Here is a 57671-nt window from a genome sequence, read left to right on the forward strand (position 1 = left end):
CGGCCTTGAGCGCGAGGACCGGAACCCGGTCGTCGCCGTACTTCTGGCGGACCCCGGCCATGTCCAGCGCGTCGGTGACCACCACCCCGCCGAAGCCGAGGCGTTCGCGCAGGATGCCGGTCACGATCGGCCGCGAGAGGGTCGCCGGGTCCCCCGAGGGATCGAGCGCGGGGAAGACGATGTGCGCCGTCATGACGGCGTCCACGCCCGCCGCGACGGCCGCCCGGAACGGCGGCTCGTCCAACTCCTCCCACTGCGCGCGGCTGTGCCGCATCACCGGGAGACCCACATGGCTGTCGGTCGCGGTGTCGCCGTGCCCGGGGAAGTGCTTGGCGGTGGCGGCCACCCCCGCCCCTTGGTAGCCGCGCACCTGGGCGGCGACCAGGGCCGCCGCGGCCTGCGGGTCGGCGCCGAAGGACCGTACGCCGATCACCGGGTTCGCCGGGTTCACGTTCACGTCCGCGACGGGCGCGTAGTCCTGTCGGATGCCCATCGCGGCCAGTTCCGCCCCGGCGATCCGCGCGGCCCGGCGGGCCTCGGCGGTCGAGCCCGTCGCACGGTGGCCGGCGCCCAGCGCCATCGCCCCCGGCAGCAGGGTCGCGGGCTTGCCGACGCGGGCGACGGCGCCGTGCTCCTGGTCCGTGGACAGCAGCAGCGGGACGCCCGCGCCCGAGCCGCCGGCCGCTTGCTGGAGCCCCTGCGACAGGGCGGCGATCTGCTGCGGGTTGAGGGTGTTGTGGGCCCACCCGAAGTAGATGACCCCGCCCAGGTGGTAGCGGGCGACGAGTTCGGCGGCGGTGCGCACCCCGAACTGGGCCTGGTTGATCCGTGCGTCCGCCGGGGCGGGTGCGGTCGCCGAATGCCCGTAGGCCCGTGACACGAACAGTTGCCCGACCTTCTCGGCGAGGCTCATCCCGTCGATCAGCCGGCGCAGCTCCGCCCGGTCGGGGTGACGCCCCGGCCGGCCCCCGGGCCCGGAGCCCGGTGGACGCGGGTCGTCGGGGGCGTTGTCCGGGGCACCGTCCGGAGCGCGACGGACGCCCGAGGCGGAGGAGGCCGCTCCGGTGGCCGTGACGGCGGCCAAGGCGGCCGCGGTGAGCAGGGTCCGGCGGGAGGCGTGGTTCGGCACGCGCCGGACCCTACTGCCGGGCCGCGTCCCCGGGGCCGCGGACACTCGGGCGGTCCCCCGGAAGTGGCCCCTCGGGAGCAGTGGTCCGGCCGTCTGCCCGGCCGGTCCAATGCGCCTGGAGGGCGCCGACCGCCGCGGTGATCGCGGGACGGCGGGCCGCTCCCGTGCGCCAGAGCGCGTACAGCCGACGCACCGGCCCCGGTTCCAGCGGTACCGCCACCGCCCCCTCGGGCAGCGCGCCCGTCCCCAGCCGCGGTACGACCGCCACCCCGAGCCCCGCCGCCACCAGGGCGACGATGGTGTGGTTCTCCTCGGCCACGTGCGCGATGTCGGGCTCGAAGCCGGCCGTGCGCAGGGTCCGCACCAGCCAGTCGTGACAGACCCGCCCGGGCGGCTGGCACACCCACCGTTCGCCGCCCAGGTCCGCCCGGCGGATCACGGCGCGCCCGGTGAACGGATGCCCGGCCGGTACGACGAGGTCGCAGTGGTCGTCGCCGATCACCGCCTGCTCGATGCCCTCGGGGGCCGGGAGCGGGGCGATGTCCCAGTCGTGCGCCACCGCCAGATCGGTGACCCCGCGCGCCACGAGCTCCACCGACAGGTGCGGGTCCACCTCCGTCAGGCGGACGTCCAGCGCGGGGTGCCGGGCCGCCAGATCGGCCAGCACGCCCGGCAGCAGCCCGCGCGCCGCCGAGGCGAACGCGGCCACCGTCAGCAGCCCGCTCGGCTGACCGCGCCGCTCCTCCAACGTCGTCTCGGCCCGCTCCACGATCGCCAGCAACTCCCGTGCGGTGGCGGCGAGATGGCGCGCCTCCTCGGTGAGGGCGACCCCACGACCGCGCCGCTCCAGCAGCGTGGTGCGGGTCTCCCGCTCCAGTTTGGCGATCTGCTGCGAGACGGCCGAGGGGGTGTAGCCGAGGGCGGCCGCCGCGCCCGCGACCGAACCGTGGACGGATACGGCGTGCAGGGCGCGCAGCCGGGACAGGTCGAGCATGCCGCGATGGTAGCGCCGCCCGAGCAGGACGCGTAAGCGTTGCTTCATCCATCCCGGAAGAGATCCGCGCTGGTGCTACATGGTCCGGCCGTCGATGCTCGGAGCATGCGTCCCGTACACACCGCACTCGCCGTACTCGTCACCGCCGTCTGGGGGTTCAACTTCGTCGTCATCGAGATCGGCCTCGGCCACTTCCCGCCGCTGCTGCTGTCCGCCCTGAGGTTCCTCGTCGCCGCGCTGCCCGCCGTGTTCTTCGTCGGCCGGCCCAAGGTGCCCTGGAAGTGGATCGTCGGCGTCGGGGTGGCCCTCGGCATCGCCAAGTTCGGACTGCTGTTCACCGGCATGGCCGCCGGGATGCCGGCCGGTCTGTCCTCCCTCGTCCTGCAGATCCAGGCCGTCTTCACCGCCGTCCTCGCCGCCCTCGTGCTGCGCGAGCGGCCCGGGCCGCTGCGGCTGCTCGGCATGGGGGTGGCGCTCGCGGGGATCGTCGTCGCCGCCGTGGACGAGGGCACTTCGGGCCCGGTCGTCGGGTTCGCGCTCGTGGTGGCGGCTGCCGCCTGCTGGGGCGTGTCCAACGTGCTGACCCGCAAGGCCGCCCCGCCCGACGCGCTCAACTTCACGGTGTGGGTGTGCACCGTCCCGGTGCTGCCGCTGTTCGGTCTGTCCCTGCTGTGGGAAGGCCCCGAGCGGGACCTGGCCGCGCTGCGCGCCCTGGACTGGTCCGGGGTCGCCGTCATCGGGTACGTCGCCTGGGTGTCGACGGTGTTCGGCTTCGGCGCGTGGGGCTACCTGCTGCGCCGCTACCCGGCCTCCGCCGTGGCCCCGTTCTCGCTGCTGGTCCCCGTGTTCGGCATGTCCTCGGCCGCGCTGGTGCTCGGGGAGGGCGTCTCGGGCGCGCGCTGGCCGGCCGCGGCCCTGCTCGTCGGCGGGGTGGGGCTGACGTCGTTGGCCCCCGCGCGCGCGAAGACCCGTACGACGGGGCTCAGCCCGACGGCTCCTCCCGAGGCCGCGCCCCGCGCATGTCAGGTAATGGAAAAGTAAAGACCTGGGGCCGGGTGCAACCACCGGCGCCGGTGGCGGGTCGTATGGAACGTCGGCGCTTCCGGGAGGGGATCTGGGGGGATCGGGAAGTCCGACGCGGGAGGGGTAACCGTGAGGGGGTCCGGCCGGAAGGCCGGGCCCCTTTTCGGTCCGTCCACGGGCTCGCGGTCCACGGGCTCGCGGTTCACGGGCTCCGGTTTGTCCACAGGCGCGGCGCCCTGTCGGCGGCGGCCGGTAGTTTCTAGGCATGACGAGCAACGGGGCAGTGCAACTCGCGGTGGTCGAGGGGGTGCTGGAACGCATCACCTACGCCAACGAGGAGAGCGGCTACACGGTCGCCCGGGTCGACACCGGCCGGGGCGCCGGAGACCTGCTGACCGTCGTCGGCTCCCTGCTCGGCGCGCAGCCCGGCGAGTCGCTGCGCATGGAGGGCCGCTGGGGGTCCCACCCCCAGTACGGCAAGCAGTTCAGTGTCGAGAACTACTCCACCATCCTGCCCGCCACCATCCAGGGCATCCGGCGCTACCTGGGCTCCGGCCTGATCAAGGGCATCGGCCCGAAGATCGCCGAGCGCATCGTCGACCACTTCGGCACCGACACCCTCGATGTGATCGAGGGCGAACCGAAGCGGCTGATCGAGGTGCCCGGCCTCGGGCCCAAGCGGACCAAGCTGATCGGCGCCGCCTGGGAGGAGCAGAAGGCCATCAAGGAGGTCATGGTCTTCCTCCAGGGCGTCGGCGTCTCCACCTCCATCGCCGTCCGCATCTACAAGAAGTACGGCGACGCCTCCATCTCCGTGGTCCGCAACCAGCCCTACCGGCTCGCCGCCGACGTCTGGGGCATCGGCTTCCTCACCGCCGACCGCATCGCGCAGGCCGTCGGCATCCCGCACGACAGCCCCGAACGGGTCAAGGCCGGGCTCCAGTACGCCCTGTCCCAGTCCACCGACCAGGGCCACTGCTTCCTCCCGGAGGAACGGCTGATCGCCGACGGGGTCAAGCTCCTCCAAGTGGACACCGGGCTGGTCATCGAATGTCTGGCCGAGCTGGCCGCGGACCCGGAGGGAGTCGTCCGGGAGTCCGTGCCCGACCCGCAGGGCGGCCCGCCGCTCACCGCCGTGTACCTGGTCCCCTTCCACCGGGCCGAGCTGTCGCTGGTCGGCCAGGTCCGGCGGCTGTTGCACGCGGAGGAGGACCGGATGCCCGGCTTCCAGGACGTGGACTGGGACAAGGCGCTGGCCTGGCTGGCCACCCGTACGGGGGCCACGCTCGCCCCGGAGCAGCGGGAGGCGGTCCGATTGGCCCTCACCCGCCGGGTCGCCGTCCTCACGGGCGGTCCCGGCTGCGGCAAGTCCTTCACCGTGCGCTCGATCGTGGAACTGGCCCGGGCGAAGAAGGCCAAGGTGGTGTTGGCCGCGCCCACCGGCCGGGCGGCGAAGCGGCTCTCGGAGCTGACCGGGGCCGACGCCTCCACCGTGCACCGGCTGCTCGAACTCAAACCGGGCGGGGACGCGGCCTACGACCGGGACCGGCCCTTGGAGGCCGATCTCGTCGTGGTGGACGAAGCCTCGATGTTGGATCTGCTGCTGGCGAACAAACTGGTGAAGGCGGTGGCCCCCGGCGCACACCTGCTGCTCGTCGGGGACGTGGACCAGTTGCCGTCCGTGGGCGCGGGCGAGGTGCTCCGGGACCTGCTCGCCGAGGGCGGACCGGTGCCCGCCGTCCGGCTGACGAGGATCTTCCGCCAGGCCCAGCAGTCGGGTGTGGTCACCAACGCCCACCGGATCAACACGGGTCTGCCGCCCATCACCGACGGCTTGCCGGACTTCTTCCTCTTCCCGGAGGAGGACACCGAGGAGGCCGGCCGGCTCACCGTGGACGTGGCCGCACGGCGGATTCCGGCCAGATTCGGCCTTGACCCGCGTCGTGACATCCAGGTGCTGGCGCCGATGCACCGGGGCCCCGCCGGGGCCGGCAACCTCAACGGCCTGCTCCAGCAGGCGGTCACCCCCGCCCGCCCCGGCCTGCCCGAGAAGCGGTTCGGCGGCCGGGTCTTCCGGGTGGGCGACAAGGTGACCCAGATCCGGAACAACTACGAGAAGGGCGCCAACGGTGTCTTCAACGGCACAGTCGGCGTGGTCACCGGCCTTGACCTGGACGAACAGCGCCTGACGGTGCGGACGGAGGAGGACGAGGAGGTCGCCTACGAGTTCTCCGAGCTCGACGAGCTGGCGCACGCGTACGCCGTCACCATCCACCGCTCGCAGGGCAGCGAGTACCCGGCGGTCGTGATCCCCGTCACCACCGGCGCTTGGATGATGCTCCAGCGAAATCTGCTCTACACGGCGGTGACCAGGGCGAAGAAACTGGTCGTTCTGGTCGGGTCACGCAAGGCGCTCGGCCAGGCGGTGCGTACCGTTTCCGCAGGCAGGAGGTACACGGCGGTCGCCCCCCGACTGTCCGGCCGGATACCGGTGGGAAACATCACCTAAATGATCGATCATTTTGGGTTCCGCCTGGTGTGCACAGGGGGCAGGATGTTCAGATTGAAGGCACTCAGTGCCGTCAGAAGCACCAAAGGCCGACCCCGAGTGCACTCTCCTGCGCCAAATGGGGGAAGGTAGAGGCAGTCAGGGCACCTCGAAGAAGAGGCACTACGTCGGTGAGGGATGACGTGAGCGACAACTCTGTAGTACTCCGGTACGCGGACGGTGAATACACCTACCCGGTGGTCGAGAGCACCGTCGGTGACCAGGGCTTCGACATCTCGAAGCTGCGGGCCCAGACCGGGCTCGTCACCTTGGACAGTGGCTACGGCAACACCGCCGCCTACAAGTCCGCGATTACCTACCTCGACGGCGAGCAGGGGATCCTGCGCTACCGCGGCTACCCGATCGAGCAGCTGGCCGAGCGTTCGACCTTCATCGAGGTCGCCTACCTGCTGATCAACGGGGAGCTGCCGACCGTCGACCAGCTCGCGTCGTTCCGCAACGAGATCACCCAGCACACGCTGCTGCACGAGGACGTCAAGCGGTTCTACGACGGCTTCCCGCGCGACGCGCACCCGATGGCGATGCTGTCCTCCGTGGTCAGCGCGCTGTCGACGTTCTACCAGGACAGCCACAACCCGTTCGACGAGAAGCAGCGCCACCTCTCGACGATCCGGCTGCTGGCCAAGCTTCCGACGATCGCCGCGTACGCGTACAAGAAGTCCGTCGGCCACCCGGTGGTCTACCCGCGCAACGACCTCGGCTACGTCGAGAACTTCCTGCGCATGACCTTCTCGGTGCCGGCCCAGGAGTACGACCTGGACCCGGTCGTGGTCTCGGCGCTCGACAAGCTGCTGATCCTGCACGCGGACCACGAGCAGAACTGCTCGACCTCCACCGTGCGTCTGGTCGGCTCCTCGCAGGCGAACATGTTCGCCTCGATCTCCGCCGGCATCTCGGCGCTGTGGGGTCCCCTGCACGGCGGCGCCAACCAGTCGGTGCTGGAGATGCTGGAAGGCATCAAGAACGACGGCGGCGACGTCGACGCCTTCATCCGCAAGGTGAAGAACAAGGAAGACGGCGTCCGCCTCATGGGCTTCGGGCACCGCGTCTACAAGAGCTTCGACCCCCGGGCGAAGATCATCAAGGCGGCGGCGCACGATGTCCTGTCGGCCCTCGGCAAGAGCGACGAGCTGCTCGACATCGCGCTCAAGCTGGAAGAGCACGCGCTGGCCGACGAGTACTTCGTCGAGCGCAACCTCTACCCGAACGTGGACTTCTACACCGGTCTCATCTACCGGGCCATGGGCTTCCCGACCGAGATGTTCACCGTGCTCTTCGCGCTCGGCCGGCTCCCCGGCTGGATCGCCCAGTGGCACGAGATGATCAAGGAGCCCGGCTCCCGCATCGGTCGTCCGCGCCAGATCTACACCGGCGAGGTCCTGCGCGACTTCGTCCCGGTCGAGGCCCGCTGACCCGAGGCACCTCAGGCCCGGAAGGGCCCGCGCACACGAAAAGCGCCCCGCCGTCGATCCCCCCACGGGTCGACGGTCGGGGCGCTTTCCTTTCCCCGGAACGGATTCCCCCCACGGGACCCGAGCCGGGGTGTCGGCGAGGAGTGCGGCCGTGCAGCACTCCAACGGGGTTTTTGCCGGGACCCGTACGGGTCGGGAGGGCCGCTCAAAGCTCCCCGGGGCGCACGTGTCCCGGCCGGCTGATGCCCGGGACGTCCCCCAAGACCTCCCGCGAACGTCCCCCAAGACGTTCCTGGCATCACCCCATTAGACCCGGGCATCTGCCGGATGGTTACGTTCGAATCACTGTGATCTGCGTCTCCCGTGAAGAACTTGTGCGTGCGGTGCGAAGGGAATCCGCTAACGGAACGACCGCAACCGCAGGCTGTTGGTCACCACGAACACCGAAGAAAAGGCCATGGCCGCACCCGCGATCATCGGGTTGAGCAGCCCGGAGGCCGCCAACGGCAATGCGGCCAGGTTGTAGCCGAAGGCCCAGCAGAGGTTGCCCTTGATGGTGGCCAGGGTCCGCCGGGACAGCCGGATCGCGTCCGCCGCCACCCGAAGGTCGCCCCGAACGAGGGTCAGGTCGCCCGCCTCGATGGCCGCGTCCGTGCCGGTCCCCATGGCCAGGCCGAGATCGGCCTGGGCGAGGGCGGCCGCGTCGTTGACGCCGTCCCCGACCATGGCGACCGTACGGCCCTCGCCCTGCATGCGGCGTACGACCTCCACCTTGTCCCGGGGGAGCACCTCGGCGATCACCTCCTCGATCCCCACCTCGCGGGCCACCGCCTCGGCCACCGCCCGGTTGTCGCCGGTCAGCAACACCGGGGTCAGGCCGAGCGCCCGCAGCCGCGCCACCGCCTCCGCGCTCGTCTCCTTCACCGCGTCGGCCACGGTCAGCATCCCGCGCACCTCCCCGTCCCAGGCCACCAGCACCGCGGTGGCGCCTGCCGCCTCGGCGGTCGCCATCGCCCCGGCCAGAGCGGCCGGCAGGGCGGCGACGCCCCGCTCCGCGAGCAGCCGCTCGCGGCCCACCAGCACGGAGCGCCCGTCCACCACGCCCCGGACGCCGAGCCCGGCGAGGTTCTCGAAGCCCTCGGGGACCGGCAGGGCCCCCGCGCGCTCGGCGGCGCCCACCGCGATCGCCCGGGCGATGGGGTGCTCGGAAGCGTGCTCCAGGGAACCGGCCAGGCGCAGCAGCTCCGTCTCGTCCACGCCGGGGGCGGGGTGCACTCCCGTCAGGGTCATCCGGCCGGTGGTGACGGTGCCGGTCTTGTCCAGGACGACGGTGTCCACCCGGCGGGTCGACTCCAGCACCTCCGGCCCCTTGATCAGGATGCCGAGCTGGGCGCCCCGGCCGGTGCCGACCATCAGCGCGGTCGGCGTGGCCAGCCCGAGGGCGCACGGGCAGGCGATGATCAGGACGGCCACGGCGGCGGTGAACGCGGCCGTCGGGTCGTCGGTGATCAGCAGCCAGGTCACCCACGTCCCGAGGGAGAGCAGCAGGACGACGGGTACGAAGACGGCGGAGATCCGGTCGGCGAGGCGTTGCACCTCGGCCTTGCCGTTCTGCGCCTCCTCGACCAGCCGGGCGATCCGGGCCAGTCGGGTGTCCGCGCCGACCCGCGTCGCCTCGACGAGCAGCCGCCCGGACGTGTTGACGGTGGCGCCGGTGACGGGGTCGCCGACTCCCACGTCGACGGGGACGGATTCGCCGGTCAGCAAGGACACGTCCACGGCCGAGCCGCCCTCGACCACCGTGCCGTCGGTGGCGATCTTCTCGCCGGGCCGGACCACGAAGCGGTCGCCGACGGCGAGCGCGCCGACCGGGATCCGCACCTCACGGCCGCCGCGCAGCACGGCGACGTCCTTGGCCCCCAGCTCCAGCAGCGCCTTCAGGGCCGCGCCGGCCTTCCGCTTGGAGCGGGCCTCCAGATAGCGGCCCAGCAGGATGAAGGTGACGACGCCGGAAGCGACCTCCAGGTAGAGGGAGTCGCCCGTCCGGGACGCGGTGAGGTCGAAGCCGTGCCGCATCCCGGGCATTCCGGCATGGCCGAAGAACAGCGCCCACAGGGACCAGCCGAACGCCGCGAGCGTGCCGAGCGAGACCAGGGTGTCCATGGTGGCCGCGCCGTGCGTCGCGTTCGTCCAGGCGGCCCGGTGGAAGGGCAGGGCGCCCCACACGGCGACGGGCGCGGCCAGGGTCAGCGAGAGCCACTGCCAGTTGTCGAACTGGAGGGCCGGGACCATGGCCAGGACCACGACCGGCAGCGCCAGGGCGGCGCTGACGAGCAGGCGTTGACGGAGCGCGGCGAGCGCCCCGTCGGCCGGGACGGTGTCCGTCGCGGTGTCGGGGGCCGCGGTGTCGAGGCCCGCGGTGTGCGGGGCCAAGGGTGCCGGCGCGGGCGGCGGCGGGGGCTCCTCGGCGGTGTAGCCGGTCTTGACGACGGTGGCGATCAGGTCGGCCACCCGCACGTCACCGGTGTACGAGACCTTCGCCTTCTCGGTGGCGTAGTTCACCGCGGCGCTGACCCCGTCCATCCGGTTCAGCTTCTTCTCGATCCGGGCGGCGCAGGAGGCGCACGTCATCCCGCCGATGGTCAGTTCGACCTCGGCGGCGCCGGCCACCGCCGGTGGTCCTTCGTGCACGGTGCTGCCGCTCATCTCCGGCTCCAAGGGAAAGGCCGGGCCGTTCGGGACCAGTATGAGCGGTCCCGTACGACCCGGCGGGGTCCTTCCGCAGTTCTACCCGGCCTCAGGCCCGGCCGGCCAACTCGTACCCGGCCTCGTCCACGGCGGCGCGCACGGCCTCCTCGTCGAGCGGGGCGGCGGAGACCACGGTGACCTCGCCGGTCGCGGCGACGGCCTTGACCGAGCTCACACCCGGCAGCTCCGAGATCTCGGCGGTCACCGCGCCCTCGCAGTGGCCGCAGGTCATGCCGGTCACCCGGTACACGGTGGTGGTCTGGGTGTCCGTCTCGGCGCTCATGTCGTTCTCCTCTTCGAGGGCATGTCGGTCGCGGGCGGGGAGGTGCCTTCCACCTTCCTCCCCATCCGTCGCCAGTGTACCCCCAGGGGGTATTTAGGGAAGCGTGGCGCGGTGCGGTTCGGACCACACCGCTCACCCCTCGCGGCGTCCCCGGTTGCCGGGCCTGCGGGCCACCCAGGCGCGGATCGTATCGTCGTACCAATAGGGCTTGCCGTGCTCCACATGGTCGGGCGCGGGCAGCAGTCCGTGCTTGCGGTAGGAGCGCACGGTGTCCGGCTGGACCCGGATGTGGGCGGCGATCTCTTTGTACGACCACAGCTGTCGGTCGCTCATGCACGACACCTCCTTGTCCACGGCACGGGCCGGCCGGGAGGCCGTCGGGGGAGCCGGCGCGTGGACGGACGATCACTCGGGTTGTGCCCGGCGAACGACGCCCGGTGAGGGCAGGGGAGGGCCTGTCGAGGGCCTGTGACGAAAAACCCGCGTAACGCGGACATGCGTGACACTCCGGGGACCTCCGTGACGCCCGGGGCGCCCGGGGCGCCCGGGACGGCGGGGTCGGGTGGCCGGGCTCAGCGGTAGAGCGCGGGCCGTTCCACCAGCTCCACGGGGGTCCTGGCGCCGCTGCGCGCGGCGGCGAGTCCGGCCTCCGAGACGGCCGCCGCCGCGTATCCGTCCCACACGTCCGGCCCGTCGATCCGCCCCCGCGCGGCCGCCGCCACCCAGCGCCGCACCTGGCGGTCGTAGGCGTCCGCGAACCGGGTGAGGAAGTCCTGCGCGATCTCCCCGCCCCACCGGCCCCCCGACTGGACGACCATCGCGTGACCGTCCCCGATCCGGGCGCTGCCCGACTCGCCGACCGCCTCGCACTGGACCTGGTAGCCGAAACCGCAGTTGACGAAGATCTCCACGTCGACGATCGCCCCGCCCGAGGTCTCCAGCAGCACGAAACGCGGATCGCTCAGCCCCCGCGGGGCGGCCGCGGACGGGGTGGGCGACAGGACGGTCACCGCGGTGATCTCCTGCCCCAGCAGCCAGCGCGCCGCGTCCACCTCGTGGACCACGGAATCGCTGATCAGCATGTCGCTGGTGAAGAAGGAGGGCGAGGCGGCGTTGCGGTGTCGGCAGTGCAGGAACAACGGCCGGCCGATCCCGCCCGCGTCCAGCAGCTCTTTCAGCCGCTCGTACTCGGCGTCGTGGCGCCGCATGAAACCGACCTGGACCAGCCGGCGGCCCAGCCTCCGCTCGGCTTCCAGCACCCGCAGGGCGCCCGCCGGATCGGGGGTCAGCGGCTTCTCGCACAGCACCGGCAGCTCCCGCGCCAAGGCGTGCAGCAGCGCCTCCTCATGGGCGGCTCCGGGAGAGGCGATCAGTACGGCGTCCACCCCGGGCGCGGCGATCGCGGCGGCGGCGTCGGTGTGCGCGCTCACGCCGTCCAGGCCGGCGACCGCCTCCTTGACGCGGTCGCCGTCCGGGTCGGCCACGGCCACCACCCGCGCCCCGCCGACCGTCCGGCCGATCCGGCGGACGTGGTCGGCGCCCATCTTCCCGGTGCCGATGACGGCGATGCCGAGCGTGCTGATCATGTGGGGATTCCCCTCAGGTGTCGGGCTTGCGGCGTCGGGTGTCAGCGGGCGCCGCAGGAGCGCAGGTAGGAGCGGGTCCGGCGGGCGATCGGCAGCGGCCGGTCCGGCGGGCAGGGGTACATGTCCTGCTCGACGATCGCGAACAGGTCCACGTCGAGCGCCTGCGCGGCGGCCAGTACGGGTTCCAGCGCGGGTACCCCGGACGGTGGCTCGCACATCACCCCGCGCGCCACGGCCGGCCCGAACGGCACCTGCGCCGCCACGACTTCGGCCAGGACGCACGGATCCACCTGCTTGAGGTGCAGGTATCCGATCCGCTCGCCGAAGGTCTCGACGGCCCGGACGCTGTCCCCACCGCAGTACGCGTAGTGCCCGGTGTCCAGGCAGAGCGAGACCAGCTCCGGGTCCGTGGCGTCGAGGAACCGGGCGACGTTCTCCGGGGTGTCGATGTGGGTGTCCGCGTGCGGGTGCACCACGATCCGCAGCCCGTACCGGTCGCGCACCTCCCGGCCCAGGCGCTCGGTCTGCGTGGTCAGTTCGCGCCAACCGGACGCCGAGAGGGTCCGGGCTTCCAGCACCTCGCCGCTCTTGTCGTCGCGCCAGAACGACGGGATGACGACGAGGTGCTCCGCCCCCATGGCCCGGGTGAGCTCCGCGATCCGCGACACGTGCTCCCAGGTCTGCTCCCACACGCCCGGCCCGTGATGGAGTCCCGTGAAGACGGTGCCCGCGGACACCCGCAGGCCACGCTCGGCGGTCTCGTCGGTGAGGCGGGCCGGATCGGTGGGCAGGTAGCCGTACGGGCCGAGCTCGATCCACTCGTACCCGGCGTCCGCGACCTCGTCCAGGAAACGCTCCCACGGGGTCTGGAGGGGATCGTCCGGAAACCAGACGCCCCACGAGTCCGGAGCCGAACCGACGCGGATACGGGTCAGCGCGGGTGGGGAGGACGGGGGAGTGGAGGACGGCGAGGACGTCATGGCGGCCACCTTAGGGTGCGAGGCTCGAAAGGGGACGGGGAAGCAGTGGGAGAGGAAGTGGGACCAGTGGCACCGAACAGCGGGGACGGGGGCGGGTTCGACCCGGTGCGGACCATCGGGGGCGGGGACGCGTTCGACCTGATCACGATGGGGCGCATCGGGGTGGATCTCTACCCGCTGACCACCGGCGTACCGCTCGCCGAGGCGGAGACCTTCGGCAAGTTCCTGGGCGGCTCCCCGACCAATGTGGCGGTGGCGGCGGCCCGCCTCGGCCGCCGGGTGGCTGTGATCACCCGGACCGGGGCCGACCCCTTCGGCGCGTACCTGCGCGCGGAACTGCGGGGCTTCGGCGTCGACGACCGCTGGGTGCGCGAGGTGGCCGCCTACCCGACGCCCGTCACCTTCTGCGAGATCTTCCCGCCGGACGACTTCCCGCTCTACTTCTACCGCTTCCCGAAGGCACCGGACCTGGAGATCGCGCCCGACGAGATCGACGCCGACGCGGTGCGGGCCGCACGGGTGTTCTGGATGACGGGTACGGGCCTGAGCGCCGAGCCGAGCCGCAGCGCCACCCTGGCCGCGCTCGAAGCCCGCTCGAAGTCCGGGACCACCGTCTTCGACCTCGACTGGCGGCCCATGCTGTGGAGCGACGAGCCGGGGCCCTGGTACGAGCGGGCGCTCGACCTGGCCACGGTTGCGGTGGGCAACGCCGAGGAGTGCGCGATCGCCACGGGCGAGCGCGAACCGTACGCGGCGGCGCGGGCGCTGCTGGCGGCCGGGGTGGAACTGGCCGTCGTCAAACGCGGCCCGGCCGGCGTCCTCGCCGTCCACCGCGACGGGACCGCCGTGGAAGTGCCGCCGGTGCCGGTGGAGGTCGTCAACGGGCTCGGGGCGGGCGACGCCTTCGGCGGCGCGCTGTGCCACGGGCTGCTCGCCGGCTGGGACACGGAACAGGTGCTGCGCTTCGCCAACGCGGCGGGCGCCATCGTCGCCTCCCGGCTGGCCTGCTCGACCGCGATGCCCTACCCGAAGGAGGTCGAGGAGGTGCTGGAACAGTGACGGTGACCGCCTCCCACGCGATGGCCTCGACGGCCCTGCGGGTGCTGGAGCTCGCCCCCGGCGAGTCGTACGCGCACTCCTGCGGCGACCACGAGTGGATCGTCCTGCCCCTGTCCGGCGGGTGTGTGGTCGACTGCCGCGCACCGGACCCACAAGAGATCGAACTGGGCGGCCGGGACGACGTGTTCACCTCCGTGACCGACTTCGCCTACCTCCCGCGCGACGGCCGCGCCGACATCCGCTCCCGGGCCGGCGGCCGGTTCGCGCTCGTCGGGGCGCGGTGCGAGCGGGCGCTGCCCGCCCGGTACGGGCCCGCGGGGCGGGTGCCGGTCGAGCTGCGCGGCGCCGGGCAGTGCTCCCGCCAGGTCAACAACTTCGCCGCGGCCGACGCGTTCGCCTGCGACCGGCTCATCGCGGTCGAGGTCCTCACCCCCGGCGGCAACTGGTCCTCGTACCCGCCCCACAAGCACGACGAGTACCATCCCGGCGAGGAGTCCCGGCTGGAGGAGATCTACTACTTCGAGATCGCCCCGCACGACGGCACTCCCGGTCGCGGGTACCAGCGTGTCACCCCCTCCCCGGCGGGGAAGACCGACATCCTCACGGAGGTGCGGACCGGGGACGCCGTGCTCATCCCGGACGGCTGGCACGGCCCGTCCATCGCCACCCCCGGACACGACATGTACTACCTGAACGTGATGGCCGGACCGGAAGGCCCGCGGGAGTGGCTGATCCGCGACCACCCCGACCACGGCTGGATCCGGTCCACCTGGGCCGGCGCGGAGCTCGACCCCCGGCTGCCGTTCTACCGAGCGGAGGACCGCCGCCCATGACCACGATCCGGCTCACCGTGGCGCAGGCCCTCGTACGGTTCCTCGCCGCCCAGTACACCGAACGCGACGGGCGGCGCCGCCGGCTGATCGCCGCCACCTGGGGGATCTTCGGGCACGGCAACGTCGCCGGGATCGGGCAGGCCCTGCTGGAGAGCGGCCGGGCGCAGATGCCCTTCCTCCAGGGACGCAACGAGCAGGCCATGGTGCACGCGGCCGTCGGGTACGCCCGCCAGTCGGGGCGGCTGTCGGCGCACGCCGTGACGACCTCCATCGGGCCCGGCGCGACCAACCTCGTCACCGGGGCCGCCCTCGCGACCGTCAACCGGCTGCCGGTGCTGCTGCTGCCCGGGGACACCTTCGCCACCCGGCCCGCCGATCCGGTGCTCCAGCAACTGGAGGTGCCGCACGCCGGTGACGTCTCCGTCAACGACACCCTGCGGCCCGTGTCCCGCTACTTCGACCGCGTCACCCGCCCCGAGGCGCTGATCCCCGCCGCCCTCCAGGCGGTACGGGTGCTCACCGACCCCGTCCAGACCGGCGCCGTGACCCTCGCGCTGCCGCAGGACGTACAGGCCGAGGCCCACGAGTGGCCCGAGGAGTTCTTCGCCGAGCGGGTGTGGCGGGTGCGCCGGCCCCGGCCCGACCGGCACGAGCTGGCCGCCGCCGCCGAAGCGGTACGGGCCTGCGCGCGCCCCCTGCTCATCGCCGGCGGCGGCATCCGGCACAGCGCGGCCCAAGCCGCCCTCGCGGAGTTCGCCGAAGCCACCGGAATCCCGGTCGCGGTCACCCAGGCGGGCAAGGGCGCGCTCGCCTTCGACCACCCCGCCGAGGTGGGCGGCATCGGACACACCGGCACCGCCACCGCCGACGCCCTCGCCCGCGAAGCCGACCTGGTGATCGCCGCGGGCACCCGGCTGACCGACTTCACCACCGCCTCCGCGACCCTGTTCCAGAACCCGGCCGTCCGCTTCGTCGGGCTGAACCTCGACCCGTACGACGCCCACAAGTACGCCGCCCGGACGGTCGTCGGCGACGCGCGGGCGAGCCTGGAAGAACTCCGGGGCGCGGTCTCCGGGTACCGCGTGGACCCCCGGTACGAGGCGACGTACCAAGAGGGCAAGCGTGACTGGGAGCTGCTGGTCGAGCAGGCGTACGCGAGCGACGACGAGGACGCCGCCCCGACGCAGGCACAGGTGCTCGGTCTGCTCGACCACGTCGTCGACGCCTCCGACATCCTGATCAACGCGGCCGGCTCGCTCCCCGGGGACCTGCACCGGCTGTGGCGCGCCCGCTCCGCCGACCAGTACCACGTCGAGTACGGCTACTCCTGCATGGGCTACGAGATCCCCGCCGCGATCGGCACGGCGCTGGCCGCGCCCGGACGGCCCGTGTGGGCGCTCGTCGGCGACGGCACGTACCTGATGAACCCGACCGAGATCGTCACCGCCGTGCAGGAGGGCATCCCCGTCAAGGTCGTCATCCTCGACAACCACGGCTACGCCTCGATCGGCGGCCTGTCGGGGGCGGTGGGCGGCGAGGGCTTCGGCACGGCGTACCGCTTCCGGGCCGCCGACGGCACGTACACCGGCGCGCCGCTGCCGGTGGACCTCGCGGCCAACGCGGCCTCCCTGGGGATGTCCGTCATCCGCGCCGAGACCGTGCGTGACCTGCGGAAAGCCCTCGTGGAGGCACGGGCGTCGGACCGTCCCACATGTGTCTACACGCAGACCCGAACACCCGACACTGTGTCGGGCCCACCCCCGCCGCAGGCGTGGTGGGATGTTCCCGTGGCCGAGACCGCGACCCGTGCGGCGGCGGCCTCGGCCCGCGAAGAGTACGACCGGCAAGCCGCGCAGCGACGTCGCCATCTGTGAAGGAGCAAGGCACATGAAGACCGTCAACCACTGGATCGGTGGCAAGACCGTCGAGGGCGCGTCGGGCAACTACGGCCCGGTCACCGACCCGGCCACCGGCGAGGTCACCACGCAGGTCGCCCTGGCGTCCGCCGAGGAGGTCGACGCGGCCGTACAGGTCGCCGCCGAGGCGTTCCGGAGCTGGGGCCAGTCCTCGCTGGCCGCCCGTACGAAGGTGCTGTTCGCCTACCGCGCGCTGCTGGACGCCAACCGCGACGCGATCGCCGAGCTGATCGTCGCCGAGCACGGCAAGGTGCACTCGGACGCGCTCGGCGAGGTCGCGCGCGGCCTGGAGATCGTCGAGCTGGCCTGTGGGATCACCACGCAGCTCAAGGGCGAGCTGTCGACGTCGGTCTCCAACCGCGTCGACGTCTCCTCCATCCGCCAGCCGCTGGGCGTGGTCGCGGGCATCACCCCGTTCAACTTCCCGGCGATGGTGCCGATGTGGATGTTCCCGCTGGCCGTGGCCTGCGGCAACACCTTCATCCTCAAGCCGAGCGAGAAGGACCCGTCGGCCGCGAACAAGCTGGCCGAGCTGGCGACGGAGGCCGGCCTCCCGGCGGGCGTCCTGAACGTCGTCCACGGTGACAAGGTCGCCGTCGACGCGCTGCTCGCCCACCCCGGCGTCGCGGCCGTCTCCTTCGTCGGCTCCACGCCCATCGCCCGCCACATCCACACCACCGCCTCCGCCAACGGCAAGCGGGTGCAGGCGCTGGGCGGCGCCAAGAACCACATGCTGGTGCTGCCGGACGCCGACCTGGACGCCGCCGCCGACGCCGCCGTCTCGGCCGCGTACGGTTCGGCGGGCGAGCGCTGCATGGCGATCTCGGCGGTCGTGGCCGTCGGCTCGATCGCCGACGAGCTGGTGGACAAGATCCGCGAGCGGGCCGAGAAGATCAAGATCGGTCCCGGCAACGACCCGACCTCCGAGATGGGCCCGCTGATCACCGCCGCCCACCGCGACAAGGTCGCCTCCTACGTCAAGGGCGCCGCCGACCAGGGCGCGGACGTGGTCCTGGACGGCACCGGATACACCGTCGAGGGCAACGAGAACGGCCACTGGATCGGCCTGTCGCTGCTGGACAACGTCAAGACCGACTCCGACGCCTACCGCGACGAGATCTTCGGGCCGGTGCTGTGCGTGCTGCGCGCCGAGACCTACGAGGAGGGCGTGGCACTCATCAACGCCTCGCCGTTCGGCAACGGCACCGCGATCTTCACCCGCGACGGCGGCGCCGCCCGCCGCTTCCAGCTGGAGATCGAGGCGGGCATGGTCGGCGTGAACGTGCCGATCCCGGTGCCGGTGGGCTACCACTCCTTCGGTGGCTGGAAGGACTCCCTCTTCGGCGACCACCACATCTACGGCAACGACGGCATCCACTTCTACACCCGGGGCAAGGTCGTCACCACCCGCTGGCATGACCCCTCCGAGGCCCCGGTCGGCGTCGACCTCGGCTTCCCGCGCAACCACTGAGGTACCGAGGTACCGGGCACCCCGGCCGCCGGTCCGCTCGCCCCCCGCAACCCTCACGCGGGGGGCGAGCCCCGTTCCGCCCCGCGCCGCTAGTGGGCTTCGGCCAGGTCGGCGGCCGGCTCGGACGGTTCGGGCTCGGCCCGGTGCCGGCGTCGGCGCAGGACCCGCAGGGCGAGGGTGGTGCCCGCGAGGAGGAGGACGGCGCCGACCGCGGGCCACGGGACGGCGAGGAAGTCCGTACCGGCCTGAGCGCGCAGGTCCGGGTAGGCGGTGGCGTCGGCCTTGACGTGGACGTGCACCCGGTCCGACTGCGGAGCGTCCGGCCAGGGTTCGGTCAGCTCGATCCGCTGCCCCGGGAGCAGCACCAGCTTCAGATCGCGGACCGGCCGGTCCAGTACCGTACGCCCGAACAGGCCCTCGGCGGACACCGTCACCCGCGGCTCGACCACCACGTTGCCCCGGTTGACCAGGCTGTACGAGAGCGTCGCGGAGGCGCTCTCGACCCAGGGCAGCAGTGGCGCGTGCCGTTCGACACGGACGTCCTCCACGGACAGCCCCGGCGTCGCCGGCCCCGGCACCCGCACGTACAGGCGGGCGCCCACCGAACGCCGCACCCCGACCTGCACCCTGCCGTCCTGTCGCACCCCCTCCACCGCGGTGTTCAACGCCACGATGCCCCCGATGTGGTCGCCCGGGGCGGCGTCCTCGGGGACCCGCACCGTGAAGGGGACGTCCTTGCGGCCCTTGGGCGGGACGGTGACCGGGTGCGCCGTCTCGGGCGGCAGGGTGATCCAGGTGCCGACGTCCTTGGGTTTCGTCTCGACCGGCAACAGCGCGAAAGCGCCCCCGACGCGCGTGTTCACGGCGTCGGTCGCGAACACCCGGAAGGTCAGCTCCTTGTCGGAGGAGTTCAGGATCGTCACGCTGTCGGCGACGGTGCTGCCGGCGGCGCCCTGGTGGAAGAAGTACGCCCGGTCCGTCGTCGCCGCTCCGGGCGGCGGCGTCGGGAACACCCCCCAGGTGCCGTTGTCCGCGGCGCTCGCGACGGGCGCGCCGAACAGCAGCGCCGCGACGGGCAGCAGCAGGGCGACGAGCCGGCCGTACGGGGAAGCGGTGCGGGGGCGCATGTCGGTCCTCCGGTCGGGCCACGGCTGCGGGCGGGGCACCACCGGGGGTGGCACGGCACGCGCCGCACCACCCCCGGTGGCGGTGGATCAGGCGATCGAGAAGGTCACGACCGACTCGTAGGTGTCGGCGAACATGAACGGCGGCAGCTGGAGCATCGCCGCGCCGCCCACCGCGAACTCGCCGCCGGTCAGCTCGTCACCGCCGGCCGCCTGCGAGGCGATCTTCATCGGGGTGTCCGTGATGGCCCCGGGCGCACCGGCGGTGCAGGTGCTCGGGCTGTCCGGGTTGGTCACCGTGCAGGACGGCTGGATGCCGATCTGCGCCTTGGCCATGGAGTGGCCGGTGGCCGCGTTCAGGAACGGCGTGCGGGTCGCCGTGACGTCCCAGCCGAGCGAACCCCCGCGGAAGTCCTGGACGGTGGCCGCGTTGAACGCGCCGAACACCGACTGCGCCTTGCCGTTGATCGTCACCGCGCCGAAACTGACCGCCGGCTGGCCGTCCTTCGGTCCGAGGGCCAGCGGCCCGGGCAGCACCTCGATGTCGACGGGGTTCTTGACGCCGGCCTGGTCCTCGACGAACACGAACGACTTGTACGGGGAGACCGAGCCGTCGATCCTGATCGCGTCGGCCTTCTTGGTGACCGTCAGGTCGCAGGCCGCGGCGCCGGACGCGTCGGCCGTGCCACTGCCGGTGTCACCCGTGGCCGTGCCCGCGAGGAGCGCGGAGCAGGTCACGGGACCGGCGGGGAAGTTGGCACCCGTCACGGCGACGGCCGTGCCCGCCTTGCCGCTGTTGGGCGTGACCTTCGTCGTCACCGGGTCCTTGGGCAGCGCCTCCACCGCGATCGAGCCGACGGAGGCGCTGGGGCGGGGATCCGGCGTACAGGTGGTGGTGTAGACGGTGCCGCCGAGGTCGGCGTCCGTGACCACCTGGTCGATGGTGATCTGCAGCGTCGTGCCCTCGCTGCCGTCCGGGATGGTGATGGTCCCGCTGAAGGCGGGCGGGTCGGACTTCTTGTTGGCCTCTTGGTGGCTGGGCACGGCCGGGCTGGTGACCGTCTGGGCGACGCCGCCGACGAGCAGCTTCGCCTTGATGGTGTTGACCGTGTCGATGGTGAACATCGGGATGACGGGGGTCTCGCCCGGGTCGATGGTGATGGGGACGCTCTGACCGGCCTTCGCCGTGTCCGGCACCGTGATCGTGTAGTCCTGGGTGCCGTTGGCGCCCGGTTGGGGGGCGGGGGCGACACACTTCACCGGCACCGGGGTGGTCTTGGTCGCGGCCTGGGCCGTCCCCGTCATGGCCACGACGCCACCCGTCAGGGCCAGGGACAGCGCGCCCGCCCCGGCCAGCACTCTTCGTCGGAACGTTGTACTCACTGGGTCGCGACTCCTTCGTCAGACGAACCTCCCCCCACCCGCTGTGAGGGGGAGGCCGAGCCGGTGCGGAGGCCGACATTGACGCGTCGCGGTGTTGAGAAGTCAATGACTTGCCCGGCGCCGAAGCGCACAGACATTGATGTCCCATCAGGCCGGGTCAGGGGGCGCCGGATCAGGGTGTGGTCGGGGTGTGCAGGAGGAGGTTCGGGGTGCCGGCGGGGAGGCCGGTGATCCGGTCGGGAACGGCGCTGCGCAGCAGGTTCCGGGTGACCTGGGCGGGCGTCTTCGGGGTGCCGTCCGCCAGGATCAGCGCGGCGACGCCGGCCGCGTGCGGGGCGGCCATGGAGGTGCCGGTGGCCCGGGCGAGGGCGGTGGTGGAGCCCTTCCAGGCCGAGGTGATGCCCACGCCGGGGGCAGACAGGTCGACGCACGGTCCGTAGGCGGAGAAGGTGGCGCGGCGGTCGGCGGTGTCGGTGGCGCCGACGGTGATGGCGTCGGGGACGCGGGCGGGGGAGCCGGTGCAGGCGTCCTTGCCGGAGTTTCCGGCGGCCACGGTGAAGGTGATCCCGGCGGCGACGGCCCGGGTGACCGCCGCGTCGAGGGCACGGCTGCGGGTGCCGCCCATGCTCATGTTGGCGACGGCGGGCGCGGCGGAGGTGGCGGTGAGGGACGCGGGGTCGGGGGCGGGCGCGGCGGCCGGAGTGGGGGTGGGCGCGGGTGTGGCGGGTGTGGGGTCCTGGACGGTGCCCTTGGCCGCTTCCTTGGCGGCTTCCTTGGCCGCCGCGGTCTTCGCTGCCGCCGCCTTCGCGGCCTTGGTGGCGTCCTTGACCATCCAGTCGATGCCGTTGACGAGGGACGACAGGCGCCCGCTGCCCCGGCAGTTGGCCACCTTCACCGAGACGAGCGAGACCCCCTTCGCCACCCCGTACGTCGCCCCGCCGATCGTCCCCGCCACATGCGTGCCGTGGCCGTTGCAGTCGTCGGAGCCCTCCAGCCACACGGCGTTCACGCCGGCCCGGGCGCGGCCCCCGAACTCCTGGTGCAGCGTGTTGATCCCGGTGTCGATGACGTACACGGTCACGCCGTCGCCCTTCGCGGCGTACGTGTACGAACCGTCGAGCGGGAGGTCGCGCTGGTCGATCCGGTCGAGGGACCAGGGGGCCAGCGGCTGGGTCGTGTCGTTGATCCGGAACTCGGTGTCCGGCTCTACGGACGCCACGCGCGGGTCGGCGGCCAGCTCGGCGGCGCGGGCCGCGGTGGTGCGTACGGCGAAGCCGTTCAGGGCCGTGTCGTAGACGGCCACGACCTCGTCGCCCGCCTCCGCCGCCTCCGCGGCCATGGCGCGGCCCGCGGCCAGGGCCCGGGCGGCGCCGTCCTTGAGGACCACGACGTACGGGGCGGTGGGGGCTTCGGTGGCGGGAGCCGTGGACAGGGCAGCCGTCGCCAGGAGGGCGGCGGCCGGGAGCAGCGCGGTGAATGCGGTCATGCCGCGATGCTCGGCCGGGTGGGGGGCGCCCGCGCGGGGGGTGCGCCGAGTGGCCCCCGACACGCCGCCGCAGGGGTTACGGGGTGTCAGGCGTGCCGGCGTCGGGGGAGAGCGGCCAGCCGCGCATCGCGAAGACGCCCTCGTCGCGCGCTCCGGCGGAGGCGTACGTCGCCAGGGCCGCCTCGTTGTCGGTGTCGACCCCCACCCACATGCCGTAACAGCCGCGTGCGCGTGCCTCGTCGGCGAGGGCCAGGGCGAGCCGGCGGCCGATGCCGCGGCGCCGATAGCCCTCATCGACCGCGAGTTCGTACAGGCACATCTCGGTGCCCTTGTCGGGGTGGCTCATCTCGACACCGGAGACCATCCCGGCGGGCACGCCGTCGACGTACGCGATCAGCATCAGGTGCCCGGGCGCGGCCAAGAACCGCTCGGCCCACTCCTCCCGGGCGGACCCGTCGAACAGTCCTTCGGCGGCGACGAGTTCGGCTACGGTCCGGGCGCGACGGATCTCCATGACGGGGATGATAGGTCCGCCACCCCACGACGGGCGCCCGTGCGGACCGACCGCCGCCCCCCACTCGGCCGTCCATCCGTCGCGGCAGTACGGGCCGGTGCGACGTCGGGCCTGTTCACCGCCCCGCCGGGGCATTCGGCAGGGCCTCCTGCCGGGCGGCGACCCGCCGCCACGAGGGTGATGCCGCCCCAGACCGCGCCTCACACGGGTGTCCCCCGCCCCGTCGCACGCGGGTGCCAAGCCGACCCGATGCCGGGCACCGAGCGCCTGCGGCCCCGCACGGACTCCCGCGCGGGAGGAGATCCGGCCCGCTACCGACCACAGCCCGGGGCGACGGCGTCCTGTCCCTGAAGAGGGCAGAAGCGGCACGGCATGCCGGCCCCGCCGGGACGTACGGCTGCGATGTCGTCCTCCGCACCGCCGCAGCCGTACGTCCCGGGCCGCCGGCACGGCATGCGCCCCGTCGGGCAGCGGCGGTGCGTGCACCGCCGGGACGGCCGGGGCGGTGGCAGTAGCCGCCTCTACCGCCCGGCCAGGGCAACCGCTGCCGCGTAGCCCGGCGGGGCCGTCAGGTCTCGGAGGGTCCATCCCGCCACCTGGGCCGGGGTCGGGCCCGAGCCGACGTACGGCTCGGCGATGCCTTGCGCGAGCCCCGCTCCCGTCGCCTTGAGGACGGCTTCCTTGCGCGCCCACAGGCGGCCCAGCGCCACGGGCCGGTCCGCCTCCGCCAACGCCGTGAGTTCCGCCGTCTCCGCGGGATGCAGCGTGCTCAGCACGTCCGACACCACCGCCGGGCCCGGAGTGGCCTCGACGTCCACCCCGATTGGGAGCGCGGCGAACGCCAGGTACGCCACTCCCGCGGTGTGCGACAGCGAGAAGTGCACCCCGCCCCCCGCCACCGCCGGGCGCCCGTGCGGACCCCCGCAGCACGGGCATTCCTCACGGATCAACGCGACGTCCCCCGGAGCCGCACCCAGGTACCCGCCGAGCAGCGCCCGCAGCCCCAGGTGGGAGGCCAGGTAGGCGTGCCGGTCGCCGGGCCGCACCAGACGCCCGGCGCGCTCCCGCTCCGCCGCGTCCAGTACCGCCGCCGCCTCCTCCACCGCGTGCCCGGCCACCACGCTCCGCCCCGTGTCCAAGGCCCACACGATCACGGCCCCGCCCTCGGGCGGCAGGCCGACGCGCGGTGGGTCACCGCCGAGTTGGTTCACGTACACCGTCACCCGACGAGGGTAGACGAGTCGACAACCGCCCTCACCGGCCCGGTTGGCCTCGTGCCGACTCCAACTCAAAACGCCATCCGGGGGAAACACCGTGCACAGTGCTGTCCTGACGCCGCCGGACGCTCGCATCCGCTGGGTCGAACGGCCCGGGGACAACCCCGCGCGGGTGTACCCGCACGGGCTCGGCGCCACCTCGCCCGCCTACCTCGCGGCCGCTGCCGTCCACCCGCTGCCCTGGCGCACCACCGAGAAGCGGCCGCCGCGCTACCGCGGGGCGGACGCCCGCACCATCGGGGCCGCCTGCTGGGGTATCAGGCCACCCGGCGACGGCGTTCCATCGGTCCAGGCGTAGACACGCTTGCCGCGCACCGCGACCTGGTACTGGTAGTGGTCCCGGCACTCGGGCCGGGCTTCCTTCCCGGTGTCAGCCGGCCACCACCGGGCGTTCAACCCGGGGCCCCGGACCTTGTGGGGCGTCCCCGCGGCGCATTGCGGGCCGTCCAGCGGGGTCGCACCGAGCGTGAACCGGATCAGTCGGGCCTTGCCGTCGGTGCGCACCCGTACCCGTATGTCGGTGGCGTCCTTGGGCACCCAGCTCGGCAGGGCGAATGTCCGGTCCCCGCGCACTGGCGCGTCACCGCGCGAAGGTGCGTCGGCGGCGGTCGCGAAGTGCTTCCCCTTCTCCTTGAACACGCTTGCGTTGAAGGAATCGGAGACCGGGTTCGGCGGGAGGTGGGGCAGGGCGAGGGCGGCGGTGGTCAGGACTCCCGCTGTGGCGGCGACGAGGACGAGCGGACGGCGGTTCATAACGACAAGTGTTCGCTCGGGGGCCCGCTCGCGCGTCCCTCCGCAGAACGAATCAAAAACCTGCCGAAAGTCTGACGCGGCTCCTACCTGAGAGCGGTGCCCGTCTCCGAACCGGCCCCCGCGCCCGGGCGCAACGCCACCCTGCCGCCCTTCGCCGGCGCTTCCTCCACACGCGCGTCGGGGAAACGGCCCCGGTCACGGCCCCGAAAGGGCACCGCCGTCCGCATCGCGCTTTCCCGGCCCGGTGTTCCATGGACAACCGAGGCGGTGTCATACCTGAGGCGTACGCACCGCCTCGCACCCCGACACCGGAAGGTCCGCGCCGCGTTAGAGGAGCCGTAACCGTCGGCGTCACCCTCGGAGGATCGCCTTGCGCCTCTTCGCCCCGTTCCTCGCCGCCACGGCCGCCGGTCTGTTGGCCATCGCGCCCCCGGTGGACAAGCCACTAATCCTGAGCGACTGGACCCAGACCGGCGTCGCGAGTTACGACGCCTGGGCCGACGCACGCACGCACCGGGGGAGCTGGGCGACGTACGCCTTCGACTGGACGACGGACTACTGCACCACCTCGCCGGACAACCCGTTCGGCTTCCCGTTCCGGATGGCCTGCGCCCGCCACGATTTCGGCTACCGCAACTACGGGGCGGCGGGCCTCTTCCGCGCGCACAAGCCGCGCCTGGACGACGCCTTCCACGCCGACATGAAGCGGGTGTGCGCGCACTACGCGGGGGCGCGCAAGGCATCCTGCCTCAGCACCGCGTGGACCTATTACCAGGCCGTCAAGACCTTCGGCGTCGCCCCGGGCACCGCCGTCCCCCCCGCTGCCGCGCCGACCGCCACCACCCCGGCCCCTGCCGTCCCGCCCCCTGCCGCGTCCGCTCCCTGAGCCGCCCCGGACGCGACCGGGTGCTGTGTCCCCCGCGAACCGGCGGACACAGCACCCATCACCGCACTACCTCGTACTTCCGTACGCCATGACCCGCGGGGTCAGGGGCGCTTCATGCCGTTCGGGGCGACGGCACCCTTCGGGCCGGCGGCGGGCTTCATGGCCATCGGCTGCTTCTTGGCCCGGAGCGGATTCACCGGCGTGGGGGTCGTCTGCTGGAGCCAGGGCTCGTCCCAGACGAACGCCGTGCCGCTGACGTCACCGTGTGTCTGCCACACGGTCCCCGTCACCGTCACGGCCTTGACGTAAGCATCACTGTCGTTCGCCTCGATGGCGATGCCGCAGACCCCGGCGGGGTAGTTCGGGTTCGCGGGGTCGGTCATGGTGGCCGTGGTGTTGGTGAGGTCCTGCCAGGTGATCGTCCCGCCCAGCGAGGCCGCCCTGCCGACGTACGTCTTACCGTTGGTCAGCACGGCCTGGAAGTCCTCGGTGTCGGAGGGCGCAAGGGCGTCGATGTCGGAGCACGGGCCGGTGGCGCCCGTCGCCCCGGTCGGTCCCGCCACGCCCTGCGGCCCCGCAGGTCCGGCCACGCCCGCAGGCCCCTGAGGTCCGCCCGGTCCGGCCACGCCCTGAGGTCCGCCCGGTCCCGCCACGCCCTGGGGTCCCGCAGGTCCCGCCGCGCCCGCCGGCCCCGGGTCACCCGTCGGCCCGGTGTCCCCCGTCGGTCCGGTGTCACCCGTCGGTCCGGGAGGACCCTGGGGGCCGGTCGGTCCCGTCGGGCCTTCGCACCTGTCCCCGAGGGGCGCCTTCTTGGCAGCCGGCCGGCCCGGCACCACTTTCTCCTGGCCCGGCTGACCGAGTCGAGCCTGCCCGTTCTGGTCCTGCCCGGCACCGTTCTCCGGACGCCACTCGTCGTGGTGGTGCGGCGGCCTCCCCTGGCAGTTGTCGTCGTCACTACCGATCATCGGACCCGACAGACGGATGTCGGCCGAGGTCACGGCATGCGGTGCCATGGCGATCGCGGGACTCGCGATTCCCGTCAGCAGCAGGGCGAGCGACGCGACGACGCCGCCCTTCACCAGGCTGCCGCGTTGGGGAAGCGGTCCGAGGTAGGACCGGTTCGTGGGCCCAGGACTCATTCGTGTGCTCCTTGTCGAGCAGGATCAGAGGTGTGGTTCCGGAAGCGGGTTCACGCTTCCCCTGCCGTCATCGGAGCCCGAATGAGGTGACTTGAGGTTTTTGCCGGTCTATTAACGGATTGGCGTACAAGGCCACCTCCAACGGACGCGTGCCCTCCGGCGAACCCGCCCGGGCGCCCCGGCGTGCCGCCCTCGGCCCCTCCGGACCGGTCCCTAAGGTCGCATCTCGCCAGGTCACCCGGCCCGAACCGCCCGAAATGGTGATGCCGTGAAGCCGTCCATCTGCCTCTGCATGATCGTCAAGAACGAGTCGAAGGTCATCGAACGCTGCCTCGCCTCCGTCCGCGACCTCATCGACACCTGGATCATCTCGGACACCGGCTCGACCGACGGCACCCAGGCGCTGATCCGGTCGGCGCTCCACGGCATCCCGGGCGAACTCCACGAGGAACCGTTCCGCGACTTCGGCCACAACCGGAGCCTGAACATCGCCCGTGCCCGGGGCCGCGCGGACTACCTGCTCCTGCTCGACGCCGACCTGGTCATCCGGCGCGACCACCCGCTTCCGCCGCTGACGGCCGACGCCTACATGCTCCGTCACGAGGGCCCGACCGAGTACCGCATCAAGCGCCTGGTCCGCGGCGACCTCCCCTGGCGGTACCAGGGCGTCACCCACGAGTACCTGACCGCCGATCAGTCCCACTCCCAGAAAAACCTGGACGCGCTCGTCATCGAGGACTACGGCGACGGCGGCTCCAAGCACGACAAGTTCGAACGCGACGAGCGGCTGCTCAGCGCCGAACTCGCGCGCGACCCCGACGACCCCCGCACCGTCTTCTACCTGGCCCAGACCCTCCGCGACATGGGTCGCGCGGACGAGGCGATCACCCTGTACGAGCGCCGGGCGCGACTGGGCGGCTGGGCCGAAGAGGTGTACTTCGCCCTGCTCCAGTCCGGGATCCTCCGGGCCGACTCCGGGGACTGGCCGTCCGCCATGGACGCCCTCTCGCGGGCCTGGGAGTCGCGCCCGGAGCGCCTCGAAGCGTGCTACGAACTGGTCACCCGCTTGCGTCGGATGGGCCGCTACCACTCGGCGCACGCGTTCGTCCGGCCCGTGCTCGGCCGGCCACGGCCGGACGACCTGCTCTTCACCCAGCCCTGGGTGTACCGCTGGGGGCTGCTCTTCGAATACTCGATCACGGCCTACTGGGTGGGCGACCACGCCGCTTCGCTCGAAGCCTGCGACCGGCTGCTGGCGCTGCCGGACCTTCCCGAGGCGTACCGCGAGCAGACCCTCGTCAACCGTGAATTCGCCGCCCGCCGGCTCGCCCCCATCCCCGAACCGGCCGGAGCGACGACCTGACCCCCGCCACCCGCCGACCCACCCGCGGGCCGGCGCAGATCTCGTGCGGCTCAGACGTACTCGGCCACGCTCGCGACCTCCGGCTCCCGGACCCGTGCGTCGGGCACGAACGCCGCTTGCGCCTTCCACGTTTCGAGCGACCGGAGCATCGCGTCGGACGGTGGAGCCCAACCGAACGCGGCGCACAGGATGTGCATCGCCAGGCGGGGCGGAACGGCATTTCCGATCTGCTGGCCCACATCGCGCCCCCGCCACGGATAGTCCGTCGGGAAGGTTTGCAAACGGCCGGCTTCGGAGGGGGAGAACCGGTCCTCGCTCCCGTCGGCCGCCACCACGCGATTGCGGGAGATCTTGCCCGTGACGGTCGCGGAGGGCTCCGAAGAGCTGCGCCGTCCACGCGCCTTGGGGTCCCCTCCCGTCCCGTAATTCGACACCACATGGAAGGGGGATTCGCGCTCGGGCAGTACCTCTCCCATGGTTCGCCACGGCTGCAAGCCGCGGTCGCCCGCGGTGCGCGGAAGCCCCTTGCGGTAGGTGCGGTGCGTCGGCGACGGAAGCTGTACGTTCTCCTTGCCCATGCGGGCGATGAGAACGGCTCTTTTCCGTGTCTGGGGAACGCCGTACGCCTCCGTCCGCAAAAGGCCGCAATCGACGGAATATCCCTCGCCCCGCAGGATTTCCGCATACGCCTCCCAGACCGGCAGTACCGCGGGAACCTGTTCGAGGACGATGGCGCGATAGGGCTTGTCGTGGATGTCGATCGCTTCGAGCGCCCAGCGCAGCGGCTCCAGGACCAATCCGGTCCGCTCGTCTTCCATCTTCGAGAGGTCTTTCGCGATTTCCTCGCGTTCCTCCCGGGCCACCATGCGTGCGACGAAAGCGAGCACGTCGTCCAGCGCCCTGCGGCCCGCCCCGCTGCCCGCGACGGTGAACGTCTGGCAGGGAGGCCCGCCGGCCAGTACGTCCGCGTCCGGGAAGTGGGCGGGGCCGTAGAGCCGCACGTCCCCTTCCACGGTGACGAGGCCGGCGGCGCGCCGCGTCGTGCAGGCCGCGGAGTCCCATTCCACGCCCGCCGCGGTCACGCCCAGCTTCTCGGCGGCCACGTCAAGTCCGCCAGGGCCTGCGAACAAGTCCACGATCTGGACGGGATGCACCTGATCTCCAGTGAGTTGATGGGGGCGGCAGCCGGCGCTTCGACCGGCCGGGGCGTGGCGTCCAGGGCTCGGCGGCGTCCCAGGGTATCGCGGGCCGTCGGCCCGCCGGGTGGCGACCGTAACGGCCGGCCACGATCCGCCGGCCGACCCGGAATCTGTCGAAACCGCTCGTTGATCCGAAGTCGTCCGCATTTCCGGATAGCGACATGGGACACCGTGGTTCCGAATATCGGGTCGATTTCCGCGAGGCGTTCTTCGGCGGCCGGGGCGCCGGAGAAGAAAGCGCCGGAGAGGGGTCGGCGCGGGTGTCCGGCGACGACGGGCGGGCGGCGGGCGCCGGCAGGTGGGGGCGGGGCGGGGCGGGGCGGCGGCCGGGGAGGAGGGGCTCTGCGCGGAAGCCCTCCCCGGGGGGAGGGCTTCGGCGGTGTGGAGAGAGTGCCCCCGGCAGGACTCGAACCTGCGGCCAAGTGCTTAGAAGGCACCTGCTCTATCCACTGAGCTACGGGGGCCGGAAGGTGGCCGTGGTGGCCTGGAGCCCCTGGGTGGGGGTGGGACTGTGGTCCGTGCCGGGTCAAGGATAGGGCTCCGGTCGCCTTGTCCCGGTTGCTTCACCCGCGTGCCACGATGTGGAGGTTCGGTGAAGCGGTCCGATAATCGCAGGCAGGTGCGATTCTCGCATCGCTTTTGCGCCGCGGCGCCCCTGGGTGTTGTGCACTCGTTATGCCTGCGTCCCACTCGTCCGCCGTGTCCATGATGTCCCGCTGGGGTCGCGGTCGGCGCGCAGAGGGCGTATAAGCTTCAAAAATGGCCTTAAATTGGGCATTCTTCGCATGTGGTGACCTTGGATGTTCGGCCTCAGCTGCTCGATGCCCTGTCCGCCCTGCGCGACCGGGTCGCGTCCGTGCGTCTGCCGCTGCCCCTGCCCGGTGCCCCGCGCGCCCGTCAAACGAGAGCCGAGTTGCTCGCGCAGCTCGACGACTACCTCGTACCCCGGCTCAAGGCGCCCGAGGCGCCGCTGCTCGCCGTCATCGGCGGGTCCACCGGGGCCGGTAAGTCCACCCTCGTCAACTCTCTCGTGGGACGCCAGGTGAGTGAAGCCGGTGTCCTGCGCCCCACGACCCGCATCCCCGTGCTCGTCTGCCACCCCGACGACCACCACTGGTTCGCCGGCATGCGGGTCCTGCCCGACCTCACCCGCGTATGGGCGCCGCAGGACGAGGAGGACGTACGCCCCACACCCAGAAGGACGCATCCGCGCGGACCCCAGCACACCACCCGCGAACTGCGGATCGAGACCGTCTCCACCCTCCCCCGCGGCCTCGCCCTCCTCGACGCCCCCGACATCGACTCCCTCGTCGTCGAGAACCGGACCCTCGCCGCCGAGCTGATCTGCGCCGCCGACGTGTGGGTGATGGTCACCACCGCGTCCCGGTACGCGGACGCCGTCCCCTGGCACCTCCTGCGTACCGCCAAGCAGTACAAGGCCACCCTCGTCACCGTCCTCGACCGGGTCCCGCACCAGGTGCTCGCCGACGTCTCACGGCAGTACGGGGCCCTGCTCACCCGGGCCGGACTCGGCGACGTACCGCGTTTCACCGTCCCGGAGCTGCCCGAATCGGCAGGCGGGGGAGGGCTGCTGCCGGCCAGTGCCGTCGCGCCGCTGTTCGAGTGGCTCCGCCACCACGCCACGGACCCGGCCGCCCGCCAGTACGCCGTCGGACGGACCGCGCTCGGCGCGCTCGACTCGCTCGGCCGCCGGATGCCGGAACTCGCCTCCGCCGTCGCCGCCCAGCACGCCGCCGCCGTCCGGCTGACCGCCGCCGTCGAGGACGCGTACAAGCGCGAGGGCCGGCGGGTGCGCAACCGGCTCGACCGGGGGGCCGTACTCGCCGGTGACGCCCTGACCCGCTGGCGCGGCTACCCCCTCGACACGAGCGCCGACGAACTGCTCGACTCGCTGGCCGAATCCCTCGCCGCCCTGTTGCAGTGCGCGGTCGCCGCCGCCGACGAGCGGATCGCCGACGCCTGGCGGCGCGAACCCGCCGCCGCGGCCGTACCCCTGCCCGCCCCCGACCGCGAAGCGGCGGAACGTATCGGCATGGCCGTACGCCGCTGGCGGCGGGTGCTGGAGGAACTGGCGGAGGAAGAGGTCGCGCAACTCGACCGGCAGCCGCCGCCCGACCCCGACTGCGTCGCCGCCCTCCTCGTCTCCGCCCTCCTCGGCGGCAAAAGGGCCCGGCCGGCCGGGGAGAAACTCGCCGAACGGATCGGCGCGCAGGTCGCCCTGCGCCTGCGCGACCGGGGCGGGGAACTCGTCGGCGAACACCTCGACCAGGTGCTGCGCGCCGAACGGGACCGCCGGCTGGCCCCGTTGGAAGCACTCGAAGTGACCCCCGAACCACAGGCCGAGCTGATCGCCGCGCTGTCCGTACTGCAGAAGGAGAGGTGAGACGGTGAGCGCCTTGACCGACCGCAGCGAGGAACGTTGGGACGACGGCTTCATCGCACGCTCGCGCCCCAAGCCGACCGGCGAGGGCTTGGACGGCGACGACGGCGACGACGCGCTCGTGCGGGCCGTCTCCGGAGCCGGCGGTGACGGCGGCAAGGTGCCCGCGCCCCCGCCCAGCCCCGAGGCGCAGGCCCTGCGGACCCGGCTGGACGCGCTGCGCCAACTCGTGGGGCTCTCGCGGACCCGCATCCTGGACGGCACCAGCCTCGCCGAGGCCGGCCGGGTGCTGGACGAGGCGGCGGCGCGACGCGGACTCTCCCCCCAGCACACGGTCGTCGCGATCGCCGGCGCCACCGGAAGCGGAAAGTCCACGCTTTTCAACGCCCTCGCGGGCGTGCAGATCTCCGAGACGGGACTGCGCCGGCCCACCACCGCCGCGCCGATCGCGTGCAGCTGGTCCGACGGGGCCGCCGGGCTGCTCGACCGGCTGGAGATCCCGGGACGGCTACGACGCCGGCCCCGGGACACCTCGGAGGCCGAGGCACTGCGCGGAATGGTCCTCGTGGACCTGCCGGACCTCGACTCGGCGGTCGTCGCGCACCGCGAACACGTGGACCGGGTGCTGGCGCTCGTCGACGCGGTGGTGTGGGTGGTGGACCCGGAGAAGTACGCCGACGCCGTACTGCACGAGCGGTACCTGCGGCCGTTGGCCGGGCACGCGGAGGTGACCTTCGTCGTCCTGAACCAGGTGGACCGGCTGCCCGGGGAGGCCGCCGACCTGGTCCTGGACGACCTGCGGCGGCTGCTCGACGAGGACGGCATGGCGCTCGGCGAGCACGGCGAGCCCGGCGCCACCGTCCTCGGACTGTCCGCGCTGACCGGCGAAGGGGTCGGGGAACTCCGCGAGCTGCTGGGACAGTTCACCCAGGAGAAGGGCGCCGCGACCCGGCGGATCTCCGCCGATGTCGACCGGGCCGCGGCGCGCCTCTATCCGCTGTACGTCGCCGACGGGCACTCCGGTCCCCGGATCGGGGAGGCGGCGCGCGCCGCGTTCGAGGACCGGCTCGCGGAGGCGGTCGGGGCGTACGCCGCGGGGCTCGCCGCCGAGCGGGCCTGGCGGCGCAACGCCGGCAAGGCGTGCGGGACGCCGTGGCTGCGGCTGTGGCGCTGGTACGAGAGCAGGCGCGCCCCGCGCACCCTGTCGGGGCTGGCCGCCCTCGCGGCGATCGGGCGTTCCCCGGGGGCGGTGCAGGCGCCGGCCGAGGAGGAGGTCACCGCCCGGCAGCGGGTGGAGCAGGCCGTACGCATCGTCGCGGACGAGGCGGCCGTCGGGCTGCCCGAGCCGTGGGCGCAGGCGGTGCGGGAAACGGCGGTGCGCGGGGCCGAGCGGCTGCCGGAGGCGCTGGACGAGATCGCGGTGACCCTGGGCGCGGCCGTCGCCGTACCCAAGACCAAGCCGCCGCGGCCCAAGTGGTGGCCGGCGGCGGTGCTGGCGCAGGCGGCCATGACACTGCTCCAGATCTTCGGCGGACTGTGGCTGACCGGGCAGATCATCGGGGTCCTGGAGCCGCGCCTGATGCCGCCGGTGCTGCTGATGGTGGCGGGCATCGTCGGCGGGCCGCTCGTCGAATGGGCCTGCTCGATGGCGGCGCGGGGCCCGGCACGCCGGTACGGGCAGGACGCGGAGCGGCGGCTGCGGCAGGCCGCGGCCGGGTGCGGGCGGGCCCGGGTGCTGGAACCGGTCGCGGCGGAGCTGCTGCGGTACCGCGAGGTGCGGGAGCAGTACGCGACGGTGGCGAGGTTGTCCACAACCCGCCAGTAATCCACAGGCCCGAGCGGGGCGGGGGCGGGCGGGCCAGCATGGTCGTACCTCGTGCGGATGGTCCGGCGGGGCGCGATACGGGGGAGGGGAGCCGGGATGAACGACACCCTGGTGACGCTGGTGGGCCATGTGGCAACGAAGATCGACTTCAAGGAGACCCCGGCAGGGCCGTCCGCGAGGTTCCGCTTCGCGGTGACGCCGCGGTACTTCGACCGGCGAAAGGAAACCTGGGCCGACGGCTCCACCAGCTTCTACACCGTGTGGGCGCGGCGGACGCTGGCGGTCCACCTGGCGAGTTCCGTTTCGGTCGGTGAACCGCTGGTGGTGCACGGGCGGTTGCGGGTCCGGGAGGGGCCGTCCGACGGGGAGGGCGTCCGGTGGTTCTCGGCGGACATCGACGCCGTCACCATCGGACACGACCTCAACCGTGGAACCGCGGCCTTCCGTCGCGTCGTCAGAACCGACGTCCCGCTGATGCCCCCTCAGAACGCGGCGGTGGTCTGAGTGTTCGAGGCGGCTAAGATCACCCGGTACTCACGGGCACCTGGGCCTTCGGCCCGAAGGGGAAGACTGTGTCGATCGCTGTTCCCGCATCCTCCGTTCCTGCTCCCACCGCCGTCCCTCTCGCCGGCCGGCCGCCGGTCCCGCCCGTCCCGGGGGCCGACGCCGTCCCGGTTCCGCCTGACGGCCGTCCAGCTCTGCCCGGCGGCCTGCCGCAGCTGCCTGGCGGTCTGTCTGACCGGGTTCCGGTTGCGGTCGCCGGGCGTGCTTCCGCACGGGTCTCCGCGCGCCGCCCGCTGGCGGTCGCCCTGCTCGCCGCGGCCCTCGCCGCCGCCCCCGGAGCCCAGGCCGCGGCCGACTCCGGTTCGACCTCGGACCGGGCGGCGCCGGGGGGCGCGAGCGCCGTGCTGGACGGGCTGAAGACGTTCGGGCAGGCGGTCCTGCACGGCCCGGACGGCACGGTCCGACAGATCCCCGCCGGGCTGTGCGAGATGCGCGTCGACGGGGGAGGCATGCTCCAGACGTACGGGGTCGGGGTGGCGGGTTACGCACAGCCCGAGGCCCGGTACACCGAGAGCGGGTGGGGCGGGACGCCGCTCGCCGCCAACCAGGACGCGGGCCGGATCCGCTGGGTGCTGGAGCACTCCTACCCCCAGCTCAACGATCTGGCCGGGCTCGCCAAGGCGGCCGGCGCCGGTTCCCTCACCGCCGAGAGCGCGGCGGCCGGGACCCAGGTGGCGATCTGGCGACTGGCCGACGGCGCGCAGGTCGAGGCGGCCGATCCGGCGGCGGAGAAACTGGCCGACTACCTCCAGCGGGAGGCGGGCCGGTTGCCGGAGCCGCCGGTCTCGCTGGGGCTGGACCCCGGGGAGGTGTCCGGTCCGGTCTCGGGGCCGACGGGTGCCCGGCTGGGGCCGGTCACGGTGCGGACGGGCGCGCAGAGCGTCACGGTCACCCCGGACGCGGCGGCCGTCGCCATGGGGGTGCGGGTGGTGGACGCCGAGGGGCGGCCGCTGACCACCGCCGGCAACGGGACCCGGCTCTACTTCGAGGTGCCGCCGGGCACACCCGATGGGCACGCCTCGGTCACCGTCCAGGGCTCCACCAGGGTTCCCGTCGGGCGGGTCCTCGCCAACGGGATCCCCGACCAGGCGCAGATCGTGGCGGGCTCCAGCGCCGTCGCGACGGCCGCCACCGCCTCGGCGCTGTGGCCCGCGCCCGGGGCGGCCCCGATGGGCGGGGCGGCGGCGGTGGCGTTGACGTCCCCGGACGACGCCACCGCCGGGCAACGCCTCGCCAGCAGCGGCAGCTCGGCGGCGACCCCGGTGATCGCCGGGCTCGCGGTCGGCCTGGTGGTGCTGGGCGGCATGGTGGTCCTGCTGCTGCGCAAGCGCCCGCTGGAGGAGGAGTCGGGCGCGGAGGAGGAGCTGTAGGGCTCGCGGAGGAGGAGCCGTAGAGCTGCCGTCACCAAGACGCGGCCCGGCCGGCGCGGCGGAGTACCGGGTGGCGCGGTGGCCTCGGGCGGGGCGGCGCCCTCGGGCGGGGCGGCGCCCTCGGGCAGGCGGCGGCCTCGGGCCGGGCGGTGGTACGGGCCGGGCGTGCCGCCGTGGGCGCGGTGGACGCGCGGAGCCGGGGCGGCGGGGTGGTGGATTCGGATCACGCTCGCGGGGTAGGCGGTGGCAATGGCTGATCAGGACCTGACCTGGCAAGGCGCGGTCGCGCGGTGGGACCGGCGGCTGTTCGACGCGGTGGCCCGAAAGCACTGGCCCGGCGCCGACACCGTGCTGCCCCGCCTCGGCCGGGCCGCGAACCACGGCGTGCTGTGGGGCGGGGCCGCCGCGGCGCTCGCCGTGTTCGGCTCGACCCGGTCCAGGAAGGCCGCGGTGCGCGGCGTGGCCTCCCTCGCGCTGGCCTCGGCGACCATCAACACCGTCGGCAAGTGGTCGGTGCGGCGCGCCCGGCCGCTGCTCGACGGGGTTCCGGCAGTGCGTCGACTGAACACCCAGCCCTGGACCACCTCCTTCCCGTCCGGCCACGCCGCCTCCGCCTTCGCGTTCACCACCGGGCTCGCCCTGGAGGCACCCGAGTGGGGCGCGCTCCTCGCGCCGGTGGCGGCCTCCGTGGCGTTCTCCCGGGTGTACACCGGCGTGCACTATCCGTCCGACGTGGTCGCCGGCGCCGCGTTCGGCGTCGCCGCCGGACTCGTCGTCCGTAAGGTCGCGCGCGGTGTGGAGGAGTCGCGGGTCGTACCGGGCGACGAACGCAAGGTGGTCGGGGCACCCGCCCTGCCCGACGGGGAAGGGCTGACCGTCGTGGTGAACACCGACTCGGGTACGGCCGCCCGCGCCGGGCTGGACTCCGTGCTGGACCGGCTGCCCAAGGCGGAACTCGTGGAGTGCGCGGGCCCGGAACTGCCGGCGGAACTGGCGGCGGTGGCCTCCCGCGCCACCGTGCTCGGCATCTGCGGCGGAGACGGCACGATCAACGCCGCCGCCACGGCCGCCCTGCGGGCCGGGATCCCGCTGGCGGTGTTCCCCGGCGGCACCCTCAACCACTTCGCCCTCGACCTCGGGCTGGCCGGGGCCGAGGACACCTGCCGGGCCCTGGCCGCGGGGCACGCGGTCCGGGTCGCCGTCGGCCGCTTCACCCCCGGCCCGCACCCCGCCCCACCCGGGGCCGGCTCCGGGGACGCCCCGCCGGCGCGCCCCGCCGAGTCCGGCTACTTCCTGAACACCTTCAGCATCGGCGCCTACCCCGAACTGCTCCGGCACCGCCTGCGCTGGGCGCCCCGGATCGGCGGCGGGCCCGCCGCCCTGCTGGCGGCCTGGCGGGTGTTGCGCGCCGAGCACCCCGTGGCACTGCGCCTCGCCGGCCGGCCCCGTAAGGTCTGGCTGCTCTTCGCGGGCAACGGCACCTACCACGGCACCGGCCCCACCCCCCGCCGCCGCGACAGCCTCGGCGAGGGACTGCTCGACGTACGGATGGTCTACGGCGGCGGCCGCCCCGGCCCCCGCCTCCTGGCCGCCGCCTTCGCCGGCCCCCTCACCCGTTCCCCCGTCCACACCGCGACCAAGCTGCGCAGCCTGCGCGTCGGGGACATCCCGGAGGGGACGCCGCTGGCCTACGACGGCGAGTACGCCCACGCCCCTTCCGCCCTCGTCCTCGACACCCTCCCCCACGCCCTGACCGTCTACCGCCCCCACTGACACCCGCCGGTCCGTACGCTCGGCCAGTGACCACCACCTACTCGACGGCGCCGCATCCACGGCCTCCCGGATTTCCGGACGGTGATCGCCGAAACCGCGAGCGTGTCGCCGCGGAGCTCGCGGAAGCCCGCGCCGGACGCGCCCCCACCCTCTTCGACACCCTGACGGAGATCTTCACGGACCACGGCCCCCACACCCTCCGCCTCCGCTGACCGGACGCGTCACGGAGCCAAGGCGTCGACACCCAGGTCGGCGCGCATGGCGCCGAGCATCGGCATCCTGCCCGGGGTGCGGCGGTGGTGGGGGCGCTCCGGCGTATCCTGCCGGCGCGTTCCAGGCGGGTCGGGGCCGTCTCCGGGCCGTCTCCGGGCCGCGGAAGTGGCTCCGCCGGCTACCGGTGGGGACCCGGCGGTGACCAGAGCGTGAGACCGGCCCCCCGGCAGCGGCCCAGTTCAGGGGCCCGGGACCATACGCGTTTCGCCCGGGGGATGGACGTCAGGCAAGATGGGGTGTATCTGCCCACCATCGATCTGCCGGACGGTTTCTCTTGGCTGAGTTCATCTACACCATGCGCAAGACGCGCAAGGCGCACGGCGACAAGGTGATTCTCGATGACGTCTACCTGAACTTCCTGCCAGGCGCCAAGATCGGTGTGGTCGGCCCCAACGGCGCCGGTAAGTCCACCGTTCTCAAGATCATGGCCGGGCTGGAGCAGCCGTCCAACGGCGACGCCTTCCTGTCGCCCGGTTACAGCGTCGGCATCCTCATGCAGGAGCCCAAGCTCGACGAGTCGAAGACGGTGCTGGAGAACGTCCAGGACGGCGCCGCCGAGGTCATGGGCAAGCTCAAGCGCTTCAACGAGGTCGCCGAGCTGATGGCGACCGACTACACCGACGCGCTCATGGACGAGATGGGCAAGCTCCAGGAGGACCTGGACCACGCCAACGCGTGGGACCTCGACGGTCAGCTGGAGCAGGCCATGGACGCCCTGGGCTGCCCGCCCGGCGACTGGCCGGTCACCAACCTCTCCGGTGGCGAGAAGCGCCGTGTCGCGCTCTGCAAGCTGCTGATCGAGGCGCCCGACCTGCTCCTCCTCGACGAGCCGACCAACCACCTCGACGCCGAGTCGGTGAACTGGCTGGAGCAGCACCTGTCGAAGTACGCGGGCGCCGTCGTGGCCGTCACCCACGACCGGTACTTCCTGAACAACGTCGCCGAGTGGATCCTCGAACTCGACCGCGGCCGTGCCCACCCGTACGAGGGCAACTACTCCACCTACCTGGAGAAGAAGGCCGCCCGCCTCAAGGTCGAGGGCCGCAAGGACGAGAAGCGCCAGAAGCGGCTCAAGGAAGAGCTGGAGTGGGTGCGGTCGAACGCCAAGGGGCGTCAGACCAAGTCCAAGGCCCGACTCGCCCGCTACGAGGAGATGGCGGCCGAGGCGGACAAGATGCGGAAGCTGGACTTCGAGGAGATCCAGATCCCGCCGGGCCCCCGCCTGGGCTCGATCGTGGTCGAGGTCAACAACCTCTCCAAGGCGTTCGGCGACAAGGTCCTCATCGACGACCTGTCCTTCACGCTGCCGCGCAACGGCATCGTCGGCGTCATCGGCCCGAACGGCGCCGGCAAGACCACGCTCTTCAAGATGATCCAGGGCCTGGAGACGCCGGACTCCGGCGACATCAAGGTCGGCGAGACCGTCAAGATCTCGTACGTCGACCAGAGCCGCGCCAACATCGACCCCAAGAAGACCCTCTGGGCGGTCGTGTCGGACGAGCTGGACTACATCAACGTCGGCCAGGTCGAGATGCCGTCCCGTGCGTACGTCAGCGCCTTCGGCTTCAAGGGCCCGGACCAGCAGAAGCCGGCCGGCGTGCTGTCCGGCGGTGAGCGCAACCGCCTGAACCTGGCCCTCACCCTCAAGGAGGGCGGCAACCTGCTGCTCCTCGACGAGCCCACCAACGACCTCGACGTCGAGACCCTCTCCTCGCTCGAGAACGCGCTGCTGGAGTTCCCGGGTGCGGCCGTGGTCATCTCTCACGACCGTTGGTTCCTCGACCGGGTCGCCACGCACATCCTGGCGTACGAGGGTGAGTCCAAGTGGTACTGGTTCGAGGGCAACTTCGAGTCGTACGAGAAGAACAAGATCGAGCGTCTCGGCCCGGACGCGGCCCGTCCGCACCGTGCCACCTACAAGAAGCTCACCCGAGGCTGAGGTCTGAGGCCATGGCCAGACACCATTACCGGTGCCCGCTGCGCTGGGCGGATATGGATGCCTTCGGGCACGTCAACAACGTCGTCTTCCTCCGCTACCTGGAGGAGGCGCGGATCGACTTCATGTTCCGCCTGGCGCCGGGGGAGGGCAGCGAGTCCTTCACGGGCGGCTCCGTCGTCGCCCGGCACGAGATCGACTACAAGCTGCCCCTCGTGCACCGGCACGAGCCGGTCCTCATCGAGAGCTGGGTGACCCGGATCGGCGCCGCGTCCCTGACCATCCGCTACGAGGTCAAGGACGAGGCGACCGAGGACGCGCCGGAGACGGTCTACGTGCGTGCCGAGACCGTCGTCGTGCCGTTCAACCTCGCCGAGGGGCGGCCCCGCCGCATCACGGCCGAGGAGCGACGCTTCCTGGAGGAGTACCTCGACGAGCCGGTCGCCGCCGGGGCCGCGAAGCGCCGTGAAGGGCGCATCGCGGCATGAACGGGCAGTTGCGCTTCGCCGATTCCGGGGAGGCGGCGGACCTCGCCGCCTTCCTGGGCCGGCTGGTGCACTACGACCGCGCCGCCGCCGTCCGTCTCCAGGCCCGGACGGACGGCGGCGCGCTCGCCGTCTTCGGCCGGCCGCCGTCCTTCGACGTCCTGGCCGTCCGCACGGTGCGGCTCGCCGCGTCCGTCGGCCGGCCCCTGGACCTGACGGTGTCCGCCGGCGAGCTGCTGGAGTCCGTGGACGAGGCCGCCGCCGGCGCCGCCGTGCCCCGGCCCGTCACCGGGCCGCCGTGGGCCGGAGTGCTGCCCCCGCGCGGAGGCTGGGAGCAGGTGCCCGGGCTGCCCGGCGCCGAGGAGATGCGGGCCGCCGTGGCCGGGGCAGTCGCCGAGTTCCGTTCCCGTGACGCGGCCCTGCCCCCGCAGCACCGGACCCGGTCGGAACGCGACCGGATCGGCCGCGACATCTGGTCCCGGACCCTGGGCGACACCGAACTTCCGCTGCGCGCGGTCCACGCCGCGCAGTCCCTCGGCTTCCTGCGGCCGGTGCGGGCCACCGTCCCGGCCCGGGCGGCCGACGAGCGGCCCGAGCCGGTGGCGCTGTTCACCTCCGGGGGCTGGCTGCGGCTGAGCACCCCGTACGGGTCCGTCGCCATGCGGCGCCCCGGGCGGACCGAGGGGCTCGGCGCCCTGCTGGTCCGGCCCGTGTGAGCCGGTAGGCCCGGCCCCGTAGGCCCGGCCCCGGGCCCGGCCGCCGTCGACCGGCCCGGTCGACGCGTCGGGCCGGTCAGGCCGTGTTGATCATCGAGGCGGCCGCGTAGGTCAGGTACCGCCACAGCTGCGCCTCGTGCTCCGGCGCCAGCCCCAGCTCGTCCACAGCCTCCCGCATGTGGCTCAGCCACGCGTCGTGCGCGGCCGCGTCCACCCGGAACGGCGCGTGCCGCATGCGCAGGCGCGGGTGCCCGCGGTTCTCGCTGTACGTGGACGGGCCGCCCCAGTACTGCATCAGGAACAGCGCGAACCGCTCCTCGGCCGGGCCGAGATCGCCCTCCGGGTACATCGGGCGCAGCAGCGGGTCTTCGGCGACGCCCTGGTAGAAGCGGTGGACCAGCCGGCGGAAGGTGGCCTCGCCGCCCACCAGCTCGTAGAAGGTCTGCTCCTGGACCGTGCCCTGCGGATTGTCATTCACCCGACCATCGTCTCAGACACCCGGACGGAGGACGGGGGTCCTAGGACCCCCGTCCCTCCGCACCGGCGGGTACCGGCCGGTACCCCGGCCGACGACCAGCGCTCGCCTTCGCCGCCCGTGGGTTGGACAGTGGAGGCATGGGAGCACACACCGCGGGACGGGACATGCGCGAGGTCGCGCATGCCGCCCAGGTGCGGGAGCTGACCGCCGCCGGGGTCCTCCAGGACCCGGCCTGGCGGGCGGCCTTCACCGCCGTGCCCCGGCACGTGTTCGTGCCGTACTTCTGGACCGGTCGCGGAGCCGGGCACGAGCGGCTGTGGGGCGAGGACCCGGACCCCGAGGGGCGGGCGCGCTGGCTGCGCGGGGTCTACACGGACACGCCCCTGGCGACCCGGCTGCGCGACGGCGAGCTGCTGTCCTCCAGCAGCCAGCCCTCCCTGATGGCCAGGATGCTGGAGGCGCTGGAGGTGCGGGACGGGGACGACGTGCTGGAGATCGGCGCCGGCACCGGCTACAACGCGGCGCTGCTCTGCCACCGGCTCGGCGACGAGCACGTCACCACCGTGGACCTGGACGAGGAGATCACCGAGTCCGCCCGGGCCCACCTGGCCCGGCTCGGGTACCGGCCGACGGTGGTCACCGGCGACGGGGCGCGGGGCTGCCCGTCGCGCGCCCCCTTCGACCGGATCCTGGTGACCTGCACGCTCCCGCTGATCCCACCCGCCTGGCTCGGACAGTGCCGGCCCGGCGCGCGCGTCCTCGCGCCGCTGTCGACGGGCCTGATCGCGCTCACCGTCCGCGACGCCGCCTTCGCCGAAGGCCGCTTCCTGCACACCCCGGCCTACTTCGTCCCCCTGCGCGGGGCCACCGCGGCCGCGCCCGGCTCCGCCTCGGCGCAGGACGGGCTCCCGTACGAGCTGGTGGAGAACGAGCGCTTCCAGTTCATGCTGATCCTCAGCGGAGGCGCGCTGCACCCCCGGGAGGCGCTGGACCTCTGGCGGGGCGAAGGCCGACCGGGGCGCGAGCGCTTCGGCGTCACGGTCACCCCGGAGGGCCAGTGGTCCTGGCTGGACGACCCCCGGGGCCCGTACGTGTGGCCCCTGGGGGAAGCCGCGTCGGTGTGAGGCCCGGCCCGGGACGCCCGGTACGGGCCCGGGCGGGCCCCGGACGGCTAGCCGCGCCGGACGGTGATGGTGGTCCAGGCGCCGACGTGGACGCGGTCGCCGTCGGTGAGGGGAACGGGGACGTACGGCTGGATCGGGTCCTCGCCGCCGTTGATGGTGGTGCCGTTGGTGGAGTTCTGGTCCACCACGGCCCAACTGCCGTCGGGCTGCTGGACGAGGACGGCGTGCTGGTGCGAGACGCCCGGGTCCTCCGGGGGCACCGACAGGTCGATGTCGGGTGAGTCGCCCGTGGAGGCGCGGCGGCGGCCGATGGTGATCTGGCCGCCGGTGAGCGGGAGGTGCTGCTCGGGGGAGTAGGCGGGCAGGTTGAGCGCCGCCGCCTCGGGCCCGCTGCGCTGCATCATCGCCATGAAGTACGAACGGTCCGGGCCGATCGTCGCACTCCAGGAGCCGCCGCCCTGGGATGGGAAGGGCTGCTGCTGCGGTTGTTGCGGTTGCTGTTGCGGTGCCTGGTGAGGCTGCTGGTGCTGCTGGGAGGCGTACCCCTGCTGCTGGTACTCCTGGGGCGGCTGCTCCTGGTAGTGCGGCTGCCGCGGGGCGTACTCCTGCCGCAACGGCTGCTGCTCGTGCGCCGGGGGCGGCAGCAGCCAGTCGTCCTCGCCCTGGAGCGGCTCGGCCGGGCGGTTCACCCGGGACGGGCGCGAGCCCTGGTAGTCGAAGTGGTCCTGGGAGAAGGTCGGCGGCGCCGGTACCGGCGGCGGGGGCACGGGCTGGTGGCCGGGACCGCCCTGTGCCTCCTGCGCGAAGGACGCCGGCGTCGGCGTGCGCGTCAGGAAGTTGAACCGGCACTCCTCGCAGAACGGCGCCATCGCCTCGCGCGGGGTGCGGCACTGCGGGCACAGCTCGGCCTGCGCGGTCGGCTCACCGGCCGTGGGAGGGTAACCGTAGCCGTAGGAGGGCGCCTCGGGAGCGCTCGTAGCGGCAGCCATGCGGTGGCCGCAGACCTCGCACCAGTCGTCGGAGGCGGACTGGTGTCCGTTCGGGCAGGTCGGCATGGCGACGCTTCCCCCTTCTCCCTGCGTCATCGCGTCAGGTTCTTCTCAGGTCTTCTTCACTCGGACGGTCTGCGTCGAACGCGTTTCAAGGGTCATCTCGTCGGCATCGGCGACCTTCGCTTTCAGCCGCACAGTACCCGCCGCCGCATCCACGACATCCACCACCTTCGCCAGAAGTCGGGCGGTGTCGGCGTTCCCGGACGCGCTCGCCAGTTGCACGGCACGCCCCAACTTGGCGGTCGCGCCGTCGACATCGCCCAGTTTGCGGGCTTCCAGGCCCTGCTGGATAGCCTGCGCCAGCTCCGCCTGTCCCGTGTAGTGCGCCACCTGCGGGCTGATGGCGGTGGAAGCGGCCAGGTCGTCCGTCCACACGGCCCGGACCAGGCCCTGGGCGAGCGTGGTCGACGGCTCCCCGAGGGCACCGGGCACGACCAACATGGCCCGCGCGGCCAGCATCTCCTGGCCGACGGACGCCCCCGGCACCCGTACGCACACGTGGTACTCGCGGGACTCGTCGCCCCACGAACCCGTCGGGTAGTCGCCCGCCCGCGGACCGGCCTCGGTCCGGCGGTCGGTGAGGTCCTGGACGGCGGGCGCGACCTGCTTGACGTACTGGATCTCCGCGCCGACCGGGGTCCACAGGCGCAGCGAGACGTCCGCCACCTCCTTGCCCATGACGTTCTCCATCATGCGCGTGAAGTCCTCGCCGAGGTGGGCCGGATCGGCCACGATGTCGGCGGTGCCGAGCAGCGCGCTCGCGATGCCCGTCACCTCCTTCACCTCCCAGTCGGTGCCCACGCCACGCGCGTCGCAGGTGAACCGGCCCGCGCAGGCGTCGAGGGTGGCGCGCAGCGCGGCCGGCTCCTCGTGCTCGTTGCGGCCGTCGGTGAGCAGGATCCCGTGCCGGATCGTGGCGCCGGACCCGCGCAGCAGGCCGTCGGCGAGACGCAGCCAGGTGCCGATGGCGGTGCCGCCGCCGGCGCCGAGGCCGCGCAGCGCCTCCTTGGCCTGGGCGCGGGTCGTGGGATCGGCGGTGGCCAGCCGCCCTTGGCCGGGGTAGACCTCGCGGGCCACGTGGGTACCGGCGATCACCGCGAACGAGGTGCCGTCGCGCAGGGTGTCGATGGCGGCGGCGGTGGCCTCGCGGGCGCCGCGCATCTTGGTCGGCGGGTACTCCATCGAGCCGGAGCAGTCGACCATGATCACGACGGCGGCGCCGCCGATTGCCGGGGCGGTCGAGCGGTTGGCGGTGGCGCCGCCGGTGGAGGTGACCGTGACGATGGCGTGGACGTCGCGGCCGCCTGCGGGAAGGAACTCGTTCTGGTACACCTCCACGCTGAAGCGCGGGGCGCTCGGCTTGGCGAAGTTCGCCATCGGTGGGACTCCTAGGAGGTCGGTCGAGGGACGTCGGCAGGCCCGGGACGGGGGCTCGGGCGGGGTTCCGCTTACGCTTCCGTTTCCGCGTGGGCCGAGGGCCCCGGCGCGGCGGCGAAGGGTACGACGGCCACGGTGACGTTGTCGTGGCCGCCTCCGTCGAGGGCGTGACCCACCAGGACCTGCGCGCTGTGCAGCGGTCGGGTCGCCGCGTCGGGCGGCAGGACCTGGGCCATCTCCCGCGCGGACTCGGCGTAGTTCCACAGGCCGTCGGTGCAGACGACGACCACGCCGGCGTGGTCCGGCTTGAAGCTGGCGGTGTGCGGTTCCAGGTCGTACGCGTCGGCGCCGAGCCAGCCGGTGATGGCGTGGGCGCGGACGTCCGCGTACGCCTCCGCCTCGCCCATCAGCCCGGCCGCGACCATCTGCGCGGCCCACGAGTCGTCCTCGGTGAGGCGGCGGGGGAGGGCGGCGCGGTCGTCGGGGACCCAGTAGGCGCGGCTGTCGCCGACCCAGCCGATGGTGAGCACACCGCCGCTGACGACGGCGCCGACCAGGGTGCAGGCGGGCGCGTTCTGAGCGCCGGGGACCTCCGGAGCCAGGGCGTTGACGGCGGCGGCCGCGGCCAGGATCGCCTCGTGCATGGCCTCCTGGGGGTGGGCGCCGCGGGGCAGGGCTTCGAGCAGTGCCTCGTTGGCGGCGCCGGCGGCGGCGGCCGACGCCTCGTCGGGGCGGCTGGCGGAGGACACGCCGTCGCAGACGATGGCCACGGTGGCGGCGGAGCCGTCGGGGAGGGCGGTGGCCGCCACCGCGAACGAGTCCTCGTTGCGGTGGTGGCGCAGCCCGCGGTCGCTGACGGCGGCGACGCTCCCCAACTCCTCTTCGAGGTGGTCCCGCTCCCGGGGCTGGGCGTGGCCGCAGTGCTCGCAGTAGCCGTCGGTGTCGACGTGCCCGGCGCGGCAGGCGACGCAGGTCTTGCCGTCGCCCTGCGGGGCGCCGTACGGGGACTCCTGGGCGGAACCGTCGTCGTGCGGGGCGGCGTAGGGGGACTCGTGGGCCGGGGACTCGTAGGCCGGGGGTTCCGGGTTCGCGGGGCCGGGGCCCGCGGGGCCAGGCGTCGGGGTGCCGGGGGTCGGCGGTTCGTGGGCCGGGGGTTCGTGGGCCGGGGGTTCCGGCGCGGGGGGCGACTGCCAGGAGGCGGCCCGGTCCGGCCCGTCCGGGGCGCCGCCCCAGTCGCCGGCTTCGTCGACCAGCGTCGGGGCGGCGCTGGTCACACTGCCCCACCCGGGCGCGGGCACACCGGAGCCGTACCCGCTGCCGGGCGCGGCCGGTTCGGGGTGGTCGCCGTACGGGCCGCCGGCGTGGGACGCCGGTGCCGGTACCGGCCGGGCGGGGTAGTCCCCGACGGACCCGTACGGCTCCCGGTCACCGCCGGGGTGGCTGCCCTCGGGGGCCTCCGGACGGTCGGCGAGGCCGTGAGCGGCGGCGCCCCGGGCGACCGCCGCGGAGCCGGGGACGTCGTATGCGCCCGGGCCGGCCGCGGTCGGCCCGTCCGGGGCGCGCTCGCCCGGCACGGCCGGGCCGGAGGGTACCGGGTAGCCGGTCCCGTCGGGGTGCGCCGCGGCCTGGGTCTCGGCCCGGGTTGCGGCCGGGAAGGAGCCGCCTCGGTCGGGGCCGCTCGGGGCGGGGAGCCCACCCGCCCCCGGGCTCGGTACGACCCCTTCGGCCGCGCCGGGTCGGGCGTGCGCCGGTCCGCCGGAGAGGCTTCCGCCCCGGGCTTCGGCCGGGGCATACCCGCCGGGGGCGGGGGAGTCCGGGGCGGCGGAGACCGCGTAACCGCAGACTCCGCAGAAACGGTCACCCTCTTCCAGGGGCTCCGCGCAGCTTGGGCAGCCCGACAGCCGATGCATCGACATCAATCACACCCACGTCCGGGGACGGAAACGGTTTGCCCGCTCCACCAGTTCGATCCTCTCCTCGCCCCGCTGCGCCAGCCGAGCGAGGACGCGGTACGAGCGCTCCAGGCCGAAGCGCAGCCCCCGCTCGTCCAGTTGACTGCCGAGCAGCGTGGTCCGGCCGGGGTCGGCACCCCGGCTACCCGACAGTACCCAGTCCAGGGCCGAGCCCAGAACCTCCACCGAAAGCCGCTCCCGCCGCACCGAGTCCAGCCCCAACCGCCCCAACGCCTCCACCTGCGCGGCAGCCGCCGCCAGGTCGGGCAGCAGGGGTTCCTCCGGGGACCGGTCGCGCAGGCGTGCCCGTACCGCCGCCACCCGGGCGGCGGTGTAGTGGATCGACACCTCCGGCACCGACTCCAGCGTCCGCACCGCCCCCGCCCGGTCGCCGGCGGCCAGTTGCACCCGCGCCAGCCCGAACGCCGCGCTCACGAAGCCGGGATCGGTGATCCAGACGAGCCGGTAGTACTCGGCGGCGTTGTCCAACTGCCCGAGGATCTCCGCGCACAGGCCCAACGCCAGCTTCGGCGCCGGCTCGCCCGGGAAGGCGTCGTAGACGGCGTCGAAGGACAGGGCGGCGATCTCGTCGTCCCCGGTGGCCAAGGCGGCGATACCGCGCGCCCACACCACCCGCCAGTCGTCGGGGTGCAGGACCTCCAGCTCGGCCAGCGCCCGCCCCGCTACGGCGAGTTCGTCGAGCTCCAGCCGGGCGCGCAGCTCCCGCAGCCGCAGTTCGGCGGAGTCGGCGGGGGCCGAGCCCAGCGCACCCAGCAGGTCGGCGGGAGCGGCGGTGAGCAGTCCGGCCAGGAAGCCGGCGTTCGGGTCGGCCGTGTCCACCAACGGAACCGGGAGCGCCAGCGCCGTGTCCCGGGCGTCCAAGGCCGCGAGCCCGCTCCCGGCGTGCGGTTCCTGCGGTACGGCCGGCGGGGCGGGGACGACCCCCGGCACGGTTCCGCCCTGTCTGGGTGCCGGCATCCCGACGCCGGCCACTCCCGTGCCCGTCACCCCGCCGCCGGTCGCCCCGACGCCGGCCGTCGCGACCACACCGGCCACCGGGCCGGCCGCCCCGACCCCGACCACCTCGGCGCCGGCCGCTCCGGCGGTGACCGCCGGACGCCGGCCGGGCAGCCGGGGCCATCGTGAGCCGACATCGGCGCGGACACCCAGTCGGGACACCTCCGTCCCCGCCTCGTCCGCGTACAACCGGGTGTCCGGGACCCGCAGTTCCGGTCCGAACAGCGTCGACAACTGGGGGTGCGGCCGGCCCGTCTGGAGCGCCACGACCTCCCGCAACACACCCGTCAGCTGGTCCGCCATCTCCTGCGCGGACGCGAATCTCCGCCCCGGATCCGGGTCCGTCGCCCGCACCAGCAGCCGGTAGAACGACTCGTACCGGTGGAAGACCTCGATGTGTTCGGGCTCGGGCAGCGAATCCACGAACACGTTCGTGTAGCCCTGGAAGTCGAAGGTCAGCACCGCCAGGGTGCGCGCCACCGTGTAGAGGTCCGACGCCACCGAGGGCCCCAGCTCCGCGACCTCCGGCGCCTGGTAGCCGACCGTGCCGTAGATGGCCGACTCCTCGTCGTCCATCCGCCGTACCGCGCCCATGTCGATCAGCTTGAGTTGGTCCTGCTGCTGGATCGCGTTGTCGACCTTGAAGTCGCAGTAGAGCAGGTTCCTGCTGTGCAGGTGACCGAGCGCCTCCAGCGCCTCGATGCCGTACGCGCACGCCTGCTCCACCGGCAGCGGATCGCGCCGGCCGTCCGGCCGCCGCCGCCCATTGGCGATCTCCTTGAGCGACTTGCCGCCGACGTACTCCATGACGATGTACCCGTCCAGCGAACCGGTCCGCTGGTCGAGGTGCTCCACGAAGTTGTAGATCCGCACGATGTTGGAGTGCTCGATCTCCGCGAGGAAGCGCCGCTCGGATATCGCCGCCTCCATCGCGTCCTGGTCCCCGGTGTCCAAAAGGCCCTTGAGCACCACCCACCGGTCGGAGACCGCCTTGTCCACCGCCAGGTACACCCAGCCGAGACCGCCGTGGGCGAGACAGCCGGCCACCTCGTACTGGCCGCGCACCACGTCGCCCGGGTTCAGCTTGGGCACGAAGGAGTACGGATGCCCGCACTTGGTGCAGAACCCTTCCGTCCGACCGGGCCGGTCGCCCCGCGCCCGCCCCACCGGGGCCCCGCAGTCGGAGCGGGAGCAGAACCGCTTGCGCTCCGGCACCTCGGGGTTCTCCAGCACCGCCGCCGAGGGGTCCGGGCGCGGCACCTCCGGCACCCTGACCAGTCCGGCGCCCAGCCGGCCGCGCCCCGAGGCGGAGCCCGCCGAGCCCGAACTGCGCACCGACACCGAACGGCTGGACGCGGTCCCCGGCAGGGAGCGCGACAGCCGCCCGGACACCGAGCGCCGTGAGGAGGACGAACGGGAGGACCGGGAGGACCGGGCCGACGCCGACGAGGAGCGCCCCGAGCCTCGGGAGTCACCGTGGCGGGCGGCGCTGGTCATGCCCGTGGGCGGCGACACCAGTTCCTCCGCGCCGGCGGAGACGGCGCCGATCGGTGCCAGGCCACAGGTGTCGCAGTAGACCTCACCGCTCCCCATGTCCTCGTACGTCCCCGGGCAGCCGGGGCGCACGCACGCCGTTCCGGTCAGGCTCATCCGTCTTCCCTCTCCGCCCCGTCCACGGCGGGGGATGTCTGCTGCGACTGCGACTGCGACTGCGACTGCGACTGTGCTTGGGGCTGGGGCTGGGGCTGCGGTGCCAGCGCCTCGGCCGCGGCCCGCTGGTAGCGCAGTACGGCCTGTTCGGCGGCCCGCAGGTCGCAGGGCGCGCTCCACAACATCCGCCGGGCGGTGTCGTAGCGCTCCATCAGCAGCGGATCCTCCGCCAGGCCGTGCCGGGCCACCTTCGCCCGGTACGCGTCGAGCCGGCCCCGCAGCTCCGCCCGCACCGCGAGCGGCGCCGTCACCGCCGTCAACGACTCGCGGGCCCGCCGCAGTTCGTCCTCGGCGCGTTCCTCCAGGGATTCCAGCAGCGGGGACAGCCGGTGCCACTGGGCCTGCCGGCGGTACTCGGCCGCCGCCGCGAGCTGCTCCTGCAACGCCGTCGGCGGACCGCTGACCGCCGGCACCTCCGACGCGGCGATCTTCGCGAGTACCTCGCCGCGCGCCGTCCGCGCCTCCGCCAGGGTCCGGTCGGCCCGCGAGAGCACGTCCCGCACGCCGATCAGCCGCTGTTCGGCATCCTGCCGTACGTCCAGGACCGCCTCGATCTCGCGCCGTACGTCGTCCAGCGCGCGCGCCGCCCGGTCGTAGCGGGTGGTGTCCGGACGGCCGCCGCCCGGGGCGGAACTCCCCGTCACCGCGACCCAGAACGCCAGCGGGTCCGCGATCACCTGCTCCCGCAACCGCGTCAGCTCGGCGGTGATGTCCTCCAGGTCGTCCCCGGAGGGGTGTTCGCCGGGTCGCACTCCCACCGAACGCGCCAGCGAACGCGTACGGTGCAGTTCGGCGGCGAGCAGGTCGATCCGCGCGGGAAGTGCCGACCAGACCGCGTCGGCCGCGACCACCACGTCCAGCGAGCTCGCGTACAGCTCGTTCATCCGCACCACGAGCTCAGCGAGCGAGAACCGCTCCGCGAGGGCGGCGCCCTCGGCCCCGGCGCCGGCGATCACCACCCCCGGCCCGCGCAGCCGGTCGGTCAGCTCGACGAGGTCCTCCGGGCTCGGCCGGCGCCGCCGTTCGCGGATCTGCCGGGCGGCGGCCAGCGCGCCGCTGTAGGCGTCGAAGTACGTCCAGAGCCGGGTGATCGCCGCGTCGGCGGCCGTCCACCGCTCCTTGGTGACCCCGGTCAGCCCCGCGCCCTCCAGCAGCCGCCGCCCGGCATGGTCCTGGAGCGCGAGCAGGGACGTCTCGACGGCCTCGTGCTCCGCGACCAGGCGGGCCAGCGCGCGGTCGACCTCGTCCCGGTCCATCACCGCCATTCCCGTCCGTGGACGGCCCACCCGGCCCACCCCGCTCTCCCCGCTCACGTACGGCCCCGACCCCGATCCCGACCCGGATCCCGACCCTGACACCGATCCCCACGCCGATCCCGCCACGGCCTCAGCCGTCCCGGTACTTCGGCGCGGGCGGGGCGGTCACGTTCGGCAGCACGGCCGCGAGGTGCGTGCGGTACGCCTGCATCCAAGGGCTGTCGTTGCCGCCCGCGCGGTAGTCCTCCAGCACCTTGTTGACGCGGCGGACCAGGTCACCGGCGTCCTTATTCATCGCGACGCCGTAGAACTCGCGGGTGAACGGCGAGCCGACCAACTGCACGGACGGGTCCTGCGCCGCCTGGCCCGCCGCGAGGGCGTTGTCGGTGATGATGCCGTCCACCTCGCCCAACTGGAGCCGGACCAGGCAGTCCAGCTGGTTGGCCACGGAGACGGGGACCGCGCCGTACGACCGGGTCTTGAGGGCGGCCTCCGCGGTGGAACCCGAGGCCGTGCAGATCCTGCGGCCGCCCAGCGAGGCGTCGTACCCGGTGATCGGGGAACCCTTGGGGGCCAGCACCTGCTGACCGGCCTCGAAGTACGCCGTCGAGAAGGCGACGTCCTCCAGGCGCTTGCAGTTGATCGTCATGGCCCGCACCACGATGTCGACGCGGTTCTCCTTGAGCGCCGGAATGCGCTGACTGGTCGGGATGGCACGGTAGATGACGGCGTTCTCATCGCCCAGGATGTCCTTGGCGATGGCCTTGACCAGCGCGATGTCGAAGCCGTCGAGGTGGCCGTCCGGCTTGCGGTAGCCCCACTTGAAACTGTTCTGGTCCACACCCGCGACGAGCTTGCCCGCCTTGCGGATGCGTTCGATCGTCGGCCCGTCCACCCCGGAGGGGCGCAGACTGGCCTCCGGGTCCTGGCAGGTGTCGGCCGGGGCCGCCGGGGCCAGCGCCATCGTGGCGGGCGGCCGGACCGCGCCGGGCCGGACGGTGTCCGGCGCCGCCTGGGCCAGCGGCAGCAGCACGGCCGCCGCGGTCAGCGCGCAGGCGGCCGCCATCGCGGCGACACCGCCCCAGCCGCGCAGCCGGCCCGCGGGCCGCCGCGCCCCGGCGTCACCGGGCTGCCCGCCCGCGGCTTCGCCGCGCTCGGCGGCGGGGCTCCCGCCGGAGCCGTACCCCTGGTCCCGCCCCGCCCGTATCCGCATCGATCTCACCTGTACTCCGAAAGCCTGCGACCGATGCCGAGCAGTGCCGCCGCCGCGCCGACGACCGCCAGGGCCGCCGCGCCCGTCACCAGACCGCCCAGCGCCCCGAGTCCGCCCCGGGCCGCCTGAGTGAACTGCTTCTGCTCGTGCGCCACGGCCTGCTCCAGGGAGGCGTCCACCGTGTCGAACGAGGCCCCGCTGCTGTCCTTGTGGTCCTTGTCGCCGATGACCTGCGGCAGCGCGAGCTCGTAGTCGCCGCGCATGTCGGTCTCGCGGGCCGCCGCGTGCCGCTGCTTCCACTGCGCCACGCCCGCGATGGCCTGCTGGACGGGCCGCCGACCACCGCTGTCGTCGGCCAGCCGCAGCGCCGTCGCCAGCCCCGCGTCCAGCTCCTTCATGTTCTTCGTGAACTCCACGTCGTACTTGTCGGACGTCTTGTCCTCGGCCAGTACGGCGCCGCGCGCGATCAGCGTCAGGTTCTCGCCGGCCCGCGCCTGGAGCGAGGCGATCCGGGCGTCGTTCAGCACCTTCAGCGACTCCTGCCCGCCCGACCGGGCCTCACTCAGGTCGGAGCGCGCCAGCGTCTGACCGACGGTCAGCCACAGCAGCACCACCACCGCGGCGGCGGTCGCCGCGACCAGACCGTGGTTGAAGACGCGGTGGGTCCGAAGGTAGTTGCGCCGCTGCGCCCACACCAGGGCGGCGAGGGCCAGCAGGCCGGTGACCGTCGCGGCCGGCGGCCAGGAGCGGGCGTCGTCGTAGTCCTGGTAGAGCCGCCCGGTCTCCGCCTCGTAGAGCCGCTGGGCGGCCGGCAGCAACACCGTGCTCATCTGCTCGTTGGCGTAGCGCAGGTAGGCGCCGCCGAGGGGCAGGCCCTGCCGGTTGGTGGCCCGCGCCTGCTCGATCAGGCCCGTGTACCGCGGCAACTGCTCCCCGAGGAGCGCTATCTCCTTGCGGGAGTCCCCGCCGGCATCGGTGTTGGCGGCGGCGTTCACCAGCAGGCGGGACGCGTTCGAGATGTCCTTCTCGTACCGTTCGCGGACCTCGCGCGGCTCCTGCGCACCGGCGAGGAAGCCGCTGGAGGAGGCCGTGTCCGCGTCCGCGAGGGAGCGATAGATGCTCGCCGCGTCGGCGCTCAGCGGCTGGCTGTGGTCCACCACGTCCTCGGCGGCACTCACCCGGTCGGAGACCTCCCACACGGCCGCCGTGCCGAAGAGCAGCACCAGGGCGGCGAGGACCGCCCCGATGATGCGCAGCCGGCCCGGTTCGGTGGTCGCGGACGCGCGCAGTCGCTCGACGCCTTCGGCCCAGGCGGTGCCCCGCCCGGGCGGGGCGGGTTCCCGCGCGGGCGGTCCGGCGGGCGGCGTCGTGGAGACACCGCCGCCGTGCGCGGGCGCGCGTGATGTGATGGCCACCGTGACCTCCCCCTCGGTCGTGACTTCCCCCCCGGCTGCCGGGCGGGAACCCCCCCCCGGCTGTCACCGGGGGAGTACCCGTCGCAGCAGTATGGCCGCATCGGCGGTCAACCACAGCACCCGGTCCCGGATCTTGGGCGATCCTCCGCCGGTCCGGCGCCGCGGCCGGTTCCCTCTCCCCTTCACCGTCAATACGTCCGCGCGCCCGCCACGGTTCCAGACCGGCCGCCCGCGCGGGCAGGTTCACCCGAAATGGGCACGGAGCTTCCCGTACGCCTCGGCCGGCGCCCCCACCGCGTCCAGCCCCAACAGCCCCGCGCCCAACACCGGCGGGGCCGCCACCACCGACACCCGGGCCCGCGGCGCCACTTCGGCCAGCCCCGCCACGACCGCCCCGTTCAACCGCGCGTGCCCGGCGGCGAGCACCCCGCCGCCCAGCAGGACCGGCACCTCCTCGGCCAGCAGCCCGAGCCGCCCCAGCGCCACCGACGCCATGGCCACGACCTCCCGGGCCTGCCGCTCCACCACCGCCGCCGCCACCCGATCCCCGGCCGCGGCCACCGCGAACAGCACCGGCACCAGCTCGTGCGTGCGCTCGTACCCCACCGCACCCAGGTGCAGGGCCTCGATCAGCTCGACCATCGACGCGAACCCGAAGTGTCCCGGCACCGCCGCCGCCAACTCCGTGGGCTCGCCGCGCCCGTCCTCGGCCCGGGCCGCCCACCACAGGGCCTCCCCGGCCAGGCCCGAACCGCCGCCCCAGTCGCCGGAGATCCGCCCGAGCGCCGGGAAGCGCGCGGTCCGGCCGTCGGGCGCCACCCCCACACAGTTGATCCCCGCCCCGCACACCACGGCGACCCCGTACGCGGTGCCGGTGTCCGCCAGCCCGGCCCGCAGGACGGCGAAGGTGTCGTTGCGCACCTCGGTCGCCCCGCCCCAGCCGCGGGCGCCGATCGCGTCCGCGAGCCGCCGTTCCTCCACCGGCAGGTCGGCGTTGGCCAGACAGGCCGACACCCGCGCCGCGTACGGGCCGTCGGGGTGCCGCAGGGGCAGGCCGGCGGCCTCCGCCGCCTCCGAGACGGCCAGCGCGAGTACGTCCACGGCGGCCTCGACCCCGGTCCGGGGCGGCTGAAAGCCCCCGGAGCGGCCGGTTCCGAGCACGGTGCCGTCCGCGCCGATGAGTGTCGCGTCCGTCTTGCTGTTCCCGGCGTCGACGGCCAGCACGGCGGCCGGAACCCTGCCCATGGACAGCGGACCGGCGTCAAGCGGGTCGGTGCCGAGCGGGTCGGTGCCGAGCGGGGCGGCGCGCGCCGCGGCCTCCGGGTTCACGCCCATGCCAGGTGCTCCTTGTTGTGCGCGAGCAGCCGGTCGGTCAGCCCCTCGGCGAGGTCGAACTGACCGATCAGCGGGTGCGCGAGCATGGCCCGGAACACCCGCTCGCGCCCGCCGCGCAGCGCCGCGTCCAGCGCGAGTTCCTCGTACGCGGTGACGTGCGCGATCAGCCCGGCGTACAAGGGGTCCAACCGGGGCACCGCCAGCGGCACCGGGCCCGGGCGGCCGGCGCGGTCCGTGCCGTTGACGCGTGCCTGTACCTCGATGACGGCGTCGTCCGGCAGGAACGGCAGCGTCCCGGCGTTGCGGGTGTTGACGACCTGGATCGGGGAGGCGCCGGCGCCGTCGCCGAGCAGCGCCGCGGCCAGGTCCACGGCCGCCTCCGAGTAGAACGCCCCGCCCCGCCCGGCCAGCAGGGCCGGTTTCTCGTCCAGCCCGGGGTCCGCGTACAGGGCGAGCAGCTCCCGCTCCATCGCCGCGACTTCGGCCGCCCGCGCGGGCTTCTCGCCGAGCTCCCGGACCACCTCGTCGTGCGCGTAGAAGTAGCGCAGGTAGTACGACGGCACCACGCCGAGCCGGTCCAACACCGCCTTCGGCAGCCGCAGGTCGGCGGCGACGGCCCCGCCGTGCGCGGCGAGCAGCCCGGGCAGCAGGTCCGCGCCGTCGGGGCCGCCCCGGCGCACCCCCAGCTCCCACGTCAGGTGGTTGAGGCCGACGTGGTCGAGGTGGATCTCGGACGGGGCGAGCTCCAGCAGCGCCGCGAACTTCCGCTGGAGACCGATGGCGACGTTGCACAACCCGACCGCCTTGTGCCCGGCCGCGAGCAGCGCCCGCGTGACGATCCCCACCGGATTGGTGAAGTCGATGATCCAGGCGTCGGGGCTCGCCCGCCGGACCCGTTCGGCGATGTCGAGGACGACCGGGACGGTGCGCAGGGCCTTGGCGAGCCCGCCCGCCCCCGTGGTCTCCTGGCCGACGCAGCCGCACTCCAGCGGCCACGTCTCGTCCTGGAGCCGGGCCGCCTGCCCGCCGATCCGTAGCTGGAGCAGGACCGCGTCGGCGCCGGCGACACCCGCGTCCAGATCGGCGGTGGTGGTGATCGTGCCCGGATGGTCCTGCTTGGCGAAGATCCGCCGGGCCAGGCCGCCGACCAGCTCCAGCCGCTCGGCGGCCGGGTCGATCAGCACCAGTTCGCTGACGGGCAGGGTGTCGCGCAGCCGCGCGAAGCCGTCGATCAGCTCGGGGGTGTAGGTGGAACCGCCGCCCACCACTGCGAGTTTCATCGTCGCTAGCCTTTCACTCCGGTCAGGGTGACTCCCTCGACGAACGCCTTCTGGGCGAAGAAGAAGAGGACGATCACCGGCGCCATGACCAGCACGGTCGCCGCCATGGTCAGGTTCCAGTTGGTGTGGTGCGCCCCCTTGAAGGACTCCAGTCCGTAACTGAGGGTCCAGGCGGCCGGGTTGTCGGAGGCGTAGATCTGCGGTCCGAAGTAGTCGTTCCAGGCGTAGAAGAACTGGAACAGCGCGACGGCGGCGATTCCGGGCCGGGCCATCGGCAGGACCACCCGCAGCAGGGTGCGCACTTCGCCGCAGCCGTCGACCCGGGCGGCGTCCAGGTACTCGCGGGGAATCGTGAGGAGGAACTGGCGCAGCAGGAAGATGGAGAACGCGTCGCCGAACGCCATGGGGACGATCAGCGGCCATAGCGTGCCGGACAGGTCCAGTTGCTTGGCCCAGAACAGGTACATGGGGATGACCACCACCTGCGGCGGCAGCATCATCATCGCGATGACCAGCAGCAGCGACAGCCGCCGCCCGCGGAAGCGGAACGTGGCGAGCGCATAGGCGACCGGCACCGAGGAGACCACGGTCAGCAGTGTGCCGAGCCCGGCGTACAGCAGCGTGTTGCGCCACCAGGTCAGGAAGCCGGGGGTGTGCCAGACCGTGGCGTAGTTGTCCCAGTGCCAGGTCCGCGGCCACAGGTCGCGGGTCAGGGCCTGCCGGTCGCCCATCAGGGAGGTGAGGAAGAGGAAGACGAAGGGCAGGACGAAGAAGAGGGCGGCGGCCAGACCCAGGCTGTGCACGGCCACCCGGTGCAGCAGGGCCTCGCGGTCGCGCCGGGGCCCGGGAGCCGCCGGCGGCGGCGTGGTCGGCGCGCTGCGGGCGTCGGTCGGCGTCGTGGTCACGGCCATGTCAGTCACCTGATCCGATCAGTCCGCCACGGCGGCGCATCAGCAGCGCCGTGAAGGCCATGGAGAGGGCGAAGAGGACGAGGGCGACCGCGCACGCCGTGCCGTAGTCGAAGCGCTGGAAGCCCAGGTTGTAGACGACCTGCGGCAGGGTCAGGGTGGACTTGTCCGGGTAGCCCGGCTCGAACTGCTCGCCCGAGCCGCCGATCACCCCGGCCGCGACCTTCCCGGCGACCAGCGGCTGTGTGTAGAACTGCATGGCCTGGATGACCCCGGTGACCACCGCGAACAGGACGATCGGGGAGATGTTCGGGAGGGTGATGTGCCGGAACCGCGCCCACGCCCCGGCCCCGTCCAGCTCGGCGGCCTCGTACTGCTCCTTCGGGACGTCGAGCAGCGCGGCCATGAAGATGACCATGAGGTCGCCCACGCCCCACACCGCGAGCACGGTCAGCGCCGGCTTGGACCAGTCGGCGTCGGTGAACCAGCCGGGCGAGTGCAGCCCGACGCCTTCCAGCAGGACGCCGACCGGCCCGGTACCGGGATTGAGCAGGAAGACGAACGCCAGCGTCGCGGCCACCGGCGGCGCCAGATAGGGCAGGTAGAACAGGGTCCGGAAGAGCCCGGGCGCCGTCTTGATCTTCGTGATGAGCAGTCCGGTGCCGAGTCCGAAGACCACCCGGCAGCCGACCATCACCACGACCAGCCACAGCGTGTTGCGCATCGCCGGCCAGAACAGCGGATAGTCGGTGAACAGGTACGTCCAGTTGTGCAGGCCGTTGAAGACGGGCGGGCGGAAGCCGTCGTACCTGGTGAAGGAGAAGTACACGGTGGACAGCAGCGGGTAGGCGAAGAAGAGCGTGAACCCGATCAGCCAGGGCGACATGAAGGCGGCGGTGCGCAGCGTCGAACGGCGCCGCTTGGCCCGCGCGGTGTAGGGGGCGGCCATCGGGCTACTCGGCCTTCGTGATGTCGGTGTCGATCTGCCGGGCGGTGCGGGCGAGCCCGGCCGGGACGTCGGCCACGTCCCCCTTCTCGACCCCGTACGCGAAGTCCTCGAAGGTCAGCTGGTAGGTGCCGCCGT

At 73.3% G+C, this 57671-nt stretch carries 47 protein-coding genes and 1 tRNA gene (2 of these 48 only partly in view); 19 read left to right on the top strand and 29 right to left on the bottom strand.

Annotated features, from left to right (window positions below):
* On the bottom strand, window positions 1–1129 hold the 5' portion of the coding sequence (locus ACFVXJ_RS18135) for a glycoside hydrolase family 3 protein (protein WP_389662729.1). It extends 731 nt beyond the left edge of the window; only the first 1129 of its 1860 coding nucleotides appear in the window; its start codon is at window positions 1127–1129; its stop codon lies beyond the left edge, outside the window.
* Between the two features lie 10 nt (window positions 1130–1139).
* Window positions 1140–2123 (bottom strand): LysR substrate-binding domain-containing protein, encoded by a 984-nt coding sequence (locus ACFVXJ_RS18140; protein WP_389662731.1) that lies wholly within the window; start codon window positions 2121–2123, stop codon window positions 1140–1142.
* Between the two features lie 105 nt (window positions 2124–2228).
* Here ACFVXJ_RS18140 and ACFVXJ_RS18145 point away from each other — a divergent pair, with 105 nt between their 5' ends.
* From ACFVXJ_RS18145 to ACFVXJ_RS18155, 3 genes are all read left to right on the top strand, one after another.
* Window positions 2229–3164: an EamA family transporter gene (locus ACFVXJ_RS18145; RefSeq protein ID WP_389662732.1), complete on the top strand. Its 936-nt coding sequence runs from the start codon at window positions 2229–2231 to the stop codon at window positions 3162–3164.
* 247 nt (window positions 3165–3411) lie between these two features.
* Complete coding sequence (locus ACFVXJ_RS18150) at window positions 3412–5655, top strand: ATP-dependent RecD-like DNA helicase (protein ID WP_361311160.1); 2244 nt, start codon at window positions 3412–3414, stop codon at window positions 5653–5655.
* A 182-nt stretch (window positions 5656–5837) separates the two neighbouring features.
* Complete coding sequence (locus tag ACFVXJ_RS18155; protein WP_048479416.1) at window positions 5838–7127, top strand: citrate synthase; 1290 nt, start codon at window positions 5838–5840, stop codon at window positions 7125–7127.
* 399 nt (window positions 7128–7526) lie between these two features.
* On the opposite strand, the gene ACFVXJ_RS18160 is transcribed toward ACFVXJ_RS18155, so the two are convergent.
* The 5 genes from ACFVXJ_RS18160 to ACFVXJ_RS18180 form a co-directional block, all read right to left on the bottom strand.
* Window positions 7527–9833, bottom strand: coding sequence for a heavy metal translocating P-type ATPase (locus tag ACFVXJ_RS18160; protein ID WP_389662735.1), 2307 nt, complete (start codon window positions 9831–9833; stop codon window positions 7527–7529).
* Window positions 9834–9924: 91 nt separating this feature from the next.
* Window positions 9925–10158, bottom strand: coding sequence for a heavy-metal-associated domain-containing protein (locus tag ACFVXJ_RS18165; protein WP_389662736.1), 234 nt, complete (start codon window positions 10156–10158; stop codon window positions 9925–9927).
* 132 nt (window positions 10159–10290) lie between these two features.
* Window positions 10291–10491, bottom strand: a complete 201-nt coding sequence (locus tag ACFVXJ_RS18170) for a helix-turn-helix transcriptional regulator (RefSeq protein WP_389662738.1) — start codon at window positions 10489–10491, stop codon at window positions 10291–10293.
* Between the two features lie 239 nt (window positions 10492–10730).
* Window positions 10731–11744: a Gfo/Idh/MocA family protein gene (locus ACFVXJ_RS18175; RefSeq protein WP_389662740.1), complete on the bottom strand. Its 1014-nt coding sequence runs from the start codon at window positions 11742–11744 to the stop codon at window positions 10731–10733.
* Between the two features lie 41 nt (window positions 11745–11785).
* On the bottom strand, window positions 11786–12724 hold the full coding sequence (locus ACFVXJ_RS18180) for a sugar phosphate isomerase/epimerase family protein (RefSeq protein WP_389662741.1): 939 nt from the start codon (window positions 12722–12724) through the stop codon (window positions 11786–11788).
* 147 nt (window positions 12725–12871) lie between these two features.
* Between ACFVXJ_RS18180 and iolC the strand changes: the two genes are divergently transcribed.
* From iolC to ACFVXJ_RS18200, 4 genes are read left to right on the top strand one after another with little or no spacing between them, the layout of a single operon-like run.
* Window positions 12872–13783: a 5-dehydro-2-deoxygluconokinase gene (gene iolC / locus ACFVXJ_RS18185; RefSeq protein ID WP_389662864.1), complete on the top strand. Its 912-nt coding sequence runs from the start codon at window positions 12872–12874 to the stop codon at window positions 13781–13783.
* 20 nt (window positions 13784–13803) lie between these two features.
* Entirely contained in the window at window positions 13804–14616 is an 813-nt protein-coding gene (gene iolB, locus ACFVXJ_RS18190) for a 5-deoxy-glucuronate isomerase (protein ID WP_389662866.1), read from the top strand.
* Window positions 14613–16490, top strand: a complete 1878-nt coding sequence (gene iolD, locus ACFVXJ_RS18195; RefSeq protein ID WP_389662742.1) for a 3D-(3,5/4)-trihydroxycyclohexane-1,2-dione acylhydrolase (decyclizing) — start codon at window positions 14613–14615, stop codon at window positions 16488–16490. The genes iolB and iolD overlap by 4 nt, the downstream gene beginning before the upstream one ends.
* 13 nt (window positions 16491–16503) lie before the next feature.
* Window positions 16504–18003, top strand: coding sequence for a CoA-acylating methylmalonate-semialdehyde dehydrogenase (locus ACFVXJ_RS18200; RefSeq protein ID WP_389662744.1), 1500 nt, complete (start codon window positions 16504–16506; stop codon window positions 18001–18003).
* Window positions 18004–18092: 89 nt separating this feature from the next.
* Here the strand turns inward: ACFVXJ_RS18200 and ACFVXJ_RS18205 are convergent, their stop codons facing one another.
* From ACFVXJ_RS18205 to ACFVXJ_RS18230, 6 genes are all read right to left on the bottom strand, one after another.
* Entirely contained in the window at window positions 18093–19130 is a 1038-nt protein-coding gene (locus ACFVXJ_RS18205; RefSeq protein WP_389662745.1) for a WxL protein peptidoglycan domain-containing protein, read from the bottom strand.
* A gap of 87 nt (window positions 19131–19217) precedes the next feature.
* Window positions 19218–20510 (bottom strand): hypothetical protein, encoded by a 1293-nt coding sequence (locus ACFVXJ_RS18210; protein WP_389662747.1) that lies wholly within the window; start codon window positions 20508–20510, stop codon window positions 19218–19220.
* 172 nt (window positions 20511–20682) lie between these two features.
* On the bottom strand, window positions 20683–21996 hold the full coding sequence (locus ACFVXJ_RS18215; protein WP_389662748.1) for a S8 family peptidase: 1314 nt from the start codon (window positions 21994–21996) through the stop codon (window positions 20683–20685).
* A 76-nt stretch (window positions 21997–22072) separates the two neighbouring features.
* On the bottom strand, window positions 22073–22510 hold the full coding sequence (locus ACFVXJ_RS18220; protein WP_389662749.1) for a GNAT family N-acetyltransferase: 438 nt from the start codon (window positions 22508–22510) through the stop codon (window positions 22073–22075).
* A gap of 521 nt (window positions 22511–23031) precedes the next feature.
* A complete protein-coding gene (locus ACFVXJ_RS18225) occupies window positions 23032–23733 on the bottom strand; it encodes a 4'-phosphopantetheinyl transferase family protein (protein WP_389662750.1) in 702 nt (233 codons plus the stop codon).
* Between the two features lie 264 nt (window positions 23734–23997).
* Window positions 23998–24540, bottom strand: coding sequence for a hypothetical protein (locus ACFVXJ_RS18230; RefSeq protein ID WP_389662752.1), 543 nt, complete (start codon window positions 24538–24540; stop codon window positions 23998–24000).
* A 364-nt stretch (window positions 24541–24904) separates the two neighbouring features.
* Between ACFVXJ_RS18230 and ACFVXJ_RS18235 the strand changes: the two genes are divergently transcribed.
* Window positions 24905–25426 carry a phospholipase gene (locus tag ACFVXJ_RS18235; protein ID WP_389662868.1) on the top strand — a complete coding sequence of 174 codons (522 nt, stop codon included), beginning with the start codon at window positions 24905–24907 and terminating at the stop codon, window positions 25424–25426.
* Window positions 25427–25527: 101 nt separating this feature from the next.
* On the opposite strand, the gene ACFVXJ_RS18240 is transcribed toward ACFVXJ_RS18235, so the two are convergent.
* Window positions 25528–26016: a hypothetical protein gene (locus tag ACFVXJ_RS18240; protein ID WP_389662754.1), complete on the bottom strand. Its 489-nt coding sequence runs from the start codon at window positions 26014–26016 to the stop codon at window positions 25528–25530.
* Window positions 26017–26833: 817 nt separating this feature from the next.
* Between ACFVXJ_RS18240 and ACFVXJ_RS18245 the strand changes: the two genes are divergently transcribed.
* A complete protein-coding gene (locus ACFVXJ_RS18245) occupies window positions 26834–27928 on the top strand; it encodes a glycosyltransferase (RefSeq protein WP_389662756.1) in 1095 nt (364 codons plus the stop codon).
* A gap of 50 nt (window positions 27929–27978) precedes the next feature.
* Here ACFVXJ_RS18245 and ACFVXJ_RS18250 read toward each other — a convergent pair whose 3' ends face one another.
* Complete coding sequence (locus ACFVXJ_RS18250; protein WP_389662758.1) at window positions 27979–29082, bottom strand: DNA cytosine methyltransferase; 1104 nt, start codon at window positions 29080–29082, stop codon at window positions 27979–27981.
* Window positions 29083–29518: 436 nt separating this feature from the next.
* A tRNA-Arg gene (locus tag ACFVXJ_RS18255) sits at window positions 29519–29591 on the bottom strand.
* 332 nt (window positions 29592–29923) lie between these two features.
* On the opposite strand from ACFVXJ_RS18255, the gene ACFVXJ_RS18260 reads away from it, so the two are divergent.
* The 9 genes from ACFVXJ_RS18260 to ACFVXJ_RS18300 all read left to right on the top strand — a co-directional run bounded on the left by ACFVXJ_RS18260 (window position 29924) and on the right by ACFVXJ_RS18300 (window position 40470).
* Window positions 29924–31531: a dynamin family protein gene (locus ACFVXJ_RS18260; RefSeq protein ID WP_389662760.1), complete on the top strand. Its 1608-nt coding sequence runs from the start codon at window positions 29924–29926 to the stop codon at window positions 31529–31531.
* A gap of 4 nt (window positions 31532–31535) precedes the next feature.
* Window positions 31536–33353 carry a GTPase gene (locus ACFVXJ_RS18265; protein WP_389662762.1) on the top strand — a complete coding sequence of 606 codons (1818 nt, stop codon included), beginning with the start codon at window positions 31536–31538 and terminating at the stop codon, window positions 33351–33353.
* Window positions 33354–33449: 96 nt separating this feature from the next.
* Entirely contained in the window at window positions 33450–33857 is a 408-nt protein-coding gene (locus tag ACFVXJ_RS18270) for a single-stranded DNA-binding protein (RefSeq protein WP_389662764.1), read from the top strand.
* A gap of 68 nt (window positions 33858–33925) precedes the next feature.
* Entirely contained in the window at window positions 33926–35287 is a 1362-nt protein-coding gene (locus ACFVXJ_RS18275; protein ID WP_389662766.1) for a TQXA domain-containing protein, read from the top strand.
* A gap of 249 nt (window positions 35288–35536) precedes the next feature.
* Window positions 35537–37060, top strand: a complete 1524-nt coding sequence (locus tag ACFVXJ_RS18280) for a bifunctional phosphatase PAP2/diacylglycerol kinase family protein (RefSeq protein WP_389662768.1) — start codon at window positions 35537–35539, stop codon at window positions 37058–37060.
* 26 nt (window positions 37061–37086) lie between these two features.
* Window positions 37087–37272, top strand: coding sequence for a hypothetical protein (locus tag ACFVXJ_RS18285; protein ID WP_389662770.1), 186 nt, complete (start codon window positions 37087–37089; stop codon window positions 37270–37272).
* 335 nt (window positions 37273–37607) lie between these two features.
* Window positions 37608–39272: an energy-dependent translational throttle protein EttA gene (gene ettA, locus ACFVXJ_RS18290; protein ID WP_389662772.1), complete on the top strand. Its 1665-nt coding sequence runs from the start codon at window positions 37608–37610 to the stop codon at window positions 39270–39272.
* Window positions 39273–39283: 11 nt separating this feature from the next.
* Complete coding sequence (locus ACFVXJ_RS18295; RefSeq protein WP_389662774.1) at window positions 39284–39757, top strand: acyl-CoA thioesterase; 474 nt, start codon at window positions 39284–39286, stop codon at window positions 39755–39757.
* Window positions 39754–40470 (top strand): hypothetical protein, encoded by a 717-nt coding sequence (locus ACFVXJ_RS18300; protein ID WP_389662776.1) that lies wholly within the window; start codon window positions 39754–39756, stop codon window positions 40468–40470. Before ACFVXJ_RS18295 ends, ACFVXJ_RS18300 begins: the two co-directional genes overlap by 4 nt.
* Before the next feature lie 76 nt (window positions 40471–40546).
* On the opposite strand, the gene ACFVXJ_RS18305 is transcribed toward ACFVXJ_RS18300, so the two are convergent.
* On the bottom strand, window positions 40547–40948 hold the full coding sequence (locus ACFVXJ_RS18305) for a globin (RefSeq protein WP_389662778.1): 402 nt from the start codon (window positions 40946–40948) through the stop codon (window positions 40547–40549).
* Window positions 40949–41085: 137 nt separating this feature from the next.
* Here ACFVXJ_RS18305 and ACFVXJ_RS18310 point away from each other — a divergent pair, with 137 nt between their 5' ends.
* A complete protein-coding gene (locus ACFVXJ_RS18310; RefSeq protein ID WP_389662779.1) occupies window positions 41086–42072 on the top strand; it encodes a methyltransferase domain-containing protein in 987 nt (328 codons plus the stop codon).
* Window positions 42073–42119: 47 nt separating this feature from the next.
* Here ACFVXJ_RS18310 and ACFVXJ_RS18315 read toward each other — a convergent pair whose 3' ends face one another.
* The 12 genes from ACFVXJ_RS18315 to ACFVXJ_RS18370 form a co-directional block, all read right to left on the bottom strand.
* A complete protein-coding gene (locus ACFVXJ_RS18315) occupies window positions 42120–43157 on the bottom strand; it encodes an FHA domain-containing protein (protein ID WP_389662781.1) in 1038 nt (345 codons plus the stop codon).
* Between the two features lie 15 nt (window positions 43158–43172).
* Window positions 43173–44501, bottom strand: coding sequence for a VWA domain-containing protein (locus tag ACFVXJ_RS18320; protein WP_389662783.1), 1329 nt, complete (start codon window positions 44499–44501; stop codon window positions 43173–43175).
* Window positions 44502–44572: 71 nt separating this feature from the next.
* On the bottom strand, window positions 44573–46417 hold the full coding sequence (locus ACFVXJ_RS18325; protein ID WP_389662785.1) for a protein phosphatase 2C domain-containing protein: 1845 nt from the start codon (window positions 46415–46417) through the stop codon (window positions 44573–44575).
* Between the two features lie 3 nt (window positions 46418–46420).
* Window positions 46421–49120 (bottom strand): tetratricopeptide repeat protein, encoded by a 2700-nt coding sequence (locus ACFVXJ_RS18330; protein ID WP_389662787.1) that lies wholly within the window; start codon window positions 49118–49120, stop codon window positions 46421–46423.
* Entirely contained in the window at window positions 49117–50445 is a 1329-nt protein-coding gene (locus ACFVXJ_RS18335; protein ID WP_389662870.1) for a hypothetical protein, read from the bottom strand. The genes ACFVXJ_RS18330 and ACFVXJ_RS18335 overlap by 4 nt, the downstream gene beginning before the upstream one ends.
* Before the next feature lie 121 nt (window positions 50446–50566).
* Window positions 50567–51502 carry a glutamate ABC transporter substrate-binding protein gene (locus ACFVXJ_RS18340; protein ID WP_389662872.1) on the bottom strand — a complete coding sequence of 312 codons (936 nt, stop codon included), beginning with the start codon at window positions 51500–51502 and terminating at the stop codon, window positions 50567–50569.
* Between the two features lie 152 nt (window positions 51503–51654).
* Window positions 51655–53064 carry a hypothetical protein gene (locus ACFVXJ_RS18345; protein ID WP_389662789.1) on the bottom strand — a complete coding sequence of 470 codons (1410 nt, stop codon included), beginning with the start codon at window positions 53062–53064 and terminating at the stop codon, window positions 51655–51657.
* 243 nt (window positions 53065–53307) lie between these two features.
* Window positions 53308–54309 (bottom strand): N-acetylglucosamine kinase, encoded by a 1002-nt coding sequence (locus tag ACFVXJ_RS18350; RefSeq protein ID WP_389662874.1) that lies wholly within the window; start codon window positions 54307–54309, stop codon window positions 53308–53310.
* An 80-nt stretch (window positions 54310–54389) separates the two neighbouring features.
* A complete protein-coding gene (locus ACFVXJ_RS18355; protein ID WP_389662791.1) occupies window positions 54390–55679 on the bottom strand; it encodes a 6-phospho-beta-glucosidase in 1290 nt (429 codons plus the stop codon).
* A gap of 5 nt (window positions 55680–55684) precedes the next feature.
* Window positions 55685–56590: a carbohydrate ABC transporter permease gene (locus tag ACFVXJ_RS18360; protein WP_389662792.1), complete on the bottom strand. Its 906-nt coding sequence runs from the start codon at window positions 56588–56590 to the stop codon at window positions 55685–55687.
* A 1-nt stretch (window position 56591) separates the two neighbouring features.
* A complete protein-coding gene (locus ACFVXJ_RS18365; protein ID WP_389662794.1) occupies window positions 56592–57536 on the bottom strand; it encodes a carbohydrate ABC transporter permease in 945 nt (314 codons plus the stop codon).
* A gap of 4 nt (window positions 57537–57540) precedes the next feature.
* A protein-coding gene (locus ACFVXJ_RS18370; protein WP_389662796.1) for an ABC transporter substrate-binding protein crosses the window boundary here: on the bottom strand, window positions 57541–57671 show its 3' portion. Its footprint extends 1204 nt past the window's final position; the window shows 131 of its 1335 coding nt (coding positions 1205–1335); the start codon falls outside the window, past its right edge; its stop codon occupies window positions 57541–57543.

Source organism: Streptomyces sp. NPDC058279, assembly GCF_042881255.1.
GTDB lineage: Bacteria > Actinomycetota > Actinomycetes > Streptomycetales > Streptomycetaceae > Streptomyces.

Coding starts and splice junctions, on each gene's coding strand:
- ACFVXJ_RS18140 (WP_389662731.1), bottom strand. CDS start 2,123: ATGCTCGACCTGTCCCGGCTGCGCGCCCTGCACGCCGTATCCGTCCAC.
- ACFVXJ_RS18145 (WP_389662732.1), top strand. CDS start 2,229: ATGCGTCCCGTACACACCGCACTCGCCGTACTCGTCACCGCCGTCTGG.
- ACFVXJ_RS18150 (WP_361311160.1), top strand. CDS start 3,412: ATGACGAGCAACGGGGCAGTGCAACTCGCGGTGGTCGAGGGGGTGCTG.
- ACFVXJ_RS18160 (WP_389662735.1), bottom strand. CDS start 9,833: ATGAGCGGCAGCACCGTGCACGAAGGACCACCGGCGGTGGCCGGCGCC.
- ACFVXJ_RS18165 (WP_389662736.1), bottom strand. CDS start 10,158: ATGAGCGCCGAGACGGACACCCAGACCACCACCGTGTACCGGGTGACC.
- ACFVXJ_RS18170 (WP_389662738.1), bottom strand. CDS start 10,491: ATGAGCGACCGACAGCTGTGGTCGTACAAAGAGATCGCCGCCCACATC.
- ACFVXJ_RS18175 (WP_389662740.1), bottom strand. CDS start 11,744: ATGATCAGCACGCTCGGCATCGCCGTCATCGGCACCGGGAAGATGGGC.
- ACFVXJ_RS18180 (WP_389662741.1), bottom strand. CDS start 12,724: ATGACGTCCTCGCCGTCCTCCACTCCCCCGTCCTCCCCACCCGCGCTG.
- iolC (WP_389662864.1), top strand. CDS start 12,872: ATGGGGCGCATCGGGGTGGATCTCTACCCGCTGACCACCGGCGTACCG.
- iolB (WP_389662866.1), top strand. CDS start 13,804: ATGGCCTCGACGGCCCTGCGGGTGCTGGAGCTCGCCCCCGGCGAGTCG.
- iolD (WP_389662742.1), top strand. CDS start 14,613: ATGACCACGATCCGGCTCACCGTGGCGCAGGCCCTCGTACGGTTCCTC.
- ACFVXJ_RS18200 (WP_389662744.1), top strand. CDS start 16,504: ATGAAGACCGTCAACCACTGGATCGGTGGCAAGACCGTCGAGGGCGCG.
- ACFVXJ_RS18205 (WP_389662745.1), bottom strand. CDS start 19,130: ATGCGCCCCCGCACCGCTTCCCCGTACGGCCGGCTCGTCGCCCTGCTG.
- ACFVXJ_RS18215 (WP_389662748.1), bottom strand. CDS start 21,996: ATGACCGCATTCACCGCGCTGCTCCCGGCCGCCGCCCTCCTGGCGACG.
- ACFVXJ_RS18220 (WP_389662749.1), bottom strand. CDS start 22,510: ATGGAGATCCGTCGCGCCCGGACCGTAGCCGAACTCGTCGCCGCCGAA.
- ACFVXJ_RS18230 (WP_389662752.1), bottom strand. CDS start 24,540: ATGAACCGCCGTCCGCTCGTCCTCGTCGCCGCCACAGCGGGAGTCCTG.
- ACFVXJ_RS18270 (WP_389662764.1), top strand. CDS start 33,450: ATGAACGACACCCTGGTGACGCTGGTGGGCCATGTGGCAACGAAGATC.
- ACFVXJ_RS18280 (WP_389662768.1), top strand. CDS start 35,537: ATGGCTGATCAGGACCTGACCTGGCAAGGCGCGGTCGCGCGGTGGGAC.
- ACFVXJ_RS18295 (WP_389662774.1), top strand. CDS start 39,284: ATGGCCAGACACCATTACCGGTGCCCGCTGCGCTGGGCGGATATGGAT.
- ACFVXJ_RS18300 (WP_389662776.1), top strand. CDS start 39,754: ATGAACGGGCAGTTGCGCTTCGCCGATTCCGGGGAGGCGGCGGACCTC.
- ACFVXJ_RS18310 (WP_389662779.1), top strand. CDS start 41,086: ATGGGAGCACACACCGCGGGACGGGACATGCGCGAGGTCGCGCATGCC.
- ACFVXJ_RS18315 (WP_389662781.1), bottom strand. CDS start 43,157: ATGACGCAGGGAGAAGGGGGAAGCGTCGCCATGCCGACCTGCCCGAAC.
- ACFVXJ_RS18320 (WP_389662783.1), bottom strand. CDS start 44,501: ATGGCGAACTTCGCCAAGCCGAGCGCCCCGCGCTTCAGCGTGGAGGTG.
- ACFVXJ_RS18325 (WP_389662785.1), bottom strand. CDS start 46,417: ATGTCGATGCATCGGCTGTCGGGCTGCCCAAGCTGCGCGGAGCCCCTG.
- ACFVXJ_RS18330 (WP_389662787.1), bottom strand. CDS start 49,120: ATGAGCCTGACCGGAACGGCGTGCGTGCGCCCCGGCTGCCCGGGGACG.
- ACFVXJ_RS18335 (WP_389662870.1), bottom strand. CDS start 50,445: ATGGCGGTGATGGACCGGGACGAGGTCGACCGCGCGCTGGCCCGCCTG.
- ACFVXJ_RS18340 (WP_389662872.1), bottom strand. CDS start 51,502: ATGGCGGCCGCCTGCGCGCTGACCGCGGCGGCCGTGCTGCTGCCGCTG.
- ACFVXJ_RS18350 (WP_389662874.1), bottom strand. CDS start 54,309: ATGGGCAGGGTTCCGGCCGCCGTGCTGGCCGTCGACGCCGGGAACAGC.
- ACFVXJ_RS18355 (WP_389662791.1), bottom strand. CDS start 55,679: ATGAAACTCGCAGTGGTGGGCGGCGGTTCCACCTACACCCCCGAGCTG.
- ACFVXJ_RS18360 (WP_389662792.1), bottom strand. CDS start 56,590: ATGGCCGTGACCACGACGCCGACCGACGCCCGCAGCGCGCCGACCACG.
- ACFVXJ_RS18365 (WP_389662794.1), bottom strand. CDS start 57,536: ATGGCCGCCCCCTACACCGCGCGGGCCAAGCGGCGCCGTTCGACGCTG.